This window comes from Mesorhizobium sp. C399B (genome assembly GCF_030323185.1).
GTDB lineage: Bacteria > Pseudomonadota > Alphaproteobacteria > Rhizobiales > Rhizobiaceae > Mesorhizobium.
Genome location: NZ_CP100472.1, coordinates 3,090,337 through 3,145,923, shown reverse-complemented (window position 1 = coordinate 3,145,923; position 55,587 = coordinate 3,090,337). Strand labels below are relative to the sequence as shown.

55 protein-coding genes and 1 tRNA gene (2 of these 56 cut by a window edge) are annotated in these 55,587 nt (G+C 63.8%); 27 read left to right on the top strand and 29 right to left on the bottom strand.

Translation table 11 applies throughout. The features are described 5' to 3' along the window. Positions 1–1,314: the 5' portion of an adenylate/guanylate cyclase domain-containing protein gene (locus NLY36_RS15060; protein ID WP_023685078.1), read on the bottom strand. 102 nt of this gene lie to the left of the window's left edge; only the first 1,314 of its 1,416 coding nucleotides appear in the window; its start codon is at positions 1,312–1,314; the stop codon falls past the left edge of the window. A gap of 301 nt (positions 1,315–1,615) precedes the next feature. Here NLY36_RS15060 and NLY36_RS15055 point away from each other — a divergent pair, with 301 nt between their 5' ends. The 3 genes from NLY36_RS15055 to NLY36_RS15045 all read left to right on the top strand — a co-directional run bounded on the left by NLY36_RS15055 (position 1,616) and on the right by NLY36_RS15045 (position 4,465). Further along, positions 1,616–2,437 (top strand): hypothetical protein, encoded by an 822-nt coding sequence (locus NLY36_RS15055; protein WP_023736730.1) that lies wholly within the window; start codon positions 1,616–1,618, stop codon positions 2,435–2,437. A gap of 136 nt (positions 2,438–2,573) precedes the next feature. Continuing rightward, positions 2,574–3,092 carry a GNAT family N-acetyltransferase gene (locus tag NLY36_RS15050; protein ID WP_023672131.1) on the top strand — a complete coding sequence of 173 codons (519 nt, stop codon included), beginning with the start codon at positions 2,574–2,576 and terminating at the stop codon, positions 3,090–3,092. Then, positions 3,092–4,465 carry a hypothetical protein gene (locus NLY36_RS15045; RefSeq protein WP_031249371.1) on the top strand — a complete coding sequence of 458 codons (1,374 nt, stop codon included), beginning with the start codon at positions 3,092–3,094 and terminating at the stop codon, positions 4,463–4,465. Before NLY36_RS15050 ends, NLY36_RS15045 begins: the two co-directional genes overlap by 1 nt. 20 nt (positions 4,466–4,485) lie before the next feature. On the opposite strand, the gene NLY36_RS15040 is transcribed toward NLY36_RS15045, so the two are convergent. Further along, a complete protein-coding gene (locus tag NLY36_RS15040) occupies positions 4,486–6,249 on the bottom strand; it encodes an adenylate/guanylate cyclase domain-containing protein (protein WP_023736732.1) in 1,764 nt (587 codons plus the stop codon). Between the two features lie 289 nt (positions 6,250–6,538). Here NLY36_RS15040 and NLY36_RS15035 point away from each other — a divergent pair, with 289 nt between their 5' ends. Both NLY36_RS15035 and NLY36_RS15030 read left to right on the top strand, forming a co-directional pair. Then, positions 6,539–9,823 (top strand): adenylate/guanylate cyclase domain-containing protein, encoded by a 3,285-nt coding sequence (locus tag NLY36_RS15035; RefSeq protein ID WP_023672128.1) that lies wholly within the window; start codon positions 6,539–6,541, stop codon positions 9,821–9,823. 19 nt (positions 9,824–9,842) lie between these two features. Next, positions 9,843–10,523 (top strand): redoxin domain-containing protein, encoded by a 681-nt coding sequence (locus NLY36_RS15030; protein WP_023672127.1) that lies wholly within the window; start codon positions 9,843–9,845, stop codon positions 10,521–10,523. 20 nt (positions 10,524–10,543) lie between these two features. Here NLY36_RS15030 and NLY36_RS15025 read toward each other — a convergent pair whose 3' ends face one another. Further along, positions 10,544–12,766 (bottom strand): SAM-dependent methyltransferase, encoded by a 2,223-nt coding sequence (locus tag NLY36_RS15025; protein ID WP_023736733.1) that lies wholly within the window; start codon positions 12,764–12,766, stop codon positions 10,544–10,546. A 128-nt stretch (positions 12,767–12,894) separates the two neighbouring features. Beyond that, positions 12,895–12,969 (bottom strand) — tRNA-Gly (locus NLY36_RS15020). Between the two features lie 216 nt (positions 12,970–13,185). Between NLY36_RS15020 and NLY36_RS15015 the strand changes: the two genes are divergently transcribed. The 4 genes from NLY36_RS15015 to NLY36_RS15000 all read left to right on the top strand — a co-directional run bounded on the left by NLY36_RS15015 (position 13,186) and on the right by NLY36_RS15000 (position 15,827). Next, complete coding sequence (locus NLY36_RS15015; RefSeq protein ID WP_023672125.1) at positions 13,186–13,683, top strand: prolyl-tRNA synthetase associated domain-containing protein; 498 nt, start codon at positions 13,186–13,188, stop codon at positions 13,681–13,683. An 80-nt stretch (positions 13,684–13,763) separates the two neighbouring features. Continuing rightward, positions 13,764–14,771, top strand: a complete 1,008-nt coding sequence (trxA, locus tag NLY36_RS15010) for a thioredoxin (RefSeq protein WP_023736734.1) — start codon at positions 13,764–13,766, stop codon at positions 14,769–14,771. 111 nt (positions 14,772–14,882) lie between these two features. Beyond that, the gene (locus NLY36_RS15005; protein WP_023685086.1) at positions 14,883–15,554 is read left to right on the top strand and encodes an LON peptidase substrate-binding domain-containing protein; all 672 of its coding nucleotides are present in this window, start codon (positions 14,883–14,885) and stop codon (positions 15,552–15,554) included. Positions 15,555–15,584: 30 nt separating this feature from the next. Next, positions 15,585–15,827, top strand: coding sequence for a Trm112 family protein (locus NLY36_RS15000; RefSeq protein ID WP_023687636.1), 243 nt, complete (start codon positions 15,585–15,587; stop codon positions 15,825–15,827). Positions 15,828–15,948: 121 nt separating this feature from the next. Here NLY36_RS15000 and NLY36_RS14995 read toward each other — a convergent pair whose 3' ends face one another. Genes NLY36_RS14995 through NLY36_RS14985 form a run of 3 tightly spaced genes read right to left on the bottom strand, consistent with a single transcriptional unit; the run spans position 15,949 to position 21,684 of the window. Next, positions 15,949–19,221 carry an error-prone DNA polymerase gene (locus NLY36_RS14995; RefSeq protein WP_023736735.1) on the bottom strand — a complete coding sequence of 1,091 codons (3,273 nt, stop codon included), beginning with the start codon at positions 19,219–19,221 and terminating at the stop codon, positions 15,949–15,951. After that, positions 19,218–20,696, bottom strand: a complete 1,479-nt coding sequence (locus NLY36_RS14990; RefSeq protein ID WP_023736736.1) for a DUF6504 family protein — start codon at positions 20,694–20,696, stop codon at positions 19,218–19,220. The genes NLY36_RS14995 and NLY36_RS14990 overlap by 4 nt, the downstream gene beginning before the upstream one ends. Beyond that, positions 20,638–21,684 carry an ImuA family protein gene (locus NLY36_RS14985; protein ID WP_023736737.1) on the bottom strand — a complete coding sequence of 349 codons (1,047 nt, stop codon included), beginning with the start codon at positions 21,682–21,684 and terminating at the stop codon, positions 20,638–20,640. Before NLY36_RS14985 ends, NLY36_RS14990 begins: the two co-directional genes overlap by 59 nt. Positions 21,685–21,862: 178 nt before the next feature. On the opposite strand from NLY36_RS14985, the gene NLY36_RS14980 reads away from it, so the two are divergent. Next, entirely contained in the window at positions 21,863–22,285 is a 423-nt protein-coding gene (locus NLY36_RS14980) for a metallopeptidase family protein (RefSeq protein WP_023736738.1), read from the top strand. A gap of 275 nt (positions 22,286–22,560) precedes the next feature. Here the strand turns inward: NLY36_RS14980 and NLY36_RS14975 are convergent, their stop codons facing one another. Together NLY36_RS14975 and NLY36_RS14970 are read right to left on the bottom strand one after the other, a co-directional pair. Further along, positions 22,561–22,767, bottom strand: coding sequence for a DUF1737 domain-containing protein (locus NLY36_RS14975; RefSeq protein WP_023673921.1), 207 nt, complete (start codon positions 22,765–22,767; stop codon positions 22,561–22,563). 39 nt (positions 22,768–22,806) lie between these two features. Further along, the gene (locus tag NLY36_RS14970) at positions 22,807–23,688 is read right to left on the bottom strand and encodes an HpcH/HpaI aldolase/citrate lyase family protein (RefSeq protein ID WP_023736739.1); all 882 of its coding nucleotides are present in this window, start codon (positions 23,686–23,688) and stop codon (positions 22,807–22,809) included. A 588-nt stretch (positions 23,689–24,276) separates the two neighbouring features. On the opposite strand from NLY36_RS14970, the gene NLY36_RS14965 reads away from it, so the two are divergent. From NLY36_RS14965 to NLY36_RS14950, 4 genes are read left to right on the top strand one after another with little or no spacing between them, the layout of a single operon-like run. Next, positions 24,277–25,815: a DUF4153 domain-containing protein gene (locus NLY36_RS14965; RefSeq protein ID WP_023736740.1), complete on the top strand. Its 1,539-nt coding sequence runs from the start codon at positions 24,277–24,279 to the stop codon at positions 25,813–25,815. Positions 25,816–25,819: 4 nt separating this feature from the next. Beyond that, positions 25,820–26,515 carry a response regulator transcription factor gene (locus NLY36_RS14960; RefSeq protein ID WP_023736741.1) on the top strand — a complete coding sequence of 232 codons (696 nt, stop codon included), beginning with the start codon at positions 25,820–25,822 and terminating at the stop codon, positions 26,513–26,515. Continuing rightward, positions 26,503–28,098, top strand: a complete 1,596-nt coding sequence (locus NLY36_RS14955) for a sensor histidine kinase (protein WP_023736742.1) — start codon at positions 26,503–26,505, stop codon at positions 28,096–28,098. Before NLY36_RS14960 ends, NLY36_RS14955 begins: the two co-directional genes overlap by 13 nt. Before the next feature lie 29 nt (positions 28,099–28,127). Further along, positions 28,128–29,294, top strand: coding sequence for an NAD(P)/FAD-dependent oxidoreductase (locus NLY36_RS14950; protein ID WP_023736743.1), 1,167 nt, complete (start codon positions 28,128–28,130; stop codon positions 29,292–29,294). Between the two features lie 199 nt (positions 29,295–29,493). Here NLY36_RS14950 and NLY36_RS14945 read toward each other — a convergent pair whose 3' ends face one another. Continuing rightward, a complete protein-coding gene (locus NLY36_RS14945) occupies positions 29,494–30,225 on the bottom strand; it encodes a DUF72 domain-containing protein (protein ID WP_023694558.1) in 732 nt (243 codons plus the stop codon). A gap of 145 nt (positions 30,226–30,370) precedes the next feature. Next, positions 30,371–30,796, bottom strand: coding sequence for a GNAT family N-acetyltransferase (locus tag NLY36_RS14940; RefSeq protein WP_023694557.1), 426 nt, complete (start codon positions 30,794–30,796; stop codon positions 30,371–30,373). A gap of 162 nt (positions 30,797–30,958) precedes the next feature. Between NLY36_RS14940 and leuD the strand changes: the two genes are divergently transcribed. The 5 genes from leuD to leuB all read left to right on the top strand — a co-directional run bounded on the left by leuD (position 30,959) and on the right by leuB (position 34,860). Next, positions 30,959–31,564 (top strand): 3-isopropylmalate dehydratase small subunit, encoded by a 606-nt coding sequence (gene leuD, locus NLY36_RS14935; RefSeq protein ID WP_023694556.1) that lies wholly within the window; start codon positions 30,959–30,961, stop codon positions 31,562–31,564. Between the two features lie 64 nt (positions 31,565–31,628). Continuing rightward, entirely contained in the window at positions 31,629–32,552 is a 924-nt protein-coding gene (locus NLY36_RS14930; protein WP_023736744.1) for an Ivy family c-type lysozyme inhibitor, read from the top strand. Positions 32,553–32,860: 308 nt separating this feature from the next. After that, on the top strand, positions 32,861–33,244 hold the full coding sequence (locus NLY36_RS14925; RefSeq protein ID WP_023683820.1) for a RidA family protein: 384 nt from the start codon (positions 32,861–32,863) through the stop codon (positions 33,242–33,244). 12 nt (positions 33,245–33,256) lie between these two features. Continuing rightward, entirely contained in the window at positions 33,257–33,607 is a 351-nt protein-coding gene (locus NLY36_RS14920) for a VOC family protein (RefSeq protein ID WP_023683821.1), read from the top strand. Positions 33,608–33,756: 149 nt separating this feature from the next. Then, on the top strand, positions 33,757–34,860 hold the full coding sequence (leuB, locus tag NLY36_RS14915) for a 3-isopropylmalate dehydrogenase (RefSeq protein ID WP_023683822.1): 1,104 nt from the start codon (positions 33,757–33,759) through the stop codon (positions 34,858–34,860). An 8-nt stretch (positions 34,861–34,868) separates the two neighbouring features. Here leuB and NLY36_RS14910 read toward each other — a convergent pair whose 3' ends face one another. The 5 genes from NLY36_RS14910 to NLY36_RS14890 form a co-directional block, all read right to left on the bottom strand. Beyond that, complete coding sequence (locus NLY36_RS14910) at positions 34,869–35,246, bottom strand: MarR family winged helix-turn-helix transcriptional regulator (RefSeq protein ID WP_023683823.1); 378 nt, start codon at positions 35,244–35,246, stop codon at positions 34,869–34,871. A 70-nt stretch (positions 35,247–35,316) separates the two neighbouring features. After that, entirely contained in the window at positions 35,317–35,454 is a 138-nt protein-coding gene (locus tag NLY36_RS14905) for a hypothetical protein (RefSeq protein WP_023683824.1), read from the bottom strand. Between the two features lie 23 nt (positions 35,455–35,477). Then, positions 35,478–35,744, bottom strand: a complete 267-nt coding sequence (locus tag NLY36_RS14900; RefSeq protein ID WP_023683825.1) for a hypothetical protein — start codon at positions 35,742–35,744, stop codon at positions 35,478–35,480. A gap of 193 nt (positions 35,745–35,937) precedes the next feature. Then, positions 35,938–36,660 carry a DUF805 domain-containing protein gene (locus NLY36_RS14895; protein WP_023683826.1) on the bottom strand — a complete coding sequence of 241 codons (723 nt, stop codon included), beginning with the start codon at positions 36,658–36,660 and terminating at the stop codon, positions 35,938–35,940. A 325-nt stretch (positions 36,661–36,985) separates the two neighbouring features. Then, positions 36,986–38,827: a DEAD/DEAH box helicase gene (locus tag NLY36_RS14890; RefSeq protein ID WP_023710257.1), complete on the bottom strand. Its 1,842-nt coding sequence runs from the start codon at positions 38,825–38,827 to the stop codon at positions 36,986–36,988. A gap of 424 nt (positions 38,828–39,251) precedes the next feature. Here NLY36_RS14890 and NLY36_RS14885 point away from each other — a divergent pair, with 424 nt between their 5' ends. From NLY36_RS14885 to NLY36_RS14875, 3 genes are all read left to right on the top strand, one after another. Next, the gene (locus NLY36_RS14885; RefSeq protein ID WP_023671698.1) at positions 39,252–40,286 is read left to right on the top strand and encodes an aspartate-semialdehyde dehydrogenase; all 1,035 of its coding nucleotides are present in this window, start codon (positions 39,252–39,254) and stop codon (positions 40,284–40,286) included. A gap of 225 nt (positions 40,287–40,511) precedes the next feature. Next, the gene (locus NLY36_RS14880; protein ID WP_280813933.1) at positions 40,512–40,634 is read left to right on the top strand and encodes a hypothetical protein; all 123 of its coding nucleotides are present in this window, start codon (positions 40,512–40,514) and stop codon (positions 40,632–40,634) included. Then, the gene (locus tag NLY36_RS14875) at positions 40,609–40,962 is read left to right on the top strand and encodes a GNAT family N-acetyltransferase (RefSeq protein WP_245260309.1); all 354 of its coding nucleotides are present in this window, start codon (positions 40,609–40,611) and stop codon (positions 40,960–40,962) included. Before NLY36_RS14880 ends, NLY36_RS14875 begins: the two co-directional genes overlap by 26 nt. A 3-nt stretch (positions 40,963–40,965) precedes the next feature. Here the strand turns inward: NLY36_RS14875 and NLY36_RS14870 are convergent, their stop codons facing one another. Continuing rightward, on the bottom strand, positions 40,966–41,373 hold the full coding sequence (locus NLY36_RS14870; protein WP_023671700.1) for an ACT domain-containing protein: 408 nt from the start codon (positions 41,371–41,373) through the stop codon (positions 40,966–40,968). A gap of 357 nt (positions 41,374–41,730) precedes the next feature. On the opposite strand from NLY36_RS14870, the gene NLY36_RS14865 reads away from it, so the two are divergent. The 3 genes from NLY36_RS14865 to NLY36_RS14855 all read left to right on the top strand — a co-directional run bounded on the left by NLY36_RS14865 (position 41,731) and on the right by NLY36_RS14855 (position 43,098). After that, on the top strand, positions 41,731–42,141 hold the full coding sequence (locus tag NLY36_RS14865) for a DoxX family protein (RefSeq protein WP_023687655.1): 411 nt from the start codon (positions 41,731–41,733) through the stop codon (positions 42,139–42,141). A gap of 14 nt (positions 42,142–42,155) precedes the next feature. Further along, positions 42,156–42,611: an SRPBCC family protein gene (locus NLY36_RS14860; protein WP_348524914.1), complete on the top strand. Its 456-nt coding sequence runs from the start codon at positions 42,156–42,158 to the stop codon at positions 42,609–42,611. A 223-nt stretch (positions 42,612–42,834) separates the two neighbouring features. Beyond that, positions 42,835–43,098, top strand: coding sequence for a YMGG-like glycine zipper-containing protein (locus tag NLY36_RS14855; protein ID WP_023683830.1), 264 nt, complete (start codon positions 42,835–42,837; stop codon positions 43,096–43,098). 87 nt (positions 43,099–43,185) lie between these two features. On the opposite strand, the gene NLY36_RS14850 is transcribed toward NLY36_RS14855, so the two are convergent. The 7 genes from NLY36_RS14850 to NLY36_RS14820 all read right to left on the bottom strand — a co-directional run bounded on the left by NLY36_RS14850 (position 43,186) and on the right by NLY36_RS14820 (position 49,786). Further along, positions 43,186–44,031, bottom strand: coding sequence for an acyl-CoA thioester hydrolase/BAAT C-terminal domain-containing protein (locus NLY36_RS14850; RefSeq protein ID WP_023736745.1), 846 nt, complete (start codon positions 44,029–44,031; stop codon positions 43,186–43,188). 87 nt (positions 44,032–44,118) lie between these two features. Then, entirely contained in the window at positions 44,119–44,520 is a 402-nt protein-coding gene (gene rpsP / locus NLY36_RS14845) for a 30S ribosomal protein S16 (RefSeq protein ID WP_023671705.1), read from the bottom strand. Positions 44,521–44,624: 104 nt separating this feature from the next. After that, a complete protein-coding gene (locus NLY36_RS14840) occupies positions 44,625–44,951 on the bottom strand; it encodes a chorismate mutase (RefSeq protein WP_023671706.1) in 327 nt (108 codons plus the stop codon). A 7-nt stretch (positions 44,952–44,958) separates the two neighbouring features. Beyond that, the gene (ffh, locus tag NLY36_RS14835) at positions 44,959–46,545 is read right to left on the bottom strand and encodes a signal recognition particle protein (protein WP_023736746.1); all 1,587 of its coding nucleotides are present in this window, start codon (positions 46,543–46,545) and stop codon (positions 44,959–44,961) included. A 383-nt stretch (positions 46,546–46,928) separates the two neighbouring features. Beyond that, positions 46,929–47,879 carry a CPBP family intramembrane glutamic endopeptidase gene (locus NLY36_RS14830; RefSeq protein ID WP_023736747.1) on the bottom strand — a complete coding sequence of 317 codons (951 nt, stop codon included), beginning with the start codon at positions 47,877–47,879 and terminating at the stop codon, positions 46,929–46,931. A 147-nt stretch (positions 47,880–48,026) separates the two neighbouring features. After that, positions 48,027–48,626, bottom strand: a complete 600-nt coding sequence (locus tag NLY36_RS14825) for a DUF1236 domain-containing protein (RefSeq protein ID WP_023671709.1) — start codon at positions 48,624–48,626, stop codon at positions 48,027–48,029. A 62-nt stretch (positions 48,627–48,688) separates the two neighbouring features. Further along, positions 48,689–49,786 (bottom strand): zinc-binding metallopeptidase family protein, encoded by a 1,098-nt coding sequence (locus tag NLY36_RS14820; protein WP_023726017.1) that lies wholly within the window; start codon positions 49,784–49,786, stop codon positions 48,689–48,691. Positions 49,787–50,080: 294 nt separating this feature from the next. Between NLY36_RS14820 and NLY36_RS14815 the strand changes: the two genes are divergently transcribed. After that, positions 50,081–50,878, top strand: a complete 798-nt coding sequence (locus NLY36_RS14815; protein ID WP_023671711.1) for a lytic murein transglycosylase — start codon at positions 50,081–50,083, stop codon at positions 50,876–50,878. A gap of 91 nt (positions 50,879–50,969) precedes the next feature. Here NLY36_RS14815 and NLY36_RS14810 read toward each other — a convergent pair whose 3' ends face one another. Both NLY36_RS14810 and NLY36_RS14805 read right to left on the bottom strand, forming a co-directional pair. Beyond that, positions 50,970–51,548, bottom strand: a complete 579-nt coding sequence (locus NLY36_RS14810) for a hypothetical protein (RefSeq protein WP_023698860.1) — start codon at positions 51,546–51,548, stop codon at positions 50,970–50,972. A 139-nt stretch (positions 51,549–51,687) separates the two neighbouring features. Continuing rightward, positions 51,688–52,920 carry an argininosuccinate synthase gene (locus tag NLY36_RS14805; RefSeq protein ID WP_023736748.1) on the bottom strand — a complete coding sequence of 411 codons (1,233 nt, stop codon included), beginning with the start codon at positions 52,918–52,920 and terminating at the stop codon, positions 51,688–51,690. Positions 52,921–53,107: 187 nt separating this feature from the next. On the opposite strand from NLY36_RS14805, the gene NLY36_RS14800 reads away from it, so the two are divergent. Continuing rightward, positions 53,108–53,749: a LysE family translocator gene (locus NLY36_RS14800; protein WP_023706760.1), complete on the top strand. Its 642-nt coding sequence runs from the start codon at positions 53,108–53,110 to the stop codon at positions 53,747–53,749. Here NLY36_RS14800 and NLY36_RS14795 read toward each other — a convergent pair. The 3 genes from NLY36_RS14795 to NLY36_RS14785 form a co-directional block, all read right to left on the bottom strand. Further along, positions 53,721–54,188: a hypothetical protein gene (locus tag NLY36_RS14795; protein WP_023694539.1), complete on the bottom strand. Its 468-nt coding sequence runs from the start codon at positions 54,186–54,188 to the stop codon at positions 53,721–53,723. The two genes, NLY36_RS14800 and NLY36_RS14795, sit on opposite strands and share 29 nt — an antisense overlap. Then, complete coding sequence (rlmN, locus tag NLY36_RS14790; protein WP_023736749.1) at positions 54,185–55,417, bottom strand: dual-specificity RNA methyltransferase RlmN; 1,233 nt, start codon at positions 55,415–55,417, stop codon at positions 54,185–54,187. The genes NLY36_RS14795 and rlmN overlap by 4 nt, the downstream gene beginning before the upstream one ends. 110 nt (positions 55,418–55,527) lie before the next feature. Beyond that, positions 55,528–55,587, bottom strand: the end of a protein-coding gene (locus NLY36_RS14785) for an invasion associated locus B family protein (protein ID WP_023671718.1). Its footprint extends 444 nt past the window's final position; 60 of the gene's 504 nt are visible here — the last part of the coding sequence; its start codon lies beyond the right edge, outside the window; the stop codon is at positions 55,528–55,530.

Here is a 55,587-nt window from a genome sequence, read left to right as displayed (position 1 = left end):
ATTGTCGTCGACCACCGCACGCGTGGCGAAGATCGCCTGTGCGTTGGCGAGGTTCTGGACCCGCGAAGCAATGTTGACCGTCTGGCCGAAATAATCCTGCCGCTCGTTCATGGACACGGCTATGCAGGGGCCGGCATGAACGCCGATCTTTAGCAGAAGGTCCTCGCGCCCGCTTTTGTCATTGAGCGCCCGCATGGCGTCGCGCATCCGCAGCGCCGCGGCAATCGCACGGTCAGGCGTCGCGAAGGTCGCCATCACCGCATCGCCGATCGTCTTCACAACCGCGCCTGCCTCCGCCGCGACGATCTCGTGCAGAACCTGGAAATGCTCGCGCACGAGATCGAAGGCTGAAAGATCGCCCACCCGCTCGTAAAGCTCGGTCGATCCGCGCAGATCGGTGAACAGGAAGGTCAGGCTGGTGATCTTCAGGCGCTGGTTGATGTCGAGCGTATCCGTGCGATAGAGATCCCGGAACGTCTGGTTGGTGAGCAGGCGCTTGGCGGTCACGAAGGGCCGGCGCTTGCCCAGGAAATCATGCAATACCGGGCAGGCGATGAAGACCGTCGGCAGCACGCGCGTGTCGGTCCTGTTTTCCAGCGAAATGCGCAATGGGCCGGGCTGCATCTCCAGCGTCTGGCTCTGGACATGGTCGCGGTCGAAGGCCAGAGAGAGGTTTCGCCGCTCTTTTGCCGGTTCGCCCTTCGCGTCGATGAACTGGGCCGAATGCGTGACCGGCTCGAAGACGATGATGAATTGGGGCGGAAGCTGGATGTGCAGAACCGCCTTTTCACCGGGCGCAAGCTCGATATCTTCCAGCGAGAACGCTTCCATCTTTTCCGCCAGATCCTCGTCCGGCAGATCGGCCCCGGACGCCCAGTAGATCTGGCGGTAATATTCCACCAACGGCAGTTCGTGTGGATTGTGGGCGGCAATCCTGCGCACGCGGGGACTGACGGTGAATGTCACCTCGACCATCTCGTCGAGGGTCGGCGAATAGCCCTGGGAGCACAGCGCGCAGGTGTATTCGTCCTTCTGCATGGTTTTCAGCGTGGCGTTGGTGTCGAGCACGCCGCCACAGCCGGGGCACAGAACATTCCAGGAAATGTCGAAGATGCCCACCCGCGCCGCATGGAGAAAGGCGCTTATGGTGCGTTCCTCGTCGAGGCCATGCTTGCTGGCGAAGGCCAGCGCATTGATCCGGCAAAGTTCGCGGTCCTTGCCCTCGGCGATGGTTTGCCGGATTGCGTCGATTGCCTGCGGATCGACATCGGTCGATTGCCGCAGAAGCGAGAACAGATCCTGAGCTTCGGTCATCGTGCAGGCTCCGGAAATTGCGCCGTTAGGGCATGATGCCGAAAAGTGTGAAGCGGTTTTCGGACGACATCATGCTCTATTTCCTGATTTAGAGGCGGATTCAGATTTCAGGTCGGACAGACCTGAAATCATCCGGCTCTAGGCGTGTTGGCCGGACCGATCTTCGACCCGAACGCTCCATCATACTGCGAAACGGACCGTACGGCCATTCGAATGGACAAGCCTGGTGACAGGTCAATTTCCATTTGTTGAATTCCAAACTATGATAGCCCATGGGGCATTCATCTCTGGGGTTTTCTCCATGCCGACACGCGACAACCCGCCATTTCCGGCGGCCCTTCGCCTTTTCTCGGCGGGGGTCATCATCGTCCTGATCGTTGGGGCCGGCCTGTTTTTCGCGCCTGCGCTGGTCAAGCCGCGCTGGCCCTGGGCCGTCACGCCGTTCAATGCCCGCTTCCTCGGCGGCTTCTACACCGCCGAAATGGCAGTGATGGCGGCGCTGCTGGTCTGGAATCGCTGGTCGCCCGGCAGGCTCGTGCTGGTCATGGCCTTCATCTTCACCGTCATCGTGTCGGCGGCTTCGTTCATCAATCTCGGTTATTTCAACTTCGAGCGCAAAGCCCCCTGGCTCTGGTTTCTGGTCTATCTTGCGTCAGCCGCGGTATCCGGGCTGTTCCTGTGGCGGGCAAGGGCCCGCCCTTCTGCAAAAGGCGTGATCTTGAACCCCGCATGGCGCGCCTACCTACCGGTGGAAATGACGATCCTCGGGGCCTACGGCGTCGGCCTGTTGCTGTTTCCCCTGACATTCGGTGGCTTCTGGCCATGGCCGATCGATGCCTTCCACGCCCAGGTCTACAGTGCCATCTTCCTCGCGGGTGCAGGCGGCACCTATCTCCTCTGGAGAAGTGCGCCGCGTGAGGAATTGCTGGTGCTCGGCCTGGCGCAGTTTCTGGTTGGCCTGCTTGCCGTTCTTGGCCTCGTCATCACCGACGCCGCCGTGCACCGGATCGACTGGACGGCGGCCGGGACATTGTGCTGGCTTGCCCTTTTCGGCTGGATCGGCATCAGCGGTATCCTCAAACTCTACGCCGCCCCCCGGCATTTTGCCGCGCAATCGGCATAGGTCGCAGAGACGGCTGGATTTTCAGGTGACGTCCGGTGCATCGTGCCGGGCATATTGCCTCTGTCCTTTGTTCTGACGCAATTCCGGACGGAAAACCGCTCACACTTTTCCTGGAATTGCTGTAGCCGGAAAAGCCATGACCAGCACGCCACCCCTAGAGAAAATCCAGCCGCAGCTCCGGGCCGTCCGGCCAAGCGATGCCGAGGCGCTTTGCGCTATCTTCAATATGCCGGGCTTCCGCTGGGGCACACTCAGGATGCCATTCGAGATGGTGGAGCAGGTGGAGCGGCGCATCGCCAAGTCCGGCCCGGAAACCACCTGGATCGTTGCCGAGTCGGACGGCAAGGTTGTCGGCCATGGCAGCCTGGTCGCGCAGGGTTCGCCGCGCCGCTCGCATATCGGCGAGATCAATATCGGCCTTGACGATGGTTTTGTCGGCAGAGGCATCGGCTCTGCCATCCTAGGCGCGCTGCTTGACGTGGCCGACAATTGGCGCGCCCTTAAGCGGGTCGAGTTGACTGTCTATGCCGACAACGAACCGGCCATCCGTCTCTACACAAGCCATGGCTTCGAGGTCGAAGGCCGGCATGTGAAGGCCGGTTTTACCGACGGGCAGTACCACGACCTCCTGAGCATGGCCCGGCTGCGGTTCTGATGACCACCGTCCCTGCCCTTGCCCCTCCGGTGGACATTTTGGCCGTGCTGTCGCTGCTCTGCCCGGAGGTCGTGCGTGACATCGAGCAGAACTGGAATGCACCGGTTTCCGATTATGCCCGCCATCTGTGGCGGCCGGTGGCAAGGCCTGGATCGGCCCCGTCGATTGCTGCCCGCTCGATCCTGCGCGACGTCCTGCAGCAGCGCCTCGGTGCGATCATGCAGCCTGAAGCGATCGGCAAGGCCCTCAACGAATTCGACCACAGACCGGTTATCCAGTCCGGCCTGCACTGCCTGCTTCTGATGGATCGCATCACCTTCGATGCCCTGCTGCTTGCCTGGCTCGGCGCGGTCGAAAACAGGCTGTCGGCTTTTTTCGGCTTCATGGGAACGACCATGACCATGGAGACAACCGGCCGGGAGGGGCCGGGATGGCTCGATGTCGGCGACGACAAGGTCAATTTGTTTGGCATGGGGCGCCACAAACTGTGCCGCAAAAGCGCCTGCGCGGCCGGTCCCGTCGCCCTCAACGGGCGCGCGCTCGAAACGGTGGGCAATGAGACGGATGCCAGAAGCTGGCTGGGCACGCTGCTTGCCAGCCAGGACAAGGTGTTTGCAACCGCCGCCGATGCGCTGACAGAACTCAACGAGGATCTGGTCGCCGATTGGGATCGTTCCGGCATGGCTCGGCCGGTTTTCATCGATGATAGGCTGGCCGCGACTGTCGTGTCGCGGCATCTGGAAGATGAAGGCAGCCTTCTTTCCAGGCTGCTCCTCGAGCCCGCAAGGCGCCGGCGTCTCGACCATGCCTTGCAAGAAGCCGCATCGGGCCCATTTGGCAGGTTCCTGCCCAATGCCACGGACTATTTCTGGGGCATCCGCGAGCAGCGCGTGCGCAAGCTCGTCCTCGAGAACGGGCGGCTGATCGAGCCTGACAGGCCGCATGGTCTTTCCATCCCGTTCGAGCGGCCGCATCTCCAGCAGGCACTGCTGGACGGCCTGCTTTTGCCGGACTTGTTCCTGATGTTCCTTGCCCTTGCCATATTGCCGCGCGTGCGGGTTGTGGGCGGCCTGAGACAGATTGGCTATGTCGCGCTTTTCCACTCGATCCTGCTGGCTGCGCTTGATGAAAACGCGCCAGAAGAGCGCGATCTGGCCGCCGAGCTGCAGGTTCGGGAAAATGCCTGGGGCATGCGGGTCATCGATGAAAAGATCTCGGTCCGCGAGCAGCTTGCCGGCCTGCCGGAAGGGGCGCTCTTCCCGGACCTGCTGCGGCAATACCGGTTGCGGACATTTGCCGAGACGACCGACGACCTGAAACCGGTTCGCGAAAACGCCCGATGGTGCAAGATCGGCCGGGCCTCAGGCCTCTGATCCGGCCGGGCTTTAGCCCGTCATTGCACCACGCCGGCCTTGCGGAGCCCCTCGACCATCAGTTCGAAATCGGCAGGGTTCTTGTAAGGCAAGACCTTGCGACGATGTTCCAGCGAATAGGCGGGATTGACGCGAAGCAGGTCCTGCCATGCCGCATGGGCCTCCTCCAAACGGCCCAGATGGCCGTAGCATGCGGCCAGAAGCGCACGCGAGACGTCGGTGACAGCGTTGCGAGCCAGCCGTTGCAGCAAGAGGTCGACGGCCTCTTCGTACCTTCCCAGTTGAAACGATGCCAAAGCCTGGAAGTGCAGAAGCACATCCGGGAAGTATGGATTCAAGGTCTTTCCCCGGGCGAAACTCTCTAGCGCCTCCGCGGATCTACCCGAATAATACAGCGCCTCGCCGCGGGCGACGTGCGCTTCGGCGAAGTTCGGATTGAGAGCTATCGCGCGCTCGACCTCGCCGATGGCTTCATCGTGCCGCCGTGTGTAAAGCTTGGCCGATGCCAGCGCCCAGTGCGCCCAGGGATCGCTGTCATCCAGCGTTACCGCTCGCGTTGCTGCCTCTTCCGATTGCGCCATCGAGTCCGACGCACCCCACCTGTTGAGGTAATCGAGCCCGTACGTGAGGGCTAGGAAAGCGTGGGCAGAGGCAAATTTCGGGTCCAGTTCGATGGCCCGCTGCAAGAGCTCGCGGGCCGCGACGTTCGTGTCCTTCGTCAGCCGGTGCCACAGCTCCCGGCCCCGCAGGAAACAGTCATACGCCTCCGGGTTGCGCTGGTGTTCGGGCGCCAGCCGCAGACGGTCATCCTCGGTCAGATTGAGCGCCAGTGCACCGACGATGTGCTGCGTCACGTCATCCTGCACGGCGAATATGTCGGTCAGATCGCGATCGAACCGCTCCGCCCAAAGATGGCCGCCTGAAATTGCATCGATGAGCTGCGCGGTGATGCGTACCTTGTTCCCCGACTTGCGTACGCTGCCTTCAAGGACATAGCGCACGCCGAGCTTCGTGCCGACATCCTGCACATGGACGTTCTGGCCCTTGAAGATGAAGGACGAATTGCGAGCGATGACGAAGAGCTGTGACAGTTTGGACAGCGCCGTGATGATGTCTTCGGAGATGCCGTCGGCGAAGTAGTCCTGTTCGGCATCACCGCTCATATTGGCGAACGGCAGCACGGCGATCGACAGTTTCGGCGGCGCTGCCGCACCCGGAGGGCTCGTCGCGGTTTGCGAGGTCGCGGCCGCCTTGGCCCCGGCGCCGACTTGCAGCGAATAGACCCGGATCGGCTCGGCGATGTTCTTGAGCTGTGTGCTGCCGAGATCGCTGACCGAGAGGTCAAGCCTGGCCTTGACCTGGCGATAGGCATCCTCGGACAGGCAGATGGCGCCGGGCGCCGCAACGCCCTCCAGACGCGAGGCGATGTTGACGCCGTCACCCATCAGGTCGCCATCGCTCTCTTCGACCACGTCGCCCAGATGGATGCCTATCCTGAACTCGATGCGGCGCTCCTGCGGTACGCCGGCATTGCGCTCAACCATACCGTTTTGAATCTCAACGGCGCAGCGCACGGCATCGACCACACTGCGAAACTCAACCAGTGCCCCATCTCCGGTACGCTTGATAACCCGCCCGTGGTGCACTGCAATGATCGGATCGATCAGGTCGCTGCGCAGTGCCCGCAACCGCGCCAAGGTACGATCTTCGTCCGCGCTCGCGAGCCGGCTGTATCCGACCACATCTGCAGCCAGGATTGCGGCCAGCTTACGGTTCTCGCTCATGGGTCGCCTCCTCATCTCCATCATAGCAGGAAGACGGCGGGACGAGGGAATTTTCGCAAATCACGGCCACGCGGCCGCCCGTATCGGCAGTGCTCCACCGCCAACCCAGACCGATGCCCATTTGTGCTGCCGCTTGCCGGTTGACGACTATGGGTTCATCCTTGTGAATACCCCGGCCGTGACGAGCGTGGCGAGATCACGCGTCATGGCCCAAGGTCAAAGAGATAGAGCATGATGTCGTCCGAAAACCGCTTCACACTCTTCGGCATCATGCTTTGGTGAGGTGTCCATGAACTGCTCTGGCTGCGGTTTCGAGATCGAGGGCGGTTACGCCTTCTGTCCGAAGTGTGGCCGCCGCCAGCCCGTGCCATGCGCCAGTTGCGGCTACGCCTGCGCACCTGATTTCGAGTTCTGTCCTAAATGTGGGGCAAGCGTGGGTGCGTCCGCAAAAGCTGCCGAACGGCCTGCTCCGACACCAAGCCGCACCATTGCGCAGCCCTCTCGAGCTCCGTCGCCGAACATCGAAAGCGAAGAGGGGCCGCATTCCGTCTCCGACGCCGATCGACGAACGGTAACGGTGCTGTTCGCCGATCTCTGCGGCTTCACGACACTCAGCGAGCAGCTCGACCCCGAGGTCATGCAGGCGCTGCAGAACGAACTGTTCAAGGAATTGACGGCGGCCGTGCAAGGCTTTGGTGGTTTCGTCGACAAATTCATCGGCGACGCTCTGCTCGCCTTGTTCGGTGCGCCGGTCGCGCATGAGGACGATCCGGAACGTGCGCTTCGAGCCGCTCTCGACATGATCGCCCGGACGGCGCGGCTCGGTGAAAGCACCCGCCACTCCGGCTCGCCGCTGCTGCTCCACATAGGCATAAACACGGGTCCGGTCGTTACTGGCGGATTGGGCATCGGCACCGCCAAATCCTATTCGGTGACCGGCGACACGGTGAATACGGCGCAACGCCTGCAATCGCTGGCTGCACCGGGTGAGGTGCTGGTGGGCGAACTCACGCACAGGCTGACCCGGCATGCCTTCTCGTACGAGTCGCTGGGCGATGTCGTCTTTCGCGGCAAGGCTGGCAGTGTGCTCGTCCACCGACTGGATGCACCGCTTGCGGCGCCGCGTGCAGCGCGCGGGCTCGAGGCGCTCGGCCTCAGTGCGCCCATAATAGGTCGTGATGCGGAGCTCAACAGAATGCTGGCGAGCCTTGACTTGGCGTGCGGCGGCTCGGCCCAGCTTGTCCGCCTCGTCGGCGAAGCCGGTATCGGGAAGTCGCGGTTGGTGAAGGAGTTCGTCGCCCGCGTCGGCGACGAGGATCGTTTTCGCAACGTCGCCGTGCGGCAGGCCACGTGCTCACCGCTGGGTGAACAATCATTTGGCGCCCTGGGTGCAGTGGTGCGCAGCGCTGCCGGGATGATGCAAAACGACAATGGGGACGAAATGCGGGGCAAGCTCGCAGCCTTGCTTGCCGATCTCGGCCTGCAGGGCGAGGAGGCGAAGCGGCTGATGCCTTTGCTCTACCATGTGCTTGGCCTCGGCGACCCCGATGCCACCTTGCAGCATGTCGAGCCCGAGCAGCTGCGGCGGCAAATTCTCTACGCGGTCCGCACAATCATGGAACGGCGGCTTGCGTTGTCGCCGCTGTTGATTGTCGTCGAAGACCTGCACTGGGCCGACTCCGTCTCGCTCGAGGCACTGCGTTTCGTGATGGACAGACTGGAACGCACGCGGCTGATGTTGCTGGTCACGCATCGTCCGGCGTCGGACAACGACCAACTCGACTCAAGTCGGGTCAGCCACACAGCGCTCAGGCTTTCGCCGCTCGACAGCGATGACGGACGCCGCCTGGTGGCGGCGCTTTTCGGCGAGAGCTGGGTAAACGCCGCAGGAGGGCTTCTCGACCAGATCCTCGAGCGCGCGGGCGGCAACCCGCTTTTCTTGGAGGAGATCGTTCGCGGCCTTATCGATCGCGGTGTATTGGTGCGCGAGGGCCAGCAATGGCGGACCGTGGCAGGCGAAGTCGCAACCGGCATCCCCGCCACGATCCAGGCAATGTTGCTTGCTCGCGTCGACCGGCTGCCGCAAGAGGTGCGCCGGTTGGCCCAGGAAGCCGCGGTAATCGGCCCGCGCTTCGATGCCACGCTTCTGAAAGCCGTGGCAGCCGACCCCGGCCGACTGGAAGCGGGCTGCGAACTGCTTTGCGATGCGGAAATCATCGAGGAAGTTGCCGGATCAGGCTCGGTCTCGTCGCAAAGCTACCGCTTTACGCAAACATTGCTGCAGGACGTGATCTACCAGAATCTGCTCCTGCAACGCCGGACCGACATCCACCGCCGGGTAGGTGCCGCCCTGGAGCAACTGTGCGGCGACAAGCCGGAACGGTTCGAGGATCTGGCCGTGCTCGGTCATCATTTCGCTCAGAGCGCCGAGCGGGAGAGGGGCGCGCATTACCTGCAGGCGGCGGGAGATCGCGCTCGCATGATATACGCCAATGACGACGCCCTTCGTTTCTACGAGCGAGCACTGACTGCGTTGGGCGCGATCGGGCAAACACCGCTCAAACTGGCAATTGCAGAGCGCATTGCCGATTTGAGCGGCCCGGCAGGCCGCCGCGAGATTGCACACCGCCACTACGAGGCGGTGCTGCAGGCCTATCGCGAGTCAGCCGATCGTGTCGCGGCGGCGCGCGTTTTGCGCAAGATCGGTCGGCTGTTTTGGGACGTGGGCAAGCGGGACGACGCGGAATCGCGCTACGCTGAAGCGGCAGCGCTCCTCGATGGAGCGGATGCCCCGATCGAGCAGGCGCATCTCTGGCAAGAACGTGGCCGACAAGCGTTCCGCAGCGGAGATCACACTCTCGCGGCAAAATGGGCAGACGCGGCGCTGGATTGCGTACGCTCTCTGACAACGGAACATGTCTCCGATGATGCCACCCTCGTGACCGCCGAGGCACTTAATACCAAGGCTGTTGCGCTGGCTCGCCTTGGGCGAAACCATGAAGCCGTGCGTGAGGTTGAGCGCAGCATTGAATTGGCCGAAGCCGCCGGTCTGCTGGGCGCGGCCTGCCGCGGCTACACCAATCTCGGGGTGCTCTACACGACCATCGATCCGGCGAAGGCGATGGAGGTCTGTCGGCGCGGTCTTGAAGTGGCGCGCCGTATTGGCGATTTGGGTTTCCAGGCGCGCCTCCTCGCCAATCTGGCGGTAGCTTGTTGTACTTTCACGGATCGCTGTCCAACGGAGGGCGTGCCTGCTGCCGAGAAGGCCATCGAGATTGACCGGGCGCTCGACCAGCGCGAGCACCTGCCAGTGCCGTTGATCGTGCTTGGGCAGATCCACCAGTGCAACGGCCATCCGGAACTGGCGATCGGCTTGTTCCACGAAGCACTGGAGGTAGCCCGCGAAACGGGCGAGCCCCAACTGCTGTTTCCGTGCTATGATGGACTCGCAACGCTTAATCTCGACCTCGACAATCTGGCCGAGGCCGAACGCTACTTTTCCCTGGCGCAGGGTATATGCGCCCAGCACGGGCTCGACCCGGAAGCGCTTGTGGTGCTGCCTTTTCTCGACTAGCCGGGATAGGGGGTTGGACATGTCCGCGCCTAGTGGATTGATACCGCTTCAACCGGGCGACCGGGCGCCGAACCTGATACTCGACGCCATTACCCAGGAAGGCAAGATTGCGCTTGACGACTTTCGCGGGCAAAAACCGGTGCTGGTCGGCCTGTTTCGAGGTCTGCATTGTGCGTTTTGCCGGCGCCACATCGCCGCTCAGGCGCGTCTCGATCCGGAGCTGCGCGAAAAGGGCGTGGAGAGCCTGACGGTGGTCAACACGCCGATCGAACGGGCGCGGCTCTATTTCCGCTACCATCCAATGCCGAACCTGCTTGCGGCGTCGGACCCGGAACGCGCTTCACATCGTGCTTTTGGACTGCCCAATCTCGAATTCACCGAGAACGAGACGAACTGGCCGTACAAGGTCGCGATGGCAGCGGCACAGGACATGCGGGTCGACATACCTGGCGAATTGCCCGGTCCCATGGATCCGATGACAGCCGCCGCAATCCTCGACAAGAAGGACCACTACGAACTGACCGAAGCCGACGAGCAGATGATGGCCACGGGACACGGACAACTGGTTGGTCAGTTCCTGCTGGACCGGCAGGGGATCGTCCGCTGGAGCTTCACGGAGGTCCCGGAGGGTGGGCGATACATGTTTGGCGCCCCAAACCCGAAGGAGCTGATGTCAGCCGTGTCGCAAGTCGCCCAATAATGAACTGACAAGTTCACCGTTTATCCGAGCACGGCCTCGACAGTGGCGACAAAGTCATCGAGCGAGCGGTCGCCGCGAATCTCGATGCGCGGAAGGTCGATGAGATCGCTATGGAGGTCCGCCGGCCCGTGCCTGCGGCCGAAGCCTACTCGATAGCCGCACTCCCTGGCCAGCCGGCCAAGCCGTCGGTCGGTGACGGAGAAGGGGGCCGCGAACGCCCTGGTTGGCCGGCCGGTCCAGCGTTCGATGAACAGACGAGAGCGCAGGAGCTCGGCGGCCAGGTCAGCGCTCGACAGACCATCTATGGCGCGATGCGTCGCCATGTGGCTGCCGAAGAAGGCGCCTTCGGCAGCGAGGCGTCGCACCGTCCCGGCGCCCATAAGCGGCGTCGGCGGACCGATGTCGGTGTCCCACTTTGCACTTTCGCCCACCAGGTCCGTCACCAGGAACACTTCCGCGGTCAGGTCGTTGGCGCGCAAGATCGGCCAGGCATGGTCGGCGAAGTTCTGGAAGCCGTCATCGAAAGTGATGAGCACCGGGCGGCCGACGAAAGGCTGACGGTTGGCGATGGATGCTTCCAGCTGCTCGGAGCCAATGGCGTGAAAGCCATTGGCGCGCAGCCATCCCATCTGGCTGGCGAATGCGGCGGGCGTGAGCCGAAAGCGAGCGAGCGCGGCCGGACCTTCATCGGCAACGCCGTGATACATGAGGACAGGGATATGCTGGCGCTGCTCGTTACGTGCGACGTCGCGGCGCAAGGCTCGCGCCCCACCCCAGACGATATTTCGCGCGACGCCGATTTCGATGGGCGCGCGGATCGGCACATGATCGATCACCGGGTCCGTCGCCACATCGCCCGGCGATAGGCGGCGGAAGCGGTCTATGCGGTAGAGCTCGGTCTGGATCGATTGCTCGAGCACCAGGCCTTCGGTCGCTGCCAGCGTCTCGGAGATCGCCTGGGCACCGAATGTGTTCCAGTCGAAGCCCGTCTTTTCGACATTGTCACGCAGCACGAATGCGTGTGCGCTGATGAAACTGCCGCCAGGCGCCAACGCCTCGGCAAATTTCCTGGCGATGCGCCGCAACTCGGCGAGATCGTCCAGATAGTAGAGCACCTCCGAACAGAAGATCAGATCCATCTCACCCGGCAGCGTGTCGGCAGCGAAATCGAGTACGCCGAACTCGACATTCGCCTGATTGTTGCATCGGGCGCGGGCTCGCTCGATGGCTATGGCGGAGATGTCGGTTGCGGTCAGATGGCCCACGCGCGGCGCCAGCTGCCGCGTGAAATGGCCCTCCGCACAGGCCAGCTCAAGCGCCCGGCCGATGGGACCGGCAGGCAGGATCTCGATCTGCCGCTCATATTTTTCCTGCTCATAGAGCGAGCTGTAGTTCCAGGGATCCTCGGTCGCGAAATAGCTGTTCCAGAACGCCGTGCGATCCTTGTCGTGCTTGTCCGCGACCCGTGCGCGGCGCGGCGTAACAGGCTCTGACGGTTCAGCGCTCGACCGAACCAGGTCATGCGCCTGTGCGGCCAATTGCGCGAGTTTGCCGAAGTGGCTGTCCTGATCGGGCTCGCTTCCCGCCATGGCAAACGATACCTCGGCTGCAGGCGTGTTTGACGTGGTCGCGCCGGCGCCCTTTTGCGGTGCAGGCGATCCTCCCGCAAGCCGCTCAGCAGGCACTACATCCAGGATCAATTCAATCCAATGATCGCTCGTCACCGTCCCGAGTGCACCGAACTGCACGACAGCCTCGATCCGGCCATCCAGCATCAGATGGGCATAGATCTGATCGATGCCTTCCGGCAGTTCGGTCGCGGTCGGATTGCGAGCGTCGACGCGAATTCCGAGCGTTCGCGCCAGCCTGCGCGGCGTGGCAAGATCGTCGGGTTCGAGAAGCATTTGCTCAAGCTGGTACTGGACGCGGCGAGCCGCTGCGGGATTGTCCCAGATCTTGCCGAGTTCGATGATCAACGCGGTGGTTGCGCTGCCGAACCTCGCCCATCCGGCAGCCAATTGCGCCGGCACCGACAGGCTTCCTGCCATGAGGCCATCGAAGATTACCTTGGCAATCTCATGCGCCCACTTGCGTCCCGCCGGGAGTGCGCGCAGGGGCTGCGGGTCGATCAAGCGCGAGCCTGAGCCGCATTCGGACGCGGCGTTCCGCAACGCCAGCCAAGCAAGCGCTTCAGATGCGGTGCCGCCTTTCGCCGAAATTGAACCCGAGGGATTGTGCGCCACGCCGTCTTACCTGCGCCTGGTTCTGAGGGAGAACAAGTGTCCCGCAACGCGCTTACATCGCCGGTCTGGAAAAAGCAAAAGGCGCCCCGAAAGGCGCCTCTTCATCGCTTGATTCCCCTAGAGGAAACTGGAGCGGGTGAAGCGATTCGAACGCTCGACCCCAACCTTGGCAAGGTTGTGCTCTACCCCTGAGCTACACCCGCTCACACGGCCCTTTGGCCGCAAGCCGGGCCTATATGGCTGAAGAGCGCGGCGATTGCAACAGGGAAATGACGGGCTTTTTGGTCGCGCCAAATCGCTTGGCGGAACCTTGTCGGCCACGCGGGTGGTTCATCGACTTCCCGCATGACGGTCTTGTCTCGGCGGCATCATTGGCCGTAAACGGCTTTGCCGCGCGCCGATACAGGGGAAGACCACCAATGCCGAAGACCGAAGCTGAGCTTTTCGCCTTTCTTGCCGATCTCGGCATATCAGTGTCGACCGTGCGCCATCCGCCGCTCTATACGGTGGCCGATTCGCAGTCGCTGCGCGGCGAGATACCGGGCGGGCACACGAAAAATCTGTTTCTCAAGGACAAGAAGGACAATTTCTTCCTGGTCAGCGTCGGCGAGGAGGCGGTCGTCGACCTGAAGCAGATCCACACGATGATCGGCGCCGCCGGCCGGGTGTCGTTCGGCAAGCCGGAGATGCTGATGGAGCTGCTCGGTGTCATTCCGGGCGCGGTCACCGTGTTCGGGCTGATCAACGACACCGAAAGACGGGTCAAAGTGGTGCTCGACCAGGATTTGATAGCACATGCGACAGTCAACGCGCATCCGCTGACCAATGAGGCGACGACGTCGATCGCGTCCGCCGACCTCATCAGATTCGTCGAGGCAACCGGACATGATGCTGCTATCTTGAAAGTCTCGGCTTGATCGCCACATGGATGGCGAAAACTGACCTCTAGTTAAGGACGTCGCGCTGCTCCGCTGGGCGCGATCGGAAGGGCGACGACATGAGCGACAACAACAATCCGTTTGGCGGCCAATTCGGCGGCAATTCTGGCCAGTACACCACGTCCGTGCAATATGGCGGCGCCGAGCCGGCCAAGTCGGCACTTGGCCCGACACCCGGCGCAGCACCTGCCGCTGGCGAGCTGATCAAGGACACCACGACCGCCACTTTCGCCGCCGACGTCATCCAGGAATCGCGCAAACAGCCGGTACTGGTCGATTTCTGGGCGCCGTGGTGCGGGCCCTGCAAGCAGCTCACGCCGCTTCTGGAAAAGGCGGTCAAGGCCGCCGGCGGCAAGGTCAAGCTGGTCAAAATGAACATTGACGATCATCCCTCGATCGCCGGCCAGCTCGGCATCCAGTCGATCCCGGCGGTCATCGCCTTCAAGGACGGCCAGCCTGTCGACGGCTTCATGGGCGCCATCCCCGAGAGCCAGATCGCCGAGTTCATCACCAAGGTCGGCGGCAAGGGCAATGGCGCGCCGCCGGTGGCCGAAGCACTGGCCGCGGCGGCGGAAGCGCATGCGGCGGGCGATGCGCAGACCGCAGCCGACATTTACGACGCCATCCTGGCGCAAGCGCCGGAGACGATCGAGGCGATTGCCGGGCTGGGCGAGCTTCTGTTCGAGGCCGGCGACAGCGACGGCGCCGAGGCGCTGCTGGCAACGGCGCCGGAGGCCAAGAAAAATGCGCCGGCACTTGCCGCGCTGCGTGCCAAGATGACGCTGGCTGCGGAAGCGGCAGCACTTGGCAATCCAGCTGAATTCGAGCAGCGACTGGCCGCCAATCCCGGCGACCACCAGGCGCGTTTCGACCTCGCCATGATCCAGAACGCCAGGGGCGAGCGCCATGCGGCGGCCGACAATCTTCTGGCGATTATAAAAGCCGACCGGACGTGGAACGAGGACGGCGCCAGGGCGCAGCTGCTGAAACTGTTCGAGGCCTGGGGCATGACCGACGAGGCGACGCTGGCGGCACGGCGCAAATTGTCGTCGCTGCTGTTTTCCTGAGCCGTTTGCCGGCCAAATTGCCGGGGCGTGGCTGTCGGGCCTTGCGGTCGGCGGCCGCCGCGCCAGATTAGGCCGATAACATCGCGCCCGAAGCGGGTCGGAGGAGTGAAGGTGCAGGTCGGAAACGCATTTTACCGGGTCGGCAAGGATCTGCCGGCAACCATTCCGGTGTTTCCGCTTGCCGGCGCGCTGCTGCTGCCGGGCGGGCGCATGCCGCTCAACATCTTCGAGCCGCGCTACCTGCAGATGGTGGATGAGGCGATCGCCGGCGCGCGGCTGATCGGCATCGTCCAGCCCAGCCTCAATGGCGCGTTGCGCGCCGACGGGGAGCCGGAACTGTGCAATGTCGGCTGCGCCGGGCGCATCATCTCGATGGCCGAGAGCGGCGACGGCCGCTATCTGGTTTCGCTGCAGGGCGTCTGCCGTTTCCGCATCACCAGCGAATTGCCGGTGAAGACGCCTTTCCGGCAATGCAAGCTGGCGCCGTTCCTCACCGATCTTGCCGAAGACCAGGCGGCAAGCGAGGTCGACCGGCCGGCGCTGTTGAAAGCGTTTCGCGCTTATCTGCAGGCCAACGATCTCGAAGCCGATTGGGAAAGCGTCAGCCGCGCCGAGAACACCATGCTGGTCAATGCGCTGTCGATGATGGCGCCCTACGGACCGGCCGAGAAACAGGCGCTGCTGGAGGCGCCCGACCTGAAAGCCCGCGCGGAGACGCTGATCGCCATCACCGAAATGGCGCTGGCGCGCGAGAATGAGGACTTTGGCTCCAGCCTGCAATAAGGGCTGAGCCGATGGCTGAAGGGGGATCCAATGGCTGCGGATGGGCGTGACGGCAAGTCGGTCAATGTCGATCCAAAATTGCTGGAGCTGCTGGCCTGCCCGCTGACCAAGGGGCCGCTGGCCTGGGACCCGGTGCGCGGCGAGTTGATCTCGCGGATCGCCAAGCTCGCTTATCCCGTGCGCGACGGCATCCCGATCATGCTGCCCTCGGAGGCGCGGACGATTTCGGCGGAAGACGTGCTGTCGCCGCCGCGATTGGGTGGGCCGGGCTGAGGGACCAGGGGTGGTTCAAACGGACCTCAGCCTAAGAAGCCATTCTGTTGGCGATCCTTCGCGCCCCCCTCTGCCCTTGCCGGCATTAATGTCATGGGCTCCCGACCGCCCTGCACTTGCCCTACTGAAAATTCCGCCCCTTGGGCATGACCCTTTCAGCTTTGTCCGAGAGGGTGGCAATGTCGGGCCGGGCAGCCGGCGTCATCTCTTCCAGCAGCACCGTCAACCACGGTGTCAAATCCTCGATCTTTTCGGCGACGATGTGGATGACGTCGGATTCCGACTGCAGCTTGCCGGTGACCTTGACGAAGCGCGCGCCCATGACGATGGGCCGGAAACGGGTAAAGGTCCGCTCCCAGAAAATGACGTTGGCGACGGCCTTGTCGTCTTCCAGCGTCAGGAAGATCGCATTGCCCTTGCCGGGCCGCTGCCGCACCAGCACCAGGCCGGCGACCGAGACCCGCCTGCCGTCGCGCACCGAGCCGAGATTGGCATTGGGAATGACGCCGGCGCGGTCGAGCCGCTCGCGCAGGAAGGCGACCGGATGCGCCTTCAGCGACAGGCCGAGCGCGCGGTAGTCGTGGATGACGTGCTCGCCGAGCGGCATTGTCGGCAGTTTTGTCTCGGGCTCGAGTTCGCGCAGCCGGATCGCCGGCTGGTCGAACAGCGGCAGCCGTTCGGCGGCGCTCTTGCCATCCAGCGCGCGCACCGCCCACAAGGCTTCACGACGGTCGAGGCCGAGCGAGCGGAAGGCGTCAGCCTGCGCCAGTCTTTCGATTTCGCCGACATCGAGGCCCGAGCGCAGCCACACATCCCTGACGCTTGTATAGCCGGCGCCGCGCCGCGCGGTGAAAGCTTCCATACGCTTCTCGGCCAAGCCCTTGATCTGACGGAAGCCAAGCCGGACGGCGTACCGGGTCTTGATGACACCGCGCATTTCGGCATGGCGCCCCAGGATGCGGCCCGGATCGAATTGGGCTTTCTCCAGGGTGCAGTCCCAGTCGGAAAAATTGACGTCGACGTCGCGGATATCGACGCCATGGTCGCGCGCGTCGCGCACCAGCTGGGCCGGCTGGTAAAACCCCATCGGCTGCGAATTCAGGATCGCGGCGCAGAACACGTCGGGATAAAAGGTCTTGAACCAGCAGGAGGCATAGACGAGCAAAGCGAAGGAGGCGGCGTGGCTTTCGGGAAAGCCGTATTCGCCGAAGCCTTCGATCTGCTTGAAGCAGCGCTCGGCGAAGTCCTTGGTGTATCCCTTGCCGACCATGCCGTCGATCATGCGCTGGCGGTAATTGCCGATGGTGCCGGTGCGCTTGAAGGTGGCCATGGCGCGGCGTAGTTCGTCGGCTTCGCCGGGTTTGAAACCACCGGCGACGATTGCAATATTCATCGCCTGTTCCTGAAACAGCGGCACGCCGAGTGTCTTCTTGAGAATAGCCTCCAGCTCTGGCTTTTGATATTCAGCCGCTTCCTTGCCCTGCCGACGGCGCAGATAGGGGTGCACCATGTCGCCCTGGATCGGGCCGGGCCGCACGATCGCCACCTCGATGACCAGGTCGTAGAATTCGCGCGGGCGTAGACGCGGCAGCATCGACATCTGCGCGCGCGATTCGATCTGGAAGACGCCGAGCGTGTCGGCGCGGCAGATCATGTCGTACACGTCGTTCTCTTCCGGCGGCAGGGTGGCCAGCACATAGGGTCGGCCGTAATCATCCCGGGCCTTCGGATAATGGTCGGTGAGCAAGGTGAAGGCGCGCTTCAGGCAGGTCAGCATGCCAAGCGCCAGAATATCCACCTTCAGGATCTTCACCGCGTCGAGATCGTCCTTATCCCACTCGACCATCTTGCGCGCCTCCATCGCCGTCTTGACGATGGGGACGATCTCGTCGAGCCGGTCGCGGGTAATGACGAAGCCGCCGACATGCTGCGACAGATGCCGGGGAAAGCCCATGATCTCGTTGGCGTGGGCGATCACGTGACGGGTCGAGGTCTCGTTGTGGTCGAGGCCGCCGGCATGCGCCTCCTTCTCGCCGAGCTCCGAGGTCGACCAGCCCCAGATCGAACTGGAGAGCGCAATGCGGACATCGTCCGACAGGCCCATGGCCTTGGCCACCTCGCGCAGCGCCGAGCGGCCGCGATAGCTGATGACGGCGGCAGCCAGCGCGGTGCGCTTGGCGCTGTATTTGGAGTAGATGTACTGGATCACCTCCTCACGCCGCTCATGCTCGAAATCGACGTCGATGTCGGGCGGCTCGTTGCGCTCCTCGGAAATGAAGCGCTCGAACAACGTGTCGATGCGCTCGGGGCCGACCTCGGTGATGCCGATGCAGTAGCAGACGATCGAGTTGGCGGCCGAGCCTCTGCCCTGGCACAGAATGCCCTCATTGCGGGCGAACTGGACGATGTCGTAAACGGTCAGGAAATAGCGCGCATAATTCAGACGCTCGATCAGAGCGAGCTCCTCACTGATGCGCTGCAAGACGGAAGCGGGGACGCCCGCCGGATAGCGCGTGGCGGCCCCCTCCCTGGCCAGACGCTCTAGCTCGGCCTGCGGCCCAAGCCCTGATTGCGTCGGCTCGTCGGGATAATTGTACTGGAGGTCGCTGAGCGAGAAGGTCAGTTCGCCGGCAAAGCGCAGCGTCTCGGCCAGCGCCGGTGGATGGCGGCGGAAGAGACGGGCCATTTCCAGCGGCGGCTTCAGATGGCGCTCGGCGTTGGCCGTCAGCTCCAGCCCGACCTCGGCGACCGGCAAATTGAGGCGGATGGCGGTGAGCACATCTTGCAGCGAGCGGCGCTCGGCGCTGTGATAAAGCACGTCGTTGGTCGCCATCAGCGGCACGCCGGCGATGTCCGCCATGCCCGCCGCCTGCTCGATGCGGAAACGGTCATTGCCGCGATAATCCGGCGCCATGCCTAGCCGCAAATTAGCGCCGAAACGGTCTTTCAGTTGACGGACCAATGCCAGGGGATCGTCGGCATTCGCCGAGAGATCCGGCAGCACCGCCAGCGACAGCAGGTCGCCCCATTCGAGCAGGTCGCTGCGCTGGAGAAGGGTCGCGCCCTTCTCGTTTTCATCGCGCAAATTGGCTTGCGTCAGCATGCGGCAGAGATGGCCCCAGCCCTTGCGGTTCTGCGGATAGGCGAGAATGTCCGGCGTGCCGTCGCCGAACACCAGGCGGCAACCGGGGTGATAGGCGAGCTTCTCGACCTTGGCCTGCTGCCAGGCGCGCACGACGCCGGCCACCGTGTTGCGGTCTGCCAGTCCGATCGAGGAAAAGCCGAGGAATTTGGCCGCCACCACCAGCTCCTCCGGCTTGGAGGCGCCGCGCAGGAAGGAGAAGTTCGACTGGATGCCGAATTCCGCATAGGGGATGACGGTCAGCGCGTTCATGCGAAGACCCCATGCATGAACCAGCGCGGCGGCACCTGCGGGTTGCCATAGAGGCCTTGCCGGTAGAGCCAGTAGCGGCGGCCGTCGGCATCCTCGATCCGGAAATAGTCACGCGTCGATGTGAGCGGATCGCTTGACGTTTCACGCCACCATTCCGGCGCGATGCGTTCCGGCCCCTCGGCGCGCGCGACCCGGTAGAGCGCGCGGCGCCAGCGGAAATTCATCGGCGGACCCTCAGGCATTTCGGTGGCCGGCACCTCGATCGGCTCGGGCGAACGGAACAGCCGGATCGGCCGTTCCGGCGGGAAGATGGTTGCGCGCGGCGCGTCTTTCGAGCCCGGCTTCCTGAGCGGTGTTTTGCGTTGTGGCGCTTCCGAGAACGGGATGGTGGCGATGGCGCGCTCCGGCAGATGGCTCTCGAGGGCGACCGGTTTCAGCACCGCACTGTCGCCGAGCCTGGCGCGGATGCGGTCGGCAAAGAGTGCCATGTCGGCGCCGTCATCCTCGGTCTCGCCGGTCAAATCGGCCTGCTGCATGTCGAAGCCGGCGGCCGCCAGCACCGAAAGCCGCACCAGGTCGAAGCCGTAGCCGGCATCGATGTCCTGTTCGAGCGCGGCCAGCCGCTCATGGAACAGGCGCTGGATAAGCTTGGGTTCGCGCAACGGTCGCGAGGTACCGACAGCGATGCGGCTGACGGCGCCGTCGACGCGAAACAAAAGCAGCGCCAGCATCCTTGCGCCCTCGCCGCGGCGTTCGAGATCGGCCTTCAGCGTCACCGCCAGCAAGAGCACCAGCCGTTCGATCTCGGCGGTCAGCACGACCGGCTCGGCCAGGTGGCGTTCGACCGAAAGCGGGGCCACGGGCAGGCGCGGCGATACCGCCTCGTCGAGACGGCCGAGCGCCTGGTCGAGCCGCAACAGCAAGGTCGCGCCGAAGCGACGGGCGAGCGGCGCGCGCGGCGCTGCCATGATCGCGCCGGCGGTCCGCAGGCCGACGCTTTCCAAGCTGGCGCGGATATCGGCTTCGATGCGCAGTGCCGCCAGCGGCAAGGGGGCGAGCAGCGCTTCCTCCTCGCCGGAGACAACGATGCGGTTGCCGCAGAAGCGCGCCGCCGCCCAGGCTGCACCCGGCGTCGCGGCCAACCCGGCGCGGACATCGAAACCCTGCTGGAAAAACCGCGCAAGGATGTCGTCCAGCATGGCGCGCTCGCCGCCGAACAGATGCGTGCAGCCGGTGACGTCGAGATAAAGGCCATCAGTACCGTCGAGCGCCACCAGCGGCGTATAGCGATCGCACCAGTCGGCGAGGCCTTCGAGCAGCCGGCGATCGGCGTCCGGATCGGCCTCGACGATGTCGATCGAGGGATGCATGGCGCGCGCATCGGCAATGCCCATGCCAGGCTTCAGATGCAGCGCCTCAGCCCGCTCGTCGAGGGCCGATATGCGCTGGGCGTTGCGGTCGCGATGGCTGATCACGAGCGGTGGGTGAGATGGCGGCAGATGATCCGAAGGCCGGGAACGCCACGACCGTCCCAGGCGCTGGCGCAGGATCCGTTCTGCCGCCAGATGCGGGAACCACAGCGACAGAATTCTCTGCCCGTTTTTCGCGGGGCTTTCTTTCTTCGAATGCGTGTTCATCGGGATTCCACTCCAGTGTGAATTGTCCAGGCAGAGCGGTGCGGCTCTTGCCGATGCTGACGGTGAAGGCAGGCCGGCCGATCGAGCCGGCGAGCGACCCGGCGATCGTCCGGCGGCTCGCCGCTGGTGCAGCCGACACGATGAGGCGCACCGGTGCGGCGGTCGGCTCGGCTTCGCCGGCCTGGCGCAGCAGGAACACCGGCCGGCCGGCGTTTTGGGCGCGCGCGTGCAGCCGGCGCGTCGCGGTGAGGTCGAGCCGCTGCGGGCTGCCACGGATTTCGAGGATGATTGCGGCGAGCGCCGTCATCTTCGCGGCCTCCTCGGCTACCCACAGCGCATCGGTGAGTTTCGGCGCCTCGGAAAACAGCAATTGCTCCGGTGCGATACCGAACATGCCCTGCAATCCCCTGGCATAGGGAAAGCCGGCCTCGCGAAAAATCTCCGATGTGCCGATCCACAGCACGGGCAAGGGCTGGCCCTTGAGGATCAGGCTGACCAGCGACAGCACAAAGCCGGCGACGGCCCCGGCATTGCGGGTCTCAAGGCCATGGATTTCGCTCAAGGCGGCTTTCGGAAGGCCGCCGCTCAGCGCCGCATCGAGGCGCTCGACGCCGGTGGCCAGGAAAGCATCCGGCGAAGCCACGGCAAGCCCGCGCCGGATGATGGTGACATCGGCATCGGGTTCAGGCGCGGCGTCGAGGCCAGGACCCGCGCGCAGCCCCTCGCCAGCCGGCGCGGCCAGGCGCTCGGGCAGCGTTCCCTCGATCTTCGCGATCTGGCGGCGCAGGGCAAAAACAGTCTCCCGCGCCACGGCTGATGTCGCCATGACGGTCAATTTCTTTCACAACTGTTCCTGTTATGTTCCTATAGATTCCAGAGGGTGCCGGAAGAGTCAAGCGGAGTCAGAAGGAATTTATTCCTCTATAGCCATTGACGTCATGGAATTACCGCTTCATTGCCGAGTCCGGAGGGAAAGCCTATATGCCGGGATCAAAGGACAAAGCATGGCCCGCATCTACAAGACCCGCACCTGGCATGACGAACTCTCGCCCTCGATCGAGGAGATGGAGTTTCTGGCGCTGGAGGCGTACGCGCATCTGCCGGACGATTTTCGCAAGCTGACCGGCGAGATCGTCATCATGATCGCCGAATTCCCGACCGACGAGATCATGGACGATCTGTCGCTGGAGACGCCGTTCGACCTGCTTGGCCTGTTCGAGGGCCGCGGCATCGCCGAGCGCTGGAACCCGCAGACCGGCGAAGGCCCGAACCGCATCACCCTCTACCGCCGCGCCATCCTCGACTGCTGGGCCGAGAATGAGGAGACGCTGGGCGACATCGTCACCCACGTGCTGATCCACGAGATCGGCCACCATTTCGGCCTGTCGGACGACGATATGGAGAAGCTCGAAGAGGCGGCGGAATAGCCCCCGCCTTTGTCATCCCAGGGCGAAGCAGGAGCGAAGCTCCGTCGCGAAGACCCTGGGATCCATGCCGTGACGGCGGTGCAGGTGCCGCGGTGCAGGAAAGCAAGCGGTTCTGCGAACAGCACAGATCCGCAGTAACGAGCGCCGGCACAAGCGTCATCTGATCCGCTGCACTCTAGGGCAAACGGCACGGCATGGATCCTAGGGTCTGCGTCGCGTCGCTTCGCTCCTTGCTTCGCCCTAGGATGACGAAGACGCGGAGGTTGACGCCTTCCCTACCAATCACTCAGCTTCGTATCCGGCCCGTATTCCTGGCCGTCGATATCCTTCACCACCGCCTGGCCGCAGCGCATCGATTTGGTCTTCTTGTCGTAGGCGTAGGTCGGCGAGCCGTACAGGTGCCAGCCCTTGTTCAGCGCCGCGGTCACCTTGTGGCAGAAGGTTGAATCGTCGGGGGCGGACAAAAAGCGGTAAAGTCTCATGGGTCAGATCCTGTCGTGAGTTCGTCTTTTCGGGGCGGATCATGCGCCGATGGCGGCGGCCTTCGCCAGCAGTTTCTCGGCTTGCACCAGGTGCAGCCGTTCGACCATCCTGCCATCCAGCGCAATCACGCCCTTGCCGGCATTTTCGGGCAAGGCGAAAGCCTCTTTCACCGCGTGCGCCTCGGCCAAGGCTTCGGGCGCGGGCGCAAAGGCGCGGTTGGCGATTTCGATCTGGGCGGGGTGGATCAGCGTCTTGCCGTCGAAGCCCATGGCGGCGGCTTCCGTGCATTCGCGCGCAAACGCGTCGAGGTCGCGAAAATCGTTGGAGACGCCGTCGAGCATGTCGATGCCGCCGGCCCGCGCCGCCAGCACCATCTGCATCAGCCAGGCCACAAGATAGCGGCGGTCGGGCGTCGCCAGAATGCCGGTTTCCTTGACCAGATCGTTCGTTCCGGCCACGAAACAAGCTAGGCGCGAGGCCGGGTCGCGGCCGAGTTCGGCAATGGCGCCGATGTTGAGCATGGCCTTGGGCGTCTCGATCATCGCCCAGAGCTTGACGCTGTCGGGGGCAAAATTGTCGTCGAGCACGTCGCCGACTTCGAGGATATCGCGCGGCGTGGCGACCTTGGACAACAGGATGCCGTCGGGCTCGAATTTTGCCGCGGCGAGCAGGTCTTCAGTGCCCCATTCGCTGGACAGCGCGTTGACGCGCACGATCATCTCGCAGCGGCGTTTCGGTCGGCTGGCGAAAATGCCGGCCAGTTTGTCCCGCGCGGCGACCTTGTCGGCGGGCGCGACGGCGTCTTCGAGGTCGATGATCACGGCATCGCAGGCCAGCGTCGCGATCTTGGCCAGCGCCTTGTCGTTGGAGGCGGGGACGTAAAGCACCGAGCGGCGCGGGCGGTAAGGTTCGCTTGTCATGGCCGATCTATGCCGCGTGGGGGCGGGTGAGGCAAGCGTCCGACCGGTACCTGATGACGAGCCAACTGCGAAAGCTTGCGCTGCCCCGCCCGTCCCGCAGCAGTTGCGGAAGGGGGGCCTTTCCTCTCCCCCGTCGATCGGGGGAGAGGTGTCGAGCGAAGCTCGACGGAGTGGGGGTCGACCCTTGGGCGCAACGCGAGCAATGCGCTCAGTGCCCTTCCGATGTCCGTTCGCGGCGATTGCCAGGTGGTTCCCCCACTCCGTCTCGGCTTCGCCGAGCCACCTCTCCCCCCTCCGGAGGGAGAGGAAAAAGGAGCCTGGCTGGAAGCGCAGGTCCTGCACGAAAACTGCACATCCCTGCGGAAAACCTCCTCCGCTCCGCCCCGCCGTTTCCATGCGAGCCCGCGACAACAGCGGCATGCAACAGCGAAACGCTCACCTTTGGTCCTTGCCCTATCGCCTGCGCAGCGAAAGCTGGTGGTTGGTCGATCCGCCCCGGGCGGAGGCCCGCCCTTACCTGGAAGCGAGCCTGCTCCCTTTTATCCGCCCACCGGCCGAGCGGACCCAGCCCATCAGGAAAATCCGCGCATGACATCGTTTGCAAGCTTTTCCAGCCGCTTCGGCATCGCCGTCCTGCTCGTCGCCCTGGCGGATTTTTTCTTCTATGGCCAGCCCGCCGGGATCACTGTCCTGCTGTTTGCCATCCTGATCGCCGGCGCGGTGGTCGCTGTGCATCCTGCCGCGCTGAATTCCACCCGACCCTGGCTCAAGCCGGCCGCTTTGTTCGTCGCGCTGCTGCCGCTGGCCGAGAACGTCAGCCCGCTGTCGGTGGCGATAGCTGTCGTGTCGCTGGTGGTGTTTGCGCTGTCCCTGTCCGGGCGGCTGCGGCACGGCATCGCCCGCATTGCCGGCCAGGTCGCGCTGTTCCTGCTGGCGGCGCCGCTGCGCCTTATCCGTGACTTTTTCCAATGGCGCCGCACGGTGCGCCGGCTTGGCGGCCGCCGCATCCGCCTGGCGTCCATCATCGTCTGGGTCATGCCGGTGACGCTGGGCGCGGTGTTCCTGTTCTTGTTCGGCGCCGCCAATCCGGTCATCGAATACTGGCTGTCGCTGATCGACCTGATGAAGCTGCTCGATCTCATCCAGCTGGCGCGGATCGTCTTCTGGCTGTTCGTGCTCGCCGGCGTCTGGGCTTTCCTGCGGCCTCGCCTGCCGCGCTTGCTGCGCCGCCTTCCACGCCGCCTTCCACCTTTGACGCCGCCTGCAGCCGTGGCCGCACCGGCCGCGACTAAACCAGCGACAACGATCGAGGCCGTCGTCTTCGGCAAGGCCGCGATCTTGCGCGCGCTGATCGTCTTCAATGCCCTGTTTGCGCTGCAGACCGGGCTCGACGCCGCCTATCTCTGGGGCGGGGCCGCCCTTCCCGACGGGTTGAGCTATGCCGCCTATGCCCATCGCGGCGCGTATCCGCTGATCGCCACCGCGCTGCTGGCCGCCGGCTTCGTGCTGGCGGCGCTGCGGCCGGGCAGCGAAACCTCAGGCAATCCGCTGATCCGCCGGCTGGTCTATGCCTGGGTGGCGCAGAACATCGTGCTGGTCATCTCGTCGATTCTCAGGCTCGATCTCTATATCGGCGTCTATGCACTGACCTACTGGCGCATCGCCGCCTTCGTCTGGATGGGGTTGGTGGCGTCAGGGCTTGCACTGATCATTGCCCGCATCGCGGTTGGAAAATCCAACGAATGGCTGCTCTCCGCCAATCTTGCGACGCTATCGGCGGCGCTTTATGCCTGCTGCTTCATCAACTTCGCCGCAACGATCGCCAATTTCAATGTCGACCATTCCCTTGAAATGACCGGCGACGGCACGCCTATCGATACCGAATATCTGCGCTCGCTCGGCGCTGCCGCCATGCCGGCGCTGGACCGCCTCTACATGCACCAATTCGGAAACCAAACCACCTATCTGGCCGACCAAATGATGATCGACGACACTATCGCCGAGCAGAAGCAGTGGCGCGCCTGGAGCTTTCGCGGCTGGAGGCTCGTGCAGGTTCTCGACAAGAGAGGTCCGCTCGTGCTTCCTCCACCTACCCAGCCCTCGCAACCTTCAGTGCCGGACCGTTAGATCCATGCCGCATCAGATCCTGGTCGCCGACGACGATCCGCACATACGCGAGATCATCTGCTTTGCGCTGGAAAAGGCCGGGATGAAGACGCAGGCCGTGTCCGACGGCGCCGCGGCCCTGCAGGCGATCGAGCGCCGCGTGCCCGATCTCGTCGTGCTCGACATCGGCATGCCGGAGATGGACGGGCTGGAAGTCTGCCGGCGGCTGAGGCAGCGCTCCGACGTGCCGGTTCTGTTCCTGTCCGCGCGCGACGAGGAAATCGACCGCATCCTCGGGCTCGAAATGGGCGGCGACGACTACGTGACGAAACCGTTCAGCCCGCGCGAACTGGTGGCGCGCGTCAACGTCATCCTGCGCCGCGCCCGCCCGGTGGCGCCCGACCCCGCCGACGACAAGAACTTCGCGCATGGCAAGCTCAGCCTGGCGCCGGCCAGCCACGGCGCCAGTTTCGACGGCAAGGCGCTGGCGCTGACGGCGATCGAATTCTCGATCCTCAGGGGATTTCTGGCGCGGCCGGCGCATGTGCTGGGCCGCGACCTGGTGGTCGCCAGCGCCTATGCCGCCAACATCCACGTCGCCGACCGTACCGTCGATAGCCACATCCGCAACATCCGCGCCAAGCTGGCGGCGGCGGGCTGTCTCGACGCCATTGAAACCGTGCATGGTGTCGGTTTCCGGCTCGGCCGATGCGGCGCCTGAGCGACGCCAAATGGATCGGCACCAAATGGCGGCCAAGGCTGGCCACGGTGGTTCTCGCCATCCTCATCATGGTGCTGGCGCTGCCGCTGGTCGGCCTGTTCTTCTTCCGGCTTTATGAAAACCAGCTGATCCGCCAGACTGAGGGCGAGTTGATCGCGCAAGGCGCCGTCATCGCCGCCATCTATGCACAGAATATCAGTGACGCCGCCATTGCCCCGGAGAAGCTAGGGGTGCCGATGCAGGCTGACAGCGGCGATGCCAGCCGCGGCGACGACTCGCCTTACCAGCCGATCGAGCCGAGCCTCGATCTCGCTTCCGACTATCTGCTGCCGACCCGGCCCGCCGGCATTGCCGCCGCCACCGATCCAGCCTTCACGGCCATCGGCGCGCGACTGTCCGGCATTCTCGACACGACGCAAAAAACCACGCTGGCCGGCTTCCGGCTGCTCGATCCCAAGGGCGTCGTCATTGCCGGGCGCGACGAGGTCGGACTATCCCTGGCCAATGTCGAGGAGGTGCGCGAGGCCCTTGCCGGCCGCTATGCCAGCGCATTGAGGCAACGAATCCCCGATCAGCCGCCGCCGCCGCTCTATTCGGTCAGCCGCGGCACGAAAGTTCGTGTCTTCGTCGCCATGCCGATTGCGGTCGCTGGCCACGTCGCCGGCGTGATCTATCTCTCCCGGACGCCGAACAACATCGTCAAACATCTCTATGGCGAACGCGGCAAGGTGACGCTGGCGGCCATTGCCATGCTGTTCGGCACGCTGCTGATCGCGCTGGTCTTCCTGCGCACCGTCAGCCGGCCGATCTACGCGCTGATGGAGCGCACCAGGCGCATCGCCGCCGGCGACCGCGACGCGATCCGGCCGCTCGACCATCACGGCACGCGCGAAATGGCGGAGCTGTCCGCCGCCTTTCTCGACATGGCCGAAAAGCTGCAAGCGCGCTCCGACTCGATCCAGACTTTTGCCACCCATGTCTCGCACGAGCTCAAATCGCCGCTGACGGCGATCCAGGGCGCGGCCGAGCTGCTGCGCGATTCCGGCGAGGCGATGGATGCCGCCGAGCGCAAGCGGTTCTCCGGCAACATCGTCAATGACGCCGGCCGGCTCAATCTGCTGGTGCGTCGCCTGCTCGACCTGGCGCGCGCCGAAAATCTGGCGCCGAGCGGCGAAAGCACATCGCTCGATGCAGCGCTGGCGCTGCTTCCGGTCGATGGCCGGCTGGCGGTCAACATTGAGGCGGGTGGCGAAATCGGCCTGCGGATATCAGCCGAGAATGCGGCGATCGTGCTTGCCAATCTGATCGACAATTCGGCCAGGCACGGAGCCACCCAGGTTCTTCTCTCTGCGGCCACCGCCGAAGGCAAGGTGACCATTGCGGTCAGCGACGACGGCACCGGCATCTCGCCGAGCAACAGGGCACGCATTTTCGAGCCGTTCTTCACCACGCGGCGCGAATCCGGCGGGACCGGCATGGGCCTCGGCATCGTGCTGGCCCTCCTGAAAGCGCATGATGGCACGATCGCGCTGGTTGACTCCGGACGCGGCACGCGCTTCGAGATCATTGTGCCGGCGGCGTGAAGCATACCGGCGGCCGGATCGGAGAAAACGTGCGCTACGACATTGTCATCATCGGCGGGGCCATCGTCGGCTCCTCTGTCGCCTATTATCTGCGCGAGGAAGGCTTTACCGGCTCGATTGCGCTGATCGAACGCGATCCGCAATTCGCCCATGCGGCAACGACGCTGTCCATGGCCTCGATCCGTCAGCAATTCTCGATCCCGGAAAACATCCGGCTGTCGCAGTTCACGCTAAACCTGTTCCGGCGGCTGAAGGAGACCTTCGGCGCCGATGCCGATATCGGCTTTCGCGAGGGCGGCTATCTCATCCTGGCCGGCGAGGCCGGGTTGCCGATCCTGAAAGCCAACCACGAGGCGCAGGTCGCCGAGGGCGCCGACATTCTGCTCGAGGATGCCGACCAGCTGGCAAAGCGCTTTTCGTGGCTGTCGACGGAAGGCATCAGCGCCGGCGCCTTCGGCCGCAGCGGCGAGGGCTGGTTCGACGCTCATGCGATGCTGACGCTGTTCCGCAAGGCGCTGCGCGACAGACAAATCGATTTCATCGCCGCCGACGTCACCGGCATCGAAAGGCAGGGCAACCGCGTCACCGGCATGGACCTCGACAATGGCGAAAGACTGCAAGCCGGCATCGTCGTCAATGCCGCCGGGCCGAATGCCGGCAAGGTGGCCGGCATGGCGGGACTCGTGCTGCCCGTCGAGCCGCGCAAGCGCAACGTTTTCGTCTTCGAGGCGCGGGAAAAATACGCCGACATGCCGCTGCTGGTCGATCCCTCCGGCATCTATGTCAGGCCGGAAGGCTCGGTCTATCTCACCGGCGGCGCCGAGCCGGAAGAGGGCGACGGTCCCGCCGATCCAGCCGATTTCGAGGTCGACTGGCCGCTGTTCGAAGAGGTGATCTGGCCGGTGCTGGCCACCCGCATCCCCGCCTTCGAGGCGATCAAGCCGACACGCGCCTGGGCCGGCCACTACGACTACAACACGCTCGACCAGAACGCGGTGATCGGGCCGCATCCCGAGGTCGGCAATTTCATCTTTGCCAACGGATTTTCCGGCCACGGCCTGCAGCAGGCGCCGGCGGTCGGCAAGGCGCTGGCGGAGTTGTTGGTGCATGGCGGGTATCGGACGGTGGATTGCTCGGCGTTTGGGTACGCCAGAGTGGCCGAAGGAAGGGCGTTCCGGGAATTGAATGTGATTTGAGGCGGCAAAAGCTCACTGTCGAGTTCCCGCCCACCCCTCTGCCCTGCCGGGCATCTCCCCCGCAAGGGGGGAGATTGGCAGCTTCGGCGAAGGCGCCATTCTTGCAACGTCGGCGATTGGCGAAGCGGTCGCGGCATCTGATTTCCCCCTTGCGGGGGAGATGGCCGGCAGGCCAGAGGGGGTGCTGTCCCGCGAGCGTCTAAGCAACCATCGCACTGACAGCCATCGCGTTCCCCAGTGCATGCCCGGCGGCCGTGTTGTCGAAAATCCCCCAGACCTCGGCACCGGAAGCGGCCGTTGCTTCCACTTGCCGCGCAAACCGGTCGAGCGTTTCGGTATCGTAACCCGAATAGTAGATGCGCGGCGCGCCGTGCCAGCGGAAATAGGCAAGGCCGGGCCAGCCACCCGGCCCTGCTGCCTCCGGAACCGAAGCCGGGTCGGCGGCGACCCGGGCGACCTGGTGACCGGCCAGCAGTGCGTCCGTCTCGGCACTGAACCAGGTGGGATGGCGCGGCTCGCATGCCAGCCTTGCCCGGATACGCTTGCCCAACATGTCGAAGAAACCGCCGGCGACCTCCGGCTCGAAGGGCAAGCTCGGCGGCAGCTGCACCAGAAGCACGCTCAGCTTTTCGCCGAGACCTTCGACCTGCCCGAGAAAGTCCTCCGTCAGCCCCTCGCAATCGGCGAGGCGATGCTCATGGGTCATGCTCTTCGGTGCCTTGACCGCGAAGCGGAAGTGCTCCGGCACGGCGTGAGCCCAGCGCTCATAGGTCTCGCGGCGGTGCGGCTTGTAGAACGAGGTGTCGATCTCGACGACCGGAAAGCGTTTTCCGTAACGTTCGAGATGCGAACCGGACTGCGGAAACTCAGCCTTGTATCGAGACGGAATTCCCCAGCCGGCGGTGCCTATGAGAGATCGGCGATTTCCCATGCTGGGGATGTGGACCGGATGAAGCGCGGGTCAAGGGCGGCAAGGAGGCGTTGCTCAGCAGGGTCCTGAACACCGTTCCGCATTGCCCGATAACCTTGCCCGCCTTGACTGCCCAACCCGGTCGGCAATTGCGCCCGATGCGGCGTCAGCCCTCGCGGGAGAACCAGAACGCGTCGGCCATGCGCTTCATGCCGATACGCTCGTAGAAGCCGACGGCGTCGGGCATCGAGATCAGGCTGATGGCGACCGAAGGCCCAAGCTGCCGGCGGGCCTCGTCCATCAGGCCCTTGCCGATGCCGACGCCTTGCGCCGATTGCGACACGGCGAGCTCTGAGACGTAGCACACCCAGGAAAAATCGGTGATGGCCCTGATAACGCCGATCAGCGGCCTGCCTTCGATGTCGAGCCGCGCCGTGAGCACCAGGTTCGCGCCTGAAAGCATCGCTTGCAGCCGGGCGTCGTCATCGACGGGGCGTGTTTCGCCGAGCGTGGATTCGACCAGCACGCGGCGGAATTCAGCGACGTCGAGCTCAGGCTCACTGGCATAGATAATATTCGATTGTGTGGTCATGGGCGCAAGGTGCACCAGCGGCGGCCGGTTTTAAAGACGTTTGCCGCCGATCTTTCGATCGGGCCGCGCACCAACAGTTGCCTTTTATTTGCCGGCGGCTTTGTGTAAACCGGGCGCAGCAAACCCTGACGCAACGAATTCGATCAAGAACGGGCAAAAGCCATGGAAAAATTCACCAAGCTCACCGGCGTCGCCGCACCGATGCCGATCGTCAATGTCGACACCGACATGATCATCCCCAAGGATTATCTCAAGACGATCAAGCGCACCGGGCTCGGCAGCGGCCTGTTCGCCGAAATGCGCTACAAGGACGATGGCTCGGAAAACCCCGACTTCGTGCTCAACAAGCCAGCCTACCGCAAGGCGCAGATCCTGGTCGCCGGCGACAATTTCGGCTGCGGTTCGAGCCGCGAACACGCGCCGTGGGCGCTGCTCGATTTCGGCATTCGCTGCGTCATCTCGACGTCGTTCGCCGACATTTTCTACAACAACTGCTTCAAGAACGGAATCCTGCCGATCACCGTCAGCCCCGAAGACCTGGAGAAGCTGATGGACGACGCCTCGCGCGGCTCCAATGCGACGGTGTCGGTCGACCTCGAGGCCAAGGAAATCCGCGGCCCCGACGGCGGCGTGGTCACCTTCGACCTCGACGACTTCAAGCGCCACTGCCTGCTGAACGGTCTCGACGATATCGGCCTGACCATGGAGAAGGCCGGCGCCATCGCCTCGTTCGAGAAGAAGAACGCTGCCGAGCGTCCTTGGGCCTGAGTGGTACGAGATGGCCCGGCCGCCACAAAGCCGGGTTCGTGGCGGCTGAACGGAGGGGACAGTCATGACACGTTTTCTTCTTGCCGGCGCCTGCGCGCTGGCGTGGATGCTGATGCCGGTGGCCGGCGCGCAAGCACAGACCGACAAGATACTCGTGCCGGCAGAAGATCCGTCCGCCGCCGATCCGGGCGCGTCGAGCAATGCGGCCCTGGCGGACGATGACAGCCAGGGGCCGGTCCCGTTCGAGGGCGGGCAGCTGACCATTACCGAGCCAGAGCAGGATGGCGAAAAGGTGCTGGCCTATGACGGCAAGCAGCTGGCCAGCAATTACGACGTGTTCTTCGACAGAACAGTCAAGGTCGGCGGCGTCAACGTGGCGCTGGTCGATGTCGGCGACGGCGGCAACCAGTGCGGCCCGGCCAAGGTCATCGTCTGGAAGCCGGAAGGCGGCGAGATACAAAGCCTCAAGGTCGAACAGGACGAATGCGGCGCGCCGCCGGCGGCGGTGGCCGACAACGCCATCTATTTCGTGCCGTATCTGTTGCCGGGCGATACGAAGCAAGCGCTGCAATGGTCACCCAGCGACGGGCTGACGATCTCGGGCGACCTGACCTACGCGCCGGAGCCGGGTACGGACTGGAAGGACGTCGATCCGGCCAAATACCAGAACATCATCGACGCCTTCCACAATGAGGCCGTCTACAAGGCGGCGCAGACGCTGCTCGGCGACACCATGCCCGACATGGCGACCAGCCTGCTGGTCGGCGGCGGCACCGAAAAGACGGCGTCGGGCGCCTTCTACGCCACCGGCTGCGTGCCGCACGCATGCGGCAGCAATGACGGTTTCATGGCGGTCGACCCGGCCAAGCACACGCTCTACTTCGCCCGGCGCGGCGACAATGGCGAGCCGCAGGCGTGGCCTGACGTGAAGACCTGGCCTGCGGATGTGAAGGAAGCAATGGACAAGGCGCAGGAGTCGGGGAACTAGGGTTCGCGGCAGCGCGGCGAACACTCGGTGTTCATGCTTGTTCCGTCGCGATCCGTCACACCCCCCTCTGCCCTGCCGGGCATCTCCCGCTCAAGGGGGGAGATCAGACGTCACTCTGGCTTTCGCCAATCGCAAATGTGGAAAGCGAGAAAGGCGTCCGAACTGCTAATCTCCCCCCTTGAGGGGGAGATGGCCGGCAGGCCAGAGGGGGGTGCTGTCCCGCCGACGACCAAGATTTGCACCTGACTTGGCCCATGGCCCGGCCGGCCCTTTCCCTGCAAAAGTGTCCGAAACCACAGCGAGGCTCCATGCGCACACTCATCTCCACCGGTTCGCCCTTCGAAAAAACCGCCGGCTATTCGCGCGCGGTGGTGCAGGGCGACTGGTGCTTCGTGTCGGGAACGACCGGCTACGACTATGCGACGATGACCATGCCGGAAACGGTGGAGGCGCAGACGCGCAATTGCCTGGCGACCATCGCGGAGGCGCTGAGGGATGGCGGCTTCGACATGGCCGATGTGGTGCGGGCGCATTACTACATCACAGACCGGGCCATCGTGGACGTCGTCTTCCCCATCCTCGGCGAGGCTTTCGGCGAGATCAGGCCGGCGGCCACGATGATCGTGTGCCAGCTCAACAAGCCGGAAATGAAGATCGAGATCGAAGTCACGGCGCTGCGGCGTACGGCTTGAGGAGGCAAAGCCATGACGGTCCGGCGCATCGTGGCCAATATCGGGACACCAGACGCGGCAGCGGCGAAACGCTTCTATCAGGACGTGCTTGGCCTCGATGTGCTGATGGATCAGGGCTGGATCGTCACCTTAGGCTCCGACGCACGGATGCAGGTGCAGATCAGCTTCATGGCCCAGGGCGGCTCCGGCACGCCGGTGCCGGACCTCTCCATCGAGGTCGACGATGTCGATGCGGCGCTGCAACGCATGAAGGCCGCCGGCTTTGCCATCGAGTATGGTCCCGCCGACGAACCCTGGGGCGTACGGCGGTTTTATGTGCGCGATCCGTTCGGCCGGTTGGTGAATATTTTGTCGCACAAGTGATTTGTTCCTCTCCCCCGCCTCTGGCCACGGCGAGGAACCCAGGTCTTGAGACGCGGGCGCCGTCGTAGCGTTCTTCATCCCCTTGCGCCGCAAGCTCTTGGCGTTTAGCAAGGCCGCGGTTTCTCCAAACAGTGTTGGGACGGTTCTCCATGGCTTCGAAAAATCTTCTCCTGCTCGCCGGCGACGGCATCGGCCCCGAGGCGATGGCCGAGGTGAAGAAGCTGATCGCGGCCATGAACGCAAAGCTCGGCAGCGGTTTTGCCACTGATGAAGGCTTGGTCGGCGGCTGTGCCTACGACGCGCATGGCGCGGCGATTTCGGATGCCGACATGGCAAAGGCGATGGCTGCGGACGCCGTGCTGTTCGGCGCCGTCGGCGGGCCGAAATGGGACAAGGTGCCTTACGAGGTGCGTCCCGAGGCCGGGTTGCTACGGCTGCGCAAGGATATGGAGCTGTTCGCCAATCTCCGGCCCGCCATCTGCTATCCGGCGCTGGCCGCGTCGTCCTCGCTGAAGCAGGAAGTCGTCGAGGGCCTCGACATATTGATCGTGCGCGAGCTTACCGGCGGCGTCTATTTCGGCGAGCCGAAGCAGATCATCGATCTCGGCAACGGCCAGAAGCGCGGGATCGACACGCAGGTCTACGACACGTTCGAGATCGAGCGGATTTCGGGCGTCGCCTTCGAGCTGGCGCGCACGCGCAAGAACCACGTGACATCGATGGAAAAGCGCAACGTCATGAAATCCGGCGTGCTGTGGAACGAGGTCGTCACCCAGACCCAGAAGACTCGCTATGCCGACGTCAAGCTCGACCACATGCTGGCCGATGCCGGCGGCATGCAGTTGGTGCGCTGGCCAAAGCAGTTCGACGTCATCGTCACCGACAATCTGTTCGGCGACATGCTGTCCGACATCGCCGCCATGCTGACCGGATCGATCGGCATGCTGCCGTCGGCCTCGCTCGGCGCGCCCGATGTGAAGACCAGGAAGCGCAAGGCGCTGTACGAGCCGGTGCATGGCTCGGCGCCCGACATTGCCGGACAGGGCATCGCCAACCCGATCGCCATGATCGCGTCGTTTGCCATGTGCATGCGATATTCCTTCGGCATGGTCGATGAGGCCGACAAGCTCGAAGGCGCAATAGCCGCCGTGCTCGACGACGGGCTCCGGACGAAGGATATTTTGTCCGAGGGCATGACCGAAGTCGGCACTGTCGCAATGGGCGATGCCATCATCGCCAAGTTCCTGGCTTAGCGGCCGACTCAGCGGATCTCGCCGGCCAGCCGTTTCAGCAGGCCGACGAGTTGCGCCTCATCCACGGTTGAGAAAAAAGCAGCGTCGGCGGCTTCGACGGCGACGATAGCGCGCTGGACTGCGGCCGTCCCCGTCGTGGAGACGCGGATCACCTTGGCGCGGGAATCCCGCGGGTCGGTGTCCCGCACAATCAGTCCCTTTGCCTCAAGCCGGGCGACGACGTCCGACGTCATCTTCACCTCGGTGCCGGCCTGCGCGGCGAGTTGGACCTGGTTGGGCGGCTCGCCATAGCGGCCGAGCCACATCGCCGAAGCCAGCAGCACGAACTGGACATGGGTAAGGTCAAGCGGGGCCAGCGCCGCCGTCATGACGCGCTGCCAGCGCATGGTGGTTCGCCAGAGCAGCAAGCCGGGGCTCTCGGATGGTCCGCTGAAGCGCGTGTTCAGATCCCCTTGATCAGCCACCGTTCGCCAACACCATTGCCTGCTCGAACAGTTTAGCCATCGAAGTGTCGAAATCGCCGCTGATCTGCGGCCCGAGCTCTGGTCCGACCTCGGCGGCCGATGGGCCGGAAATCTCGAGGCGATGAGTCACTTGAGTGCCACCCTCGACCGGCGTCAGCGTATGCCTGAACAGCAGTTTCGTGTCGCCGAAGAGGTCTCGTCGGCATAGGTTACAGCGTCGACGAGGTCGACGATCGTCGATTCGAAGGTGTCCTGCCCGACGGGCGTTACAGAGACGCGGGTGCCCTTGGCGAACGGGCCGTGCAGCACGAAGGTATCGGAGCCTTCGTAGGTGAGGCGGCCTTCGTGCAGCGCCTTGAGCGCGTTCCAGATGGCCTGCGCCGAAAGGGGGGAAATTGCGGTGTACTCGTTGGTCCACATTTGTCTTGGCTCCATCATCCGTTTTCGATCGTCGATTTGATGATTGCACAGATTGTCTGTGCACAGACTAAATGGCAAGAGAAATATTTCGTTCGTCCGGTCAAAACAGCAGCTGCCTTCCCGGCTGCGACCTAAGCCATTGTTATAGCACGGCTGTCCGCAAACAGCCGGCTGCTCATTTCTTGGCGCGGGTCTAGGCTCCGCCTCCTCCAGGCACCGGCCCCCACTGGTTTTCGTGGGCCTGGGTCGGGATCAATCCGAGTATCAGCGCGAGGATCAGCGTAGCCGGAGCGAACATGAAGGTGATTGCGAAGTAAGGTATTGCCAGCCAGCCGGTCAGGCCGATGTCGTGCAAGCGGCGCACGACGAGCCCGACCCAGGGCAGGAACGTCGCTAGCCAAAACAGCCCCCAGACGCCGATCATCACAATCGGCCAGTTGCCGGCATCGAAATTGCCGACGGCCTGGTCGGCGAGGGCGCCGGCAATTCCGACCAGGATGAAGCTGACGGTCCAGAACAGGCAGTAGCCCCAGAATTCCTTGCGGCGGGCGCGTTCGGCGAAGTTGATGTAGTTGCGCGTCACGCCTCGCCAGAAATAACCCGGCAGTCCGCTATCGCGAACCGCGCCGTCTTCCGCCAGGCGGCCGAAATGCTGTGGGGCGGCTGAAGCGGCAGCCGCCTTGGGCGGCGCGGCGCTTGCCGCTGGCGCAGCGGTGGCGGGACTGGCGGGCTGGGCGCGGATTGAAAAAACGTCGCGCGCCTGACCGCTTGCCGGCAGAAACTCGACCACAGCGCCGTTCGCGATCACGGTATCACGGCGCAGATCCTCGCGCGCGAAGGTGTAGCGGTTGCCGTCCGCCCCGGTGATGAAGCCGAAACCCTGGGCCTCGTCATAGTGAAGAACTTCGCCGCGCATTTAGCCTCGCCCCCGTGCAGGCACAGACTGTTCAAAGTTGCGGCGGACTGCAAGGGGGTGGACGAAATGGAGGGCGAACGGTTCAGGCATGAGTTGCTTTATTTTCCGGTGCGTTGGCGCTGCCCCTCACCTGCCTGCCGGCATCCTCTCCCCGTATAGTGGCGGGGAGAGGGGTCGCTGTTATCGACGATTCCACCAATCGCCAACGTTGCAAGAAGAGCGCCAAGGCTGCGGTCAGCCCTTTCTCCCCGTCACTATACGGGGAGAAACGCCCGGCAGGGCAATGAGGGGCAGCGCCTACATCTGTAATTGGCCGATAAGAGCCTCAAACCGGCCGCTTCTTCGGTTTCTTGTTCTTCGGCGGTCCAGCCTTGTCGAATTTCGGTTTCCCGGCCCAAGGCTTTGCATCGCCGGGGGGCCGTTCCCGCTTCTCGAATTTCGGCTTGTGTGCGCTTTGCGGCGCCTCGAACGGGCGCTTGCCGCGATGCGGCTTCTTGTCGGGCTTCGGCGCCTGGTAGCCGGCCCGCGACAGGTCGGGCGTGCCGTCCAGGCGCTTCACCGCAATGTTGCCCTGCAATTTCTTGTCGGGGCCGACGGCGGCGAGGAAGCGATCGGCCCAGTCGGCCGCGATCTGCACGTAGGTCTCATCCTGCTGCATCTTGATGGAGCCGATCTCGCGCTTGGAGATGTTGCCGGTGCGGCACAGCATCGGGATCAGCCAGCGCGGCTCGGCATTCTGCTTGCGCCCGATCGACAGCGAGAACCAGACGCTGTCGCCGAAATCGTCGCGGCGGCTGGGCGCTTCGTCGCGGCGTTCGAATTTTTCGCCCGCCGGTCTGTCTCGCGACGGCGTGAAGGCCGCGACCTCCGTCAGTTCCTCGGGCGCCGAGCGGCTGGCGCGGCATTGGCGCACGAAGGCGGCGGCCACCTGTTCCGCGCCATGCTTGGCCAGAAGCGCGTCGATGAAGCCGCGCTCGTCCTCGGCAATCGGCTCTTCGAAGGCTGGATCGGCAAGGATGCGCTCGTCGTCGCGCTTGATGACGTCGTCGGCGGAGGGCGGGCTCGCCCATGTCGCCTTCAGCCCGGCATTCTGCAGCAGCCGTTCGGTGCGCTTGCGGGCGCCGTTGGGCACGATCAGCGCGCTGACGCCCTTGCGTCCGGCTCGGCCGGTTCGGCCGCTGCGGTGCAGCAGCGTTTCGGGATTGGTCGGCAGATCGGCGTGGATGACCAGTTCGAGATTGGGCAGGTCGATGCCGCGCGCCGCGACATCCGTGGCAATGCAGACCTTGGCGCGGCCGTCCCGCATCGCCTGCAGCGCGTGGGTGCGTTCGTTCTGGCTGAGCTCGCCCGACAGCGCCACGACGGAAAAATTGCGGTTGTTGAAGCGCGCCGTCAGATGATTGACGGCGGCGCGGGTGTTGCAGAACACCAGCGCGTTCTTCGCTTCGTAAAACCGCAGCACGTTGATGATGGCGTTCTCGCGGTCGGGATAGGCGACATTCAGCGCCCGGTACTCGATATCGAGATGCTGCTTTTCCTCGCCGCCGGCCGAGATGCGTACGGCGTCGCGCTGATAGCCTTGCGCCAGCGTGGCGATCGAGCGCGGCACGGTGGCCGAAAACATCAGCGTGCGGCGCTGAGCCGGTGCGGCATCGAGGATGAATTCGAGGTCCTCGCGAAAGCCGAGGTCGAGCATCTCGTCGGCCTCGTCCAGCACCACGGCTTTCAGCGCCGACATGTCGAGAGAGTTGCGGGTGATGTGGTCGCGCAGGCGGCCGGGCGTGCCGACGACGATGTGGGCGCCGCGCTCCAGCACGCGCCGTTCGGAACGCATGTCCATGCCGCCGACGCAGGACGCGACGGTGGCGCCGGTCGGCGCGTAGAGCCATTGCAATTCGCGCATCACCTGCAGAGCGAGCTCGCGCGTCGGCGCCACGGCCAGCGCCAGCGGTGCGCCAGCCTGGTCAAAACGCTCGGCGCTTCCAAGAAGGGTCGGCGCCAAAGCCAGGCCGAAGGCGACAGTCTTGCCGGAGCCGGTCTGCGCCGACACCAGAGCGTCGGCCTCGCCGAGTTCCAGCACCGCCTTCTGCACCGGCGTCAGCTCGGTATAGCCGCGTTTTTCCAGCGCCTCTGCCAGCGCAGGAACGATACGTTCGAAATTGGACATCTCACTCTTTCGGAATTCGGGGCATGGGCTCATCATGCAGCACATGCCGGGGCTGGCGCCACGCCAGCCAAACACTATTTGGGCGTTCGTACTTCTTGCGGCCGCTATTGTACAGGGCAAGCGAGTGCCTTGCCGCAATTGACTCCTGACGCAAACCGCGTAAAAGCCGGCATCGAACGGGATCATTTTCGATGCGCGGCCTTCTGATGGCTCTTCTTGCATTCGACTTCCCCGGCCACAATCATGGGGCCGGGCGCGTTGGCGCGTCTTACCGTTCCAGCAAAACTATGGCCAAAACCACCACCAAAACGGTGTGATTCCCTTGGCCTAACCACCCTCTCCCGGGTCCGGCCCGGGGGACAAAACCCGCATTGGCCGGCGGGTTTTCTCCAAAAACCAAGCGGAGAGGGACAGGAGATTTCTGATGAGTTTCAAAGTTGCGGTAGTCGGCGCCACGGGCAATGTGGGGCGCGAAATGCTCAACATACTGGAAGAGCGCGGCTTTCCGGTAAGCGAAGTCGTGGCGCTGGCCTCGCGGCGCAGCCAGGGCACCGAAGTGTCGTTCGGCGACCGTTCGCTGAAGGTCAAGACGCTCGACCAGTATGATTTTTCCGACACCGACATCTGCATCATGTCGGCCGGCGGCAACGTCTCCAAGGAGTGGTCGCCGAAGATCGGCAAGCAGGGCTGCGTCGTCATCGATAACTCGTCGGCCTTCCGCTACGACCAGGACGTGCCGCTGATCGTGCCGGAAGTGAACCCGGATGCGATCTCGCTGTTCACCCGCAAGAACATCATCGCCAATCCGAACTGCTCGACGGCGCAGCTGGTCGTGGCGCTGAAGCCGCTGCACGATGTCGCCACCATCAAGCGCGTCGTCGTCGCCACCTATCAATCGGTATCCGGCGCCGGCAAGGAAGGCATGGACGAACTCTTTACACAGACCCGCGCGGTGTTCGTCGCCGATGGCGTCGAGGTCAAGAAGTTCACCAAGCGCATCGCCTTCAACGTCATTCCGCACATCGACGTCTTCCTCGACGACGGCTCGACCAAGGAAGAGTGGAAGATGGTCGCCGAGACCAAGAAGATGCTCGACCCCAAGATCAAGCTGACGGCGACCTGTGTGCGCGTGCCGGTGTTCATCGGCCATTCCGAAGCCGTCAACATCGAGTTCGAAAAGCCGATCACCGCCGACGAGGCGCGCGATATCCTGCGCGAAGCGCCGGGCTGCCAGGTCTTGGACAAGCGCGAGGATGGCGGCTACATCACGCCGCTGGAATCGGCCGGCGAGGACGCCACCTTCATCTCGCGCATCCGCGAGGATTCGACCATCGACAACGGCCTGTCGATGTGGATCGTCTCCGACAATCTGCGCAAGGGCGCGGCGCTCAACGCGGTGCAGATCGCCGAGCTTCTGGTCGAGCGCGGCCTGATCCAGCCGAAGAAGAAGGCGGCCTGACGGCTGGTTTGTTTTCGCTCACGGGGTTCGGCTTTCGGCCGATTCCGTTTATCGCTCACGGGCCGTATCGCCGCTGCCGCGGCTGGCCCTCCGCGGGGCGCCGGAAAGCCGGCGGCCCGTAGTCGCGGGCTCGGCCTTCGGCCGAAGCCTTCCTTCTCCCCGTTCACGGGGAGAAGGTCCCGGCAGGGGGATGAGGGCAGCGCTGACCTCTGTTGAGAAACGCCTTTGAACGATCCCACCAAAATCGTGCTGCGCCCCGCCACGGCTTTGGATGCCGCGACCATCGCCATTGTCATGCGGGCCGCACTTGGCTCGTTCCTGGATGCCGGTCATCCACACGCCGGATGAGGATCTTGCCTTCATCCGCGAGATCGTGCTGCCCCGGCAGCAGGTGACGGTCGCCGAGGCCGGCACCGGCATTGTCGGCTTCATTGCCCTGAGCGGCGATTGGGTGGAACAGCTCTATCTCGACCCCGCCTGGACGTGGCAAGGCATCGGCAGCCGGCTGCTGGTGCAAGCGACCGCCGCGCTACGGATCGTTAAACTGCATTGCTTCCAGGCCAACACCGGCGCGCGTCGCTTCTACGAGCGCCATGGCTTTCGCCCCGAGGCGTTCGGCGCGGGCACCACCAACGAAGAAGGCCTGCCGGATATTCTCTACGTGCGTCGAGCTTGATATTCAGCCGGCGTTATCCTTGGCCAGTTGGCGCAATAACTCCATCGCTTCCTCGGCCCGCTCAGCGGGCACGAACAGATGGTCATGATAGAAAGCAGAGACCGGATTGACGCCCATGCCGGCGGCGGCCAGCCGGGCGGTGATGGCGGCGAGGAAGCCGACGGCTTCCAGCGAGGAGTGGACGTTCAGGGTGATCATGCGGCAGCGGAACGAAGCGGTCAGCCCGGCCGCCCGTGCCGCGTCCTCGGTCACGATCAGTGTCACACCCTCGCGCTCGCGAAAGACCATCACGGGATCGAGGCCTGCCTGCCGGCTGATTCCAGGTGTGAGCGTAGCGAACACGTAGACGTCCGGCAGCAGTTCCGGCGTCATCGCCGCCAGCAGCTTTTTCAGATCAGTCTCGCCGGCCATTCGCTCGTCTCTCGCCCAGCCCTATCAATAGCCGTGACTGGTGGATGTCGATAGTCCGTCAAGGTGGAGGGACAGCGCCCCCCTCTGCCCTGCCGGGCATCTCCCCCGCAAGCAGGGAGATCGGCGGTTTCGATGCTCCGCTCATTCATGGAACATTGCCGAAGCGGTCGAGCGTGTAATCTCCCCCCTTGCGGGGGAGATGGCCGGCAGGCCAGAGGGGGGTGTGAAGGATCGCCACGCAGCGGCTTTTGCTTGCTGCTACCCAAAAAGAATCCGCACCCTGTAGGATCGCCGCCCCATCGCTCGTCCTTGGTCCGAAGCCAGCAAACGGCTCGAACCGCTTAGGAGGGAACACCCGTGAGTATTTCTCAAACCATGCCCGTCTCATCGGGCGCCCTGTGGACCGGCCGCGTGCTCAGCGGCCTCATCATCCTGTTCATGATCTTCGACGGCGTCATCAAGCTGCCGCCGCTCGATGTCGTCACCCAGACCATGGTGCCGCTCGGCTGGCCGGCCGATGTCAATGTCGCGCGCACGCTCGGCATTATCGGGCTGATCTCGACCGCGCTCTATGCGCTGCCCCGCACCTCGGTGCTCGGCGCCATCCTGCTCACCGGCTATCTCGGCGGCGCCATCGCCACAAATATGCGCGTCGGCAGCCCGTTGTTTTCGCACACGCTGTTTAGCGTCTATCTCGGCATCATCCTGTGGGGCGGTCTCTATCTGCGCGACCCAAGCGTGCGCGCCCTGATCCCGTTCAGCCGTTAAGCGAGGAGAAAAACATGCTCAGCACCATTCTCATCCTCCTGGTCGTCATCATCGCCGCCGTGCTCATCTATGCGGCGACGAGGTCGAATGATTTCGTCACCGCCCGCACCGCCAGCATCAAGGCCGCGCCGGAAGCGATCTTTCCGCTGATCAACAATTTCAAGCACTGGCCGGAGTGGTCACCCTACGAAAAGCTCGACCCCGAGATGAAGCGCACGCTGTCGGGCGCTGATGCCGGCAAGGGCGCCGCCTACGCCTGGGAAGGCAATGCCAAGGCCGGCAAGGGACGCATGGAGATCGTCAATTCCGTGCCATCCTCGCTCGTGTCGCTGAAGCTCGACTTCGAGAAGCCATTCCGGGCCAACAACAGCGTCGACTTCACCCTGAAGCCCTCGGGCGACACCACCGCAGTCACCTGGCAATGCGCGGCAGCCGGCCCTTCATTGCCAAGCTTTTGGGCCTCTTCATGAATTTCGATACGCTGATCGGCAAGGATTTCGAGGCTGGCCTCGCCAATCTGAAGAAGGCCACTGAAAGGTAAAACGTCCTGCATTTCAACAAGCTCGGCGGCGGTCGTTACGAATGTGACAGGCGCGCGCACCGGGATCTCTCACGTCTTCGGGATCAAATCAGCTGTCTGGGAGTTAGAGCCGTGGCGGCGAGGACGGCGATCCGCGTGAGAGAGGAACGACAATGAAAAAAGCGATGATCATTCTGGTACTGGCGACCGCACTGGGTGCGTGCTCGCAAACCGAAAAGGGTGCCGCGGTCGGCGGTCTCGGCGGCGCGGCGGTTGGCGCAGCTGTGGCAAATGATCCGGTTCAGGGCGCCGTCGTCGGCGGCGCCGTCGGCGCCGTGGCCGGCGCGCTGATCGGCCGTGCCAGCGAAAGCGGTCAATGTCGCTACCGCGGCCGCAACGGGCGCACCTATATCGCCAGCTGCCCCGACGGTTATTGAACACAGCCAGGTCCAACATCGGAAACCGGCGGCTATAGATCGCCGGTTTCGCTGTTGCCCAAGGCAGCTGGACCATGGCTGCCTGCGCTACAGCAATCCCCGGATATGCTCCCAAGCCAGGCGGCCCAGGCGCGTGTCGGCGTCGTCATTGCCGCCATGGGCATGCAGCCTCGAGCGCGGCGTGATTTCGCCCGGCAGCAGAATGCGGTGGCCGGCGTCGGGCACTGAGACGAGGCAGGTGGTCATTGCGGTGTCCTGGCGACACCGAACGATCGACTGGGCAAAATCCAGCGATGGCCATAGCGCGTCGTCGCCGCCCGCAACCAGAACAATGTCGGCTGAAATAGCTTCGACGGGAATGGCAGCCTTGGCCGCTGCGTCCTTGAAGGTTTGCAAGGCACGTAGGAAGAGCCCCCGGTAGGACACCAGACCATCGACATACTCAGCGTTCCAAGCGGGATTGCTTGGGACAAACGGCAAAGGAATCCCCTCGAGCGTCCACGACGATCGTTCCGGCCAGCTGACGCCGTCGCGGCCCGGCCCGATATTGCCCCAGACCACCGATGTCGGGCTGATCGCAACCACGAGGCCGATGCGTGGATCGTGAGCCGCCGCAAGCAGGGAGGCCTCGGCGCCTTTCGAGGTCCCGACATAGACGATGCGCCGGCATCCCATCTGGACAAGATAGTCGGTCGCCGCGAAAAACGTTTCGAGCGGGATCTCGCAAATGCCGGGCACCTGACCTTCGCCGCCAAACCATTGCAGCGCGAGAGCGGATGCTCCTTCCTTGGCAAAGAGCCGGGCGCGGGTGACGTCGATGCGGCCGCTCGATCCGCTGAGCACGACGACGCCTGTCGTGGCGCCGGCGCATCGCAACAGCGTTCCGGCTACGCCGCCGAAAAGGGTCTCTTCCGTGACGGTCCGCTCAGTCATCTTTCGTTCGAACGCATATGACATCGCCGCACATTAGCAAAACGGCGGGCACAGGCCCGCCGTTTTGTCGATGCGATGACGCGATGCTTATTCGGCGGTGGCGGCTTCCGCTTCGGCCGGGGCTGCAGCAGCGGCGGCAACGGCGGCGGCAGCGTCTTCCTGGGCCTTCTTCAGCAGAGAGGCGCGTTCCTGCGCCTTCTTGCCGGGCTCGGCCTTCTTCGGGTTGGAGCGGGCTTCGCGCTTGAGGAGGCCGGCCTCATCGAGGAAGCGCAGCACGCGGTCGGTCGGCTGGGCGCCGTGCGACAGCCAATGCTTGACGCGGTCGGCGTCGACCTTGACGCGCTCGCCGTCCTTGGGCAGCAGCGGGTTCCACGAGCCGATCGACTCGATGAACCGGCCGTCGCGCGGCGAACGGGCGTCGGCAATGACGACGTGGTAGTAAGGGCGCTTCTTCGAGCCCGCACGGGCCAGTCTGATCTTCAAGGGCATTTCATTTCTCCTAAATTTCTGATTTCAGTGTTGGGTTAATGGCTTTGTCTGGTGCAGGTCGTTGTCCCAAAACCGCTGCGCACTTTTGGGCGACATGCACTTTGTTAGCCGGTTTTGCTTGCGCCGTTGGACGCGGCGATCTGCTCGTGATGGCGGATCACTTCGCGGACGACGAAGTTGAGGAATTTTTCCGCGAAATCGGGGTCGAGATGGGCGTCCTTCGCCAGCTGGCGAAGGCGGGTGATCTGCTCCTGCTCGCGCGCCGGGTCGGCGGGCGGCAGGCCATGCTCGGCCTTGAGCACGCCGACCGCCTTGGTGCAGCGGAAGCGCTCGGCCAGCATATGGATGAGGGCGGCGTCGATGTTGTCGATCGAGGCGCGATAGCCGGCCAGGATGGTGCGTGCGTCGGCCATGTCTTTTTCTTCGTTCATAGCGTCCTCACTTCTTCTTTCCGAGGCTGGGCAGACCACCGCCGCCAAGGCCGGGAAGCTTCATGCCGCCGGGCAGACCGGGCAGGCCACCGCCGCTCGGGGTGGGCGGGCCCTTCATGCCGCCAAGGCCGGGCATCTGCTTCTGCAAGGCTTCGAGCTGCTTGGGATCCATCTTGGAGAGGTCGGGCATGCCGCCACCCATCATGCCGCCGGGGCCACCCGGCATCATGCCGCCGAGGCCCATCTTGGAGGCAAGGCCGCCCATCATGCCGCGCATCAGGCCGCCGCCTTTGCCCTTGCCGCCCATCGCCTTCATCATGTCGGCCATGCCGCGATGCATTTTCAAGAGCTTGTTGATCTCGGCCGCATCCGTGCCTGAGCCGGCGGCGATGCGCTTCTTGCGCGAATGTTTCAGCATGTCCGGATTGGCGCGCTCGGCCTTGGTCATCGACGAGATGATGGCGAGTTGGCGGCCGAACATCTTGTCGTCGAGGCCGGCGGCCGCCATCTGGTCCTTCATTTTGCCCATGCCGGGCATCATGCCCATGATGCCGCCCATGCCGCCCATTTTCGACATCTGCTGAAGCTGGCCGGCAAGGTCGTTCAGGTCGAACTTGCCCGACTGCATCTTTTTGGCCATCGCCGCCGCCTGCTCGGCGTCGATGTTTTCGGCGGCCTTTTCGACCAGCGAGACGATGTCGCCCATGCCGAGGATGCGGTCTGCAATACGCTTGGGGTGGAATTCCTCCAGCCCGTCCATCTTTTCGCCGGTGCCGATCAGCTTGATCGGCTTGCCGGTGACGGCGCGCATCGAAAGCGCGGCACCGCCACGGCCGTCGCCGTCCATGCGAGTCAGCACCAGGCCGGTGATGCCGACGCGCTCATCGAAGCTTTTGGCAAGGTTGACGGCGTCCTGGCCGGTCAGCGAATCCGCGACCAGCAGGATTTCGTGCGGGCTCGACACCTTCTTGATGTCGGCCATCTCCACCATCAGCGGCTCGTCAATATGGGTGCGGCCGGCGGTGTCGAGGATGACGACGTCATGACCGCCGAGCTTGGCTGCCTGGACGGCGCGCCTGGCGATGTCGACCGGGTTCTGGCCCGCAATGACAGGCAGCGTCGCGACTTTGACCTGCTCGCCGAGCTGGCGCAGCTGCTCTTGCGCCGCGGGCCGCCGCGTGTCGAGCGAGGCCATCAGAACCTTCTTGTTCTGGCGCTCGGTCAGGCGCTTGGCGATCTTGGCGGAGGTCGTCGTCTTGCCGGAGCCCTGCAGGCCGACCATCATGATGACGACCGGCGCCGGCGCATTGAGGTCGATGGCGACGCCCTCGGCGCCGAGCATGTCGACCAACTCGTCATGGACGATCTTGACTACCATCTGTCCAGGCTTGATCGACTTGACGACGGCGGCGCCGACGGCCTTCTCGCGCACCTTGTCGGTGAAGGAACGCACCACTTCCAGCGCAACGTCGGCTTCGAGCAGCGCACGGCGCACCTCGCGCAACGCCGCCGAGACATCAGCCTCCGATAGCGCGCCGCGGCCTGTCAGGCCGTTCAGGATGGAGCCAAGGCGCTCCTGAAGTGATTCAAACATTGGTCAACCCGCCGCGCGAGAGCGCCTTGGATTCATGGTGATCCCTGTCGGGCCGATGGCCCTCCACGCCTCTTGTGCGCTCCTGCAGCGATTCAAACATTCCGTTTCCTTTTTCTCAGGCACCCCGATGGTGCCCGAGAGGTAGTGCGTTCGCGCCGCTCATCCAAGCAAAGCTCAAAACCAAAAAGCACCCGGGGGCGCTCAGCGCTGCCGGGTGTTGGCCTCCAGGATCTGTTTACAGCACCCACCTCAAAAGGTTTTGGCGTCCTGGTCGGCTTGCTCGGAGGGATACTCGTCGCGGATTTCGGGGCTGTAGACAGGAAATCGGCCGAAGAGTCAAGACAAGGGCGGCTTCCCGGTCTCTGGATCGGTCCCTGTTTAGTTCACCCTGCATCCCGAGGGTCGGCCGTAACCTTCAGCGGCGAGCGCGGGTGCAGAAGCAGCAGGATCGTCAGCAAGGTGCAGACGATACCGATGGCGGCGATGATGACGGCATCCGTCGTCGTCCAGTCCGGACCTTCCAGCGGCTTGGCGTTGAACAGGGCGAAGGAATTGTAGTTCTCCTGATGCGAGATCAGCAGGAAGCCGGTGAGATTGTTGCCGAGATGGGCGCCGAAGGCGGCGCCGAGATTGCCGGTGACATAAACCACCAGCGTCAACAGCAAGGCGAAGGCGGCGATCGAGGCCAGCACGCAGGCGTTGATGGCGGGGGTCGAGCCCGGGCTCCAATGCAAGGAGGTGAACAGCAAAGCGGGCAATAGCGCCCACACGTAAGGGCTCTCGAAGCGCCTGGCCAGGCCGCGCAGCAGATAGCCGCGAAACAGCATCTCCTCGGACGAGGTCTGCAGCAGGGTCAGCGCCACGATCGGGAGCAGGAACAGCAGCCAGGTCGACAGGTTGATCGTGCCGCGGGCGATTTCGGGCTGTAGCCAGTAGAGCAGGATTTCGGAAAGCGCCGATGTGATCAGCACCGCGACCAGGCCCTTGAGGAAGCCCGACAAGGACACGCGGCGACTGGCGCCGAAAAGCGCCGAGAGCGGCTCGCCATGGACGAAACGCATGGCAAGCCAGAGGCCGAGCCAGATGCCGGTAAACGAGGTGAGTGCGGCGAGTATGCCGATGGGCGAGGCCAGAAAGCCCTGAAGCGGCCCGCGCGGATCGTCCGGCAATACATGCCAGACGATCGCGACATAGGTGCCGCCAAGCACCACAACCAGGGTGATCGCCACCCAGAACAGGACGACGACTGCCGTTCCAATTATCAGCCGCGGCAGGTTCGTCTTTTCGGTGGCCGTGTTGCTATAGCGCTCGAAGGCGGCTGAATCTGATATCACGCGAGTTCCTCTGCCGAACGCATCGGGTCGCATGATCTAGGGGATCGTCGGCTCTCGCGCAATTGCTGCTGTTCAGCGACCCTTTTGCCGCCCTCAGCCTCGGCAGGAGGGCGGCACGAGTTCACTTGTCATTCTTTCCAGGCAAAATCAGCGCACGACGTACATGATGCGCCGTGTCTGCGGGTCGACCAGCGCCTGCTGGCCATTCACATAGACGTAGCGGTAGCGGTAGTCGGGGATTTCGCGCAGTTCGACCGTGTCGGGCAAGGTGGCACCGGTCACCACCTCGCCTTCGAGATAGACAGGATCGAGCCGGTGCGTGCTGACATAGGTGCCGACTTCCGCCGGTGGCCTGTCGATGGCGTCGACGGGGCCGTCGTCGGACAGAATCGCACCGGTATAGGTATCGGGATAATCATCCTGCGGCGGTGTAACCACGGTGATGGCGGCGTTGGCGGGGCGGCGTGTCAGAACGACCCGGTTGCCGCCGAAATCGGCCGTGACATAGTCGGAATAGACCCAGCCCTGGCCTCCGGCTTCGGCAATGGTGCACCATTTGCTGTTTTCGATGCAGCCATTGAGCGTCGCCGACTGGCCGGCGGCGAGCACGCCGATCACAGGATATTGCGGGCCGGGGCCGGCGCGCACATTAAGATCGGTGACGGCCGAGACGGCGGTATCGGCAAGTGCCGCACCCGACATCGCGACAAGCGCCCCGGCGACGGCCGGAAACAATATGCGTCTCATGGTTTCTCTCCCTTTCATGGTCCCTCGCGACACCAAACGAAACCAGAACGCATGCGTTCCGGCTAAAATACCGACGCCAGCTCACGATTTGTTCCGGTTTCTTTCGGCAAACCGGTCAAAAGCTCATGCACGAAGCTGAGCTTCTGCGCCGTCACGTCCGAAATGACGAAGGGATAAAGGTCGGGCAGGCCCATGCAGCGGTTGATCGAGTTGGAGGCTTCCGAGAGTACCAGCCAGCGGGCGAGAATCTTTTCGAACGGCTCGGGCACGGCGTCAGGTTCCGCGGGCGCCGCCTGCAACCGGCCGCCGGTGTCGCCTTGCGGCAGCACATTGGTCTCCATCGTCTCAAGCTGGCCGAGTGGAAAATTCAGCGCGTGCACCATCTCCAGCGTGTCGGTGATGTGGAGATGGTGCGCCCAGGTCTCGGCCCAGTCTTCCCATGGATGCGACGTCGCATAGGCGGAGATGTGGTTCTGCTGCCAGTCGGGCGCAGCGCCATTGGCGTAATAGGCCTTCAGCGCCTGCTCGTAGTCGGGGCGTTCGTCGCCGAACAGCGCCCGGAAGGCATCGAGCCGTTGCGGCTCGTCGCGGATCAGCCGGTCCCAGTAGTAATGGCCAAGCTCATGACGGAAATGACCGAGCAGCGTGCGGTAATTTTCGCCCATCTCGACGCGACGCCGCTCGCGCTCGGCCGAGTCCGCCTCGGCGACGTTGAGCGTGATCAGGCCGTTGTCGTGGCCGGTAAGGATGCGTTCGCCGCCGGGACCGCCGCCGATCGGATCGGCAATGAAGTCGAAGGCGAGGCCGATTTCGTCGCCGTGCTTGTGCTTGGGCGCGACCGGAAGGCCGAAGGCGAGCAGCGAATAGACGGCGCGCTTCTTGGCCGCCTCGACGCGAATCCAGCGGCGGCGGTTGCCGTCGACGGAGAGGTCGGGGATCAGCTGGTTCAGCAAGCAGGCGCGGCAGTAGGTATGGCCCGGTTCGGCCATCCAGTTGCAGGCGCATTCATCCGCATTGGTGCAGTGGAAGATGCCGTCGACGTCAGACAAGGCAAAGCGCGCATGCTCGGGATCGTAAAGCACGAGACTCCCGCAATTCAGGCACTGCGCATTCTCGAAGTAGAGGCGGTGGCCGCAATGCGGGCAGTCGAACAGTTTCATGTCGATCTCGATGCGTCAGGCGTTGGCGTATGGCGTCAGAGGAGGAATATGGTGCGGAGCGGCGCCTCGCCCAAACGCCCGCCACGGGCCGCCGTTCCATGCCCCCGTCACCTCTTTTTACCCGAGCAGCGAATTCGCCTGCCCGGCGCCCGGGCGTTTCGGCCACAATAAGCACTTGATCGTAAGCAAATTCCGCTGCATTGGCCAGCGTAGCGCCGGGGGTACGGTGACAATGGCGCGTTTCGCTGGCAAGTTCGCAACCGGGACGTGATTCAGGCAATCAGGAGAAAAAGCATGGCATTGCTTGCCAAGGGAAAGATTATTGCTGCCGCGGTGGTCGCGGTACTTGCGCTGGCGACGGGCGCGCAGGCGGCGGCCAGCTGCGGCAAGACCGGCGCGGGCTTCGAGGCGTGGAAGCAGGACTTTGCCGCGCAGGCCAGGTCCGAAGGTGTCGGCGGGAAGGGTCTGGCTGCTCTGGCCGGTGCCAGCTACGCGACAAAGACAATCTCCGTCGACCGCGCCATCCACAAGGCGTTCAGCGGTTCGGTGGACGCCTTCATGAAGCGTCGTGGCGGAGCTGCGATCATTTCCAGGGGCCGTGCGCTGAAGAAGTCGAATGCAGCGATGTTCGACAGGATCGAGAGCAATTACGGGGTGTCGCCGGGCGTGTTGCTGGCCATCTGGGGCATGGAAACCGGCTTCGGAGCCTCCCTGGGCAACCAGAACACGGTCTCCGCCATTCTGACGCTTGCCTATGATTGCCGCCGCCCGGGCTTCTTTTACCCGCATGCCATTGCGGCGCTGAAGCTGGTCGATCGCGGTGCGCTCAGCGCCTCGTCGGTCGGCGCTGCGCATGGCGAGATCGGCCATACGCAATTCCTGCCCGGCAATGTCCTTAAGTATGGCGTCGGCAACGGAAATCTGCGCGACAAGGCGACGGCCTTGGCTTCGACGGCCAACTTCCTCAAGGCTCATGGCTGGCGGGCGGGTGCGAGCGCGAGTGCGAATATGGGCGCCATCGCCGGCTGGAATTCCGCCAGCGTCTACCAGCAGGCCATCGCCCAGATCGCCGACGCGATCGACGGGGGCTGATAGAAATATCCAGATCGAAGAACGGAAAGCCCGGCCATGCGCCGGGCTTTTTGTTGGTGCGTGAGGCAAGAGCGGCGAGCGCCTGGGTTCCTCAATTGCCCACGTAGCCGCCGCCCGACGGGCATTTCTCGGAAGCGGGAACCTCGAAGGAGCCGCTGTAAACATTTGAGCAGGTACGGAACTTGGAGTTCCTCCGCATTGGCGGAACCGCCTTTGGCCTGCCCTCTATATCGATTTTGGTCGGTTGGTCGAGCTGAGCGTAGCCGCTCACTGGGCATTTGCGGGAAGCGGGAATCTGGTAGGTACCGGTAATACCGTTGCAGGTACGGAAGTTGGAGTTCCGCGGCGCTGGCGCGGCCCTGGCAGCCGCCTTTGACTTGCCCTTGATGACCAGCCATATCTCGGTGGGCAGGTCTAGCTGCACTCTGTTCAAATCGGAGTAGCTGATCCGCCCGCTGCGGACCCCTTCGCCAAGGCGCTGGCAGAACAGGGCTGGCATGCGCTCCTGCGAGACGCCCATGAAAGAGGCGATTTCGTGCTTGAACGTGATGCTCCACAAATGGACTGCGGAGATGCACCCGTCCTGCTCGCGTTTCGCGGCCGCCTGCGAGGACTGGCATCCGGTAAAGACGATGGCCGCCGCAAGCATGAGAAAAATGGCGTTTTTCACGATCAGAATCCCTCGTCCCGCGAAGGAATTTAGATGAGGCTTTTAAAAGGTCAAACGGAAACCATGTCAGCCAGCTTGGCCTCTTATATTAGAGGTACCAAATAAAAACCCTGCGTGACCGCCGGGTTTTCCTGGAACACTAGTTTGGTTCACCCTTGCGGCTCCTTGCCGCCAGCGTCCTCAGCCGCAGCGCATTGAGGCGGATGAAGCCGGCGGCGTCCTTCTGGTCGTAGGCGCCGCGGTCATCCTCGAAGGTGACCAGCGCGTCGGAATAGAGCGTCTTCTTTGACTTCCGGCCGGTGACCATGACATTGCCCTTGTAGAGTTTCAGGCGCACCGTGCCTTCGACGTCTTCCTGGCTCTTGTCGATCATCGCCTGCAGCATCAGCCGCTCGGGCGAGAACCAGAAGCCGTTGTAGATCAGCTCGGCGTAGCGCGGCATGAACTCGTCCTTGAGGTGGCCGGCGCCGCGGTCGAGCGTGATCGATTCGATGGCGCGGTGGGCGACGATGAGGATGGTGCCGCCGGGGGTCTCGTAGACGCCGCGCGATTTCATGCCGACGAAGCGGTTCTCGACCAGATCGAGCCGGCCGATGCCATTGTCGCGGCCAAGATCGTTAAGCGCCGTCAGCATCTCGGCCGGCGACAGCTTCTTGCCGTTCAGCGCAATCGGATCGCCCTTCAAAAATTCGATCTCGATCTCGGTGACCTTGTCCGGCGCGTCCATCGGCGAGACGGTGCGCTGATGGACGAATTCCGGCGGCTCGCTCCACGGGTCTTCCAGCACCTTGCCCTCGGAAGAGGAGTGCAGAAGGTTGGCGTCGACCGAGAACGGCGCCTCCCCCCGCTTGTCCTTGGCCACCGGGATCTGGTGCTGCTCGGCGAAGTTGATCAGGTCGGTGCGCGACTTGAACGACCAGTCGCGCCACGGCGCGATGACCTTGATGTCGGGATTCAGCGCATAGGCCGACAGCTCGAAACGCACCTGGTCGTTGCCCTTGCCGGTGGCGCCGTGCGCAATGGCATCGGCGCCGACCTCCTGGGCGATCTCGACCAGGTGCTTGGAAATCAACGGGCGGGCGATCGAGGTGCCGAGCAGGTAGGTGCCTTCATAGACGGCGTTGGCGCGAAACATCGGGAAGACGAAATCCGAGACGAATTCCTCGCGCACATCGACGACGCGGATATCCTTGATGCCCATCATCTCAGCCTTCTGGCGCGCCGGCTCCAGCTCGCCACCCTGGCCGAGATCGGCGGTGAAGGTGACGACTTCGGCGCCGAGCTCGGCCTGCAGCCATTTCAGGATGATGGAGGTGTCGAGACCGCCGGAATAGGCGAGCACGACCTTCTTGACGTCTTTTGTCTTGGGCATTGCTGGGGACATTTTGGCGGTTCCGCGCGTGAGTTTCGCGGGCGAGGTATCACGGCATTTCCGGCCAGCGCAAGGGATGAACGGGCGCCGGCCGCCGCAGCCGCTGGACCAGATGCGACGCCAGTCAGTTGCTGGCGTGAGCGGGGAGGCTGCGTTATAGACCGACGATCATTCGCCAGGGGCACCGATGTCCTTCATTCCCGACACCACAACACTGATCCAGTTCGCCATCGCCACCATGATCCTGGCGATCACGCCGGGGCCGGATATGACGCTGTTCGTCTCGCGAACACTGAGCCAGGGCCGCGCCGCCGGCTTTGCCTCGCTGGCGGGTGCTCTGTTCGGCACGCTGATCCATACAACTTTGGTGGCGGTCGGCATCTCGGCGCTGATCGTCGCCTCGCCGATGGCCTTCCTGGTGCTGAAAATCTTCGGCGCCGCCTATCTGGTGTTCCTGGCCTGGCAGGCGATGACCAAGGGCTCGGCGTTTTCACCGCAGAAGAAGAACGGGCCGCAGATTTCGCTGTTCCGCAGCTGGGCCGCCGGACTCGGCGTCAATTTGCTCAACCCGAAGATCATCCTGTTCTTCATGACGTTTCTGCCGCAGTTCGTCTCGGCTCACGATCCGAACGCGCCGGGAAAACTGTTCTCCCTCGGCCTCATGTTCATCGTGCTGTCGATCCCTGTGACGGCGCCGATGGTGTTTGCCGCGGAAAGGTTTTCGGCGGCGATGAAGGCCAGCCCGCGCGTAACGCGGGTCGTCGACTATCTCTTTGCCGGTGTGTTTTCGGCCTTCGCGCTCAAGATCCTGACCGCTCAGGCGAAGTAGCGGCCTGCCACCAGCTTCCGGCCCAGCGGCCGGCGCTTAGCCAGTAGAAGATGCCGCCGACCATGCCGCAGCCGATCACCGCGGCGATGGCGCGCGGTTCGGTGACGTCGAAATCCACGTTCTGGTGGACGAAGCCAAGGAAGGCCGCGGCCACCAAGCCGCCCGCGAGTGCATAGAACAGCCAGTCGCGGCGGCTGAGGACCTCGGAGATCAGGATTGCGACCACCGCCGGTATGAAAGCGAAATAGGCGACAAACAGCGCCACGAACGGGATCGAAAAATACAGCGCCGCGGCCGCCGCTGGGTGCGCATCGTCCGGCATATAACCGACGGAAGCCAGGAACAGCACGTTGAGAAAGGCGCTCGCCGCCAATGAGGCGACGACATAGCCGAACAGGATGACAGCGAAACGGAGGATATAGGCGAAGAGGCGGCTCACGCCTCGCCATGCCCCGCAATCATCATGGCTTCCAGCGCCAGGCGGTCGACCTTGCGCATGCGTTCGGAGTCGGATTTGAGCTGCCCGCAGGCGGCCAGGATGTCGCGGCCGCGCGGCGTGCGGATCGGCGAGGCATAGCCGGCATTGTTGATGTAGTCGGCAAATTTCTCGATCGTCTCCCAGTCCGAGCACTGATAGTTGGTGCCCGGCCACGGGTTGAACGGGATCAGATTGATCTTGGCTGGAATGCCTTTGAGCAGCTTGATCAGCCCCTTGGCGTCCTCGATGGAATCGTTGACGTCCTTCAGCATCACATATTCGAAGGTGATGCGCTTGGCGTTGGACAGGCCGGGATAGGCGCGGCAGGCCTCGATCAGTTCCTTCAGCGGATACTTCTTGTTGATCGGCACAAGCAGGTCGCGCAAATCGTCATTGGTGGCGTGCAGCGAAATCGCCAGCATGACCCCTATCTCCTCGCCGGTGCGGAAGATCTCGGGGACCACGCCGGAGGTCGAGAGCGTGATGCGGCGCTTCGACAGCGACAGTCCGTCGCCGTCGGAGGCAATCAGCAGCGCCTTCTTCACCGCCTCGAAATTGTAGAGCGGCTCGCCCATGCCCATCATGACGACGTTGGAGACTTTTCTGCCCTCGGCAGGGACGATGGCGCCGTCGGGTGTGTCGCGGTCGGGGAAGTCACCCAGCCGGTCGCGGGCGGTGAGCAATTGCGCCAGGATCTCTTCCGTCGTCAAATTGCGCACCAGCTTCTGCGTGCCGGTGTGGCAGAACGAGCAGGTCAGCGTGCAGCCGACCTGCGATGAGATGCATAGCGTGCCGCGGCCTTCCTCGGGGATGTAGACGGTCTCGATCTCGACGGGACGGCCGGCGCCGCGCGGCGGAAAGCGGAACAGCCATTTGCGCGTGCCGTCGGAGGAAACCTGCTCCTCGACGATTTCGGGCCGGGCGACGGTAAAATGCTTGTCGAGTTCGGCGCGCAGATCCTTGGAGATGTTGAACATGCCGGCAAAATCGGAGACGCCGCGCACATACATCCAGTGCCAGAGCTGTTGGGCGCGCATTTTCGCTTGGCGCTCGGGCACGATGCCGGCACTGATGAGGGCCTCGCCGAGCTCGGTCCGGGTCAGGCCGATCAGCGACGGCTTCTCGGGCGTGGCGCGAGTGCGCAACGCGTCGCGTGCGCCCTCATTGGTGAGATCGAAGGAAAGGGTCATATCAGCGCCAATATAAGCGAATTGCGGCCGATTTCATCCATCGTGCCGAAAAGAAGCGCGGCGCATAGCACAGGTTGCGGCGAGAGTCATGCGGCGGGAACCGCGCTAGCCTACTTGCACTTGGCGATCGACGTCAGCGCGGCCGAGATGCCTTTCAGCGAAAACACATA

Bases quoted from the DNA above. Each gene is read 5' to 3' on its own strand.
- NLY36_RS15055 (WP_023736730.1), top strand. From the start codon at position 1,616: ATGCCGACACGCGACAACCCGCCATTTCCGGCGGCCCTTCGCCTTTTC.
- NLY36_RS15050 (WP_023672131.1), top strand. From the start codon at position 2,574: ATGACCAGCACGCCACCCCTAGAGAAAATCCAGCCGCAGCTCCGGGCC.
- NLY36_RS15045 (WP_031249371.1), top strand. From the start codon at position 3,092: ATGACCACCGTCCCTGCCCTTGCCCCTCCGGTGGACATTTTGGCCGTG.
- NLY36_RS15040 (WP_023736732.1), bottom strand. From the start codon at position 6,249: ATGAGCGAGAACCGTAAGCTGGCCGCAATCCTGGCTGCAGATGTGGTC.
- NLY36_RS15035 (WP_023672128.1), top strand. From the start codon at position 6,539: ATGAACTGCTCTGGCTGCGGTTTCGAGATCGAGGGCGGTTACGCCTTC.
- NLY36_RS15030 (WP_023672127.1), top strand. From the start codon at position 9,843: ATGTCCGCGCCTAGTGGATTGATACCGCTTCAACCGGGCGACCGGGCG.
- NLY36_RS15015 (WP_023672125.1), top strand. From the start codon at position 13,186: ATGCCGAAGACCGAAGCTGAGCTTTTCGCCTTTCTTGCCGATCTCGGC.
- trxA (WP_023736734.1), top strand. From the start codon at position 13,764: ATGAGCGACAACAACAATCCGTTTGGCGGCCAATTCGGCGGCAATTCT.
- NLY36_RS15000 (WP_023687636.1), top strand. From the start codon at position 15,585: ATGGCTGCGGATGGGCGTGACGGCAAGTCGGTCAATGTCGATCCAAAA.
- NLY36_RS14995 (WP_023736735.1), bottom strand. From the start codon at position 19,221: ATGAACGCGCTGACCGTCATCCCCTATGCGGAATTCGGCATCCAGTCG.
- NLY36_RS14985 (WP_023736737.1), bottom strand. From the start codon at position 21,684: ATGGCGACATCAGCCGTGGCGCGGGAGACTGTTTTTGCCCTGCGCCGC.
- NLY36_RS14980 (WP_023736738.1), top strand. From the start codon at position 21,863: ATGGCCCGCATCTACAAGACCCGCACCTGGCATGACGAACTCTCGCCC.
- NLY36_RS14975 (WP_023673921.1), bottom strand. From the start codon at position 22,767: ATGAGACTTTACCGCTTTTTGTCCGCCCCCGACGATTCAACCTTCTGC.
- NLY36_RS14970 (WP_023736739.1), bottom strand. From the start codon at position 23,688: ATGACAAGCGAACCTTACCGCCCGCGCCGCTCGGTGCTTTACGTCCCC.
- NLY36_RS14965 (WP_023736740.1), top strand. From the start codon at position 24,277: ATGACATCGTTTGCAAGCTTTTCCAGCCGCTTCGGCATCGCCGTCCTG.
- NLY36_RS14960 (WP_023736741.1), top strand. From the start codon at position 25,820: ATGCCGCATCAGATCCTGGTCGCCGACGACGATCCGCACATACGCGAG.
- NLY36_RS14955 (WP_023736742.1), top strand. From the start codon at position 26,503: ATGCGGCGCCTGAGCGACGCCAAATGGATCGGCACCAAATGGCGGCCA.
- NLY36_RS14945 (WP_023694558.1), bottom strand. From the start codon at position 30,225: ATGGGAAATCGCCGATCTCTCATAGGCACCGCCGGCTGGGGAATTCCG.
- NLY36_RS14940 (WP_023694557.1), bottom strand. From the start codon at position 30,796: ATGACCACACAATCGAATATTATCTATGCCAGTGAGCCTGAGCTCGAC.
- leuD (WP_023694556.1), top strand. From the start codon at position 30,959: ATGGAAAAATTCACCAAGCTCACCGGCGTCGCCGCACCGATGCCGATC.
- NLY36_RS14930 (WP_023736744.1), top strand. From the start codon at position 31,629: ATGACACGTTTTCTTCTTGCCGGCGCCTGCGCGCTGGCGTGGATGCTG.
- NLY36_RS14925 (WP_023683820.1), top strand. From the start codon at position 32,861: ATGCGCACACTCATCTCCACCGGTTCGCCCTTCGAAAAAACCGCCGGC.
- NLY36_RS14920 (WP_023683821.1), top strand. From the start codon at position 33,257: ATGACGGTCCGGCGCATCGTGGCCAATATCGGGACACCAGACGCGGCA.
- leuB (WP_023683822.1), top strand. From the start codon at position 33,757: ATGGCTTCGAAAAATCTTCTCCTGCTCGCCGGCGACGGCATCGGCCCC.
- NLY36_RS14910 (WP_023683823.1), bottom strand. From the start codon at position 35,246: ATGCGCTGGCAGCGCGTCATGACGGCGGCGCTGGCCCCGCTTGACCTT.
- NLY36_RS14900 (WP_023683825.1), bottom strand. From the start codon at position 35,744: ATGTGGACCAACGAGTACACCGCAATTTCCCCCCTTTCGGCGCAGGCC.
- NLY36_RS14895 (WP_023683826.1), bottom strand. From the start codon at position 36,660: ATGCGCGGCGAAGTTCTTCACTATGACGAGGCCCAGGGTTTCGGCTTC.
- NLY36_RS14890 (WP_023710257.1), bottom strand. From the start codon at position 38,827: ATGTCCAATTTCGAACGTATCGTTCCTGCGCTGGCAGAGGCGCTGGAA.
- NLY36_RS14885 (WP_023671698.1), top strand. From the start codon at position 39,252: ATGAGTTTCAAAGTTGCGGTAGTCGGCGCCACGGGCAATGTGGGGCGC.
- NLY36_RS14875 (WP_245260309.1), top strand. From the start codon at position 40,609: ATGCCGGTCATCCACACGCCGGATGAGGATCTTGCCTTCATCCGCGAG.
- NLY36_RS14870 (WP_023671700.1), bottom strand. From the start codon at position 41,373: ATGGCCGGCGAGACTGATCTGAAAAAGCTGCTGGCGGCGATGACGCCG.
- NLY36_RS14860 (WP_348524914.1), top strand. From the start codon at position 42,156: ATGCTCAGCACCATTCTCATCCTCCTGGTCGTCATCATCGCCGCCGTG.
- NLY36_RS14855 (WP_023683830.1), top strand. From the start codon at position 42,835: ATGAAAAAAGCGATGATCATTCTGGTACTGGCGACCGCACTGGGTGCG.
- NLY36_RS14850 (WP_023736745.1), bottom strand. From the start codon at position 44,031: ATGACTGAGCGGACCGTCACGGAAGAGACCCTTTTCGGCGGCGTAGCC.
- rpsP (WP_023671705.1), bottom strand. From the start codon at position 44,520: ATGCCCTTGAAGATCAGACTGGCCCGTGCGGGCTCGAAGAAGCGCCCT.
- NLY36_RS14840 (WP_023671706.1), bottom strand. From the start codon at position 44,951: ATGAACGAAGAAAAAGACATGGCCGACGCACGCACCATCCTGGCCGGC.
- ffh (WP_023736746.1), bottom strand. From the start codon at position 46,545: ATGTTTGAATCACTTCAGGAGCGCCTTGGCTCCATCCTGAACGGCCTG.
- NLY36_RS14825 (WP_023671709.1), bottom strand. From the start codon at position 48,626: ATGAGACGCATATTGTTTCCGGCCGTCGCCGGGGCGCTTGTCGCGATG.
- NLY36_RS14820 (WP_023726017.1), bottom strand. From the start codon at position 49,786: ATGAAACTGTTCGACTGCCCGCATTGCGGCCACCGCCTCTACTTCGAG.
- NLY36_RS14815 (WP_023671711.1), top strand. From the start codon at position 50,081: ATGGCATTGCTTGCCAAGGGAAAGATTATTGCTGCCGCGGTGGTCGCG.
- NLY36_RS14805 (WP_023736748.1), bottom strand. From the start codon at position 52,920: ATGCCCAAGACAAAAGACGTCAAGAAGGTCGTGCTCGCCTATTCCGGC.
- NLY36_RS14800 (WP_023706760.1), top strand. From the start codon at position 53,108: ATGTCCTTCATTCCCGACACCACAACACTGATCCAGTTCGCCATCGCC.
- rlmN (WP_023736749.1), bottom strand. From the start codon at position 55,417: ATGACCCTTTCCTTCGATCTCACCAATGAGGGCGCACGCGACGCGTTG.